56 protein-coding genes and 1 tRNA gene (2 of these 57 only partly in view) are annotated in these 55,355 nt (G+C 67.1%); 32 read left to right on the top strand and 25 right to left on the bottom strand.

Going from position 1 to position 55,355, the window contains the following annotated elements; translation table 11 throughout:
* Both AACL56_RS18810 and AACL56_RS18805 read left to right on the top strand, forming a co-directional pair.
* On the top strand, positions 1-318 hold the 3' portion of the coding sequence (locus AACL56_RS18810; RefSeq protein WP_339091328.1) for a TetR/AcrR family transcriptional regulator. 261 nt of this gene lie to the left of the window's left edge; the window shows 318 of its 579 coding nt (coding positions 262-579); the start codon falls outside the window, past its left edge; it ends in the stop codon at positions 316-318.
* A gap of 89 nt (positions 319-407) precedes the next feature.
* Complete coding sequence (locus tag AACL56_RS18805; protein WP_339091327.1) at positions 408-1,145, top strand: 3-oxoacyl-ACP reductase family protein; 738 nt, start codon at positions 408-410, stop codon at positions 1,143-1,145.
* 33 nt (positions 1,146-1,178) lie between these two features.
* On the opposite strand, the gene AACL56_RS18800 is transcribed toward AACL56_RS18805, so the two are convergent.
* The 9 genes from AACL56_RS18800 to AACL56_RS18760 form a co-directional block, all read right to left on the bottom strand.
* Positions 1,179-2,921 (bottom strand): hypothetical protein, encoded by a 1,743-nt coding sequence (locus tag AACL56_RS18800; protein ID WP_425337027.1) that lies wholly within the window; start codon positions 2,919-2,921, stop codon positions 1,179-1,181.
* Between the two features lie 59 nt (positions 2,922-2,980).
* A complete protein-coding gene (locus AACL56_RS18795) occupies positions 2,981-3,631 on the bottom strand; it encodes an FMN-binding negative transcriptional regulator (RefSeq protein WP_339091326.1) in 651 nt (216 codons plus the stop codon).
* A gap of 7 nt (positions 3,632-3,638) precedes the next feature.
* The gene (locus tag AACL56_RS18790; RefSeq protein WP_339091325.1) at positions 3,639-4,622 is read right to left on the bottom strand and encodes an alpha/beta hydrolase fold domain-containing protein; all 984 of its coding nucleotides are present in this window, start codon (positions 4,620-4,622) and stop codon (positions 3,639-3,641) included.
* On the bottom strand, positions 4,619-6,298 hold the full coding sequence (locus AACL56_RS18785) for an ABC transporter ATP-binding protein (protein WP_339091324.1): 1,680 nt from the start codon (positions 6,296-6,298) through the stop codon (positions 4,619-4,621). Before AACL56_RS18785 ends, AACL56_RS18790 begins: the two co-directional genes overlap by 4 nt.
* Positions 6,295-7,110 (bottom strand): ABC transporter permease, encoded by an 816-nt coding sequence (locus tag AACL56_RS18780; protein WP_339091323.1) that lies wholly within the window; start codon positions 7,108-7,110, stop codon positions 6,295-6,297. The genes AACL56_RS18785 and AACL56_RS18780 overlap by 4 nt, the downstream gene beginning before the upstream one ends.
* On the bottom strand, positions 7,107-8,051 hold the full coding sequence (locus tag AACL56_RS18775; protein WP_339091322.1) for an ABC transporter permease: 945 nt from the start codon (positions 8,049-8,051) through the stop codon (positions 7,107-7,109). The genes AACL56_RS18780 and AACL56_RS18775 overlap by 4 nt, the downstream gene beginning before the upstream one ends.
* A gap of 18 nt (positions 8,052-8,069) precedes the next feature.
* Positions 8,070-9,638, bottom strand: coding sequence for an ABC transporter substrate-binding protein (locus tag AACL56_RS18770; protein ID WP_339091321.1), 1,569 nt, complete (start codon positions 9,636-9,638; stop codon positions 8,070-8,072).
* Positions 9,639-9,740: 102 nt separating this feature from the next.
* Entirely contained in the window at positions 9,741-10,844 is a 1,104-nt protein-coding gene (locus tag AACL56_RS18765) for a C45 family autoproteolytic acyltransferase/hydolase (protein WP_339091320.1), read from the bottom strand.
* Positions 10,845-10,866: 22 nt separating this feature from the next.
* Positions 10,867-12,255, bottom strand: coding sequence for an aspartate aminotransferase family protein (locus AACL56_RS18760; protein WP_425337026.1), 1,389 nt, complete (start codon positions 12,253-12,255; stop codon positions 10,867-10,869).
* Between the two features lie 163 nt (positions 12,256-12,418).
* Here AACL56_RS18760 and AACL56_RS18755 point away from each other — a divergent pair, with 163 nt between their 5' ends.
* Together AACL56_RS18755 and AACL56_RS18750 are read left to right on the top strand one after the other, a co-directional pair.
* Positions 12,419-13,345, top strand: coding sequence for a GntR family transcriptional regulator (locus AACL56_RS18755; RefSeq protein ID WP_339091319.1), 927 nt, complete (start codon positions 12,419-12,421; stop codon positions 13,343-13,345).
* 37 nt (positions 13,346-13,382) lie between these two features.
* Positions 13,383-14,612 (top strand): serine hydrolase domain-containing protein, encoded by a 1,230-nt coding sequence (locus AACL56_RS18750; protein WP_339091318.1) that lies wholly within the window; start codon positions 13,383-13,385, stop codon positions 14,610-14,612.
* Here AACL56_RS18750 and AACL56_RS18745 read toward each other — a convergent pair whose 3' ends face one another.
* Both AACL56_RS18745 and AACL56_RS18740 read right to left on the bottom strand, forming a co-directional pair.
* Positions 14,613-15,008, bottom strand: coding sequence for a hypothetical protein (locus AACL56_RS18745; protein ID WP_339091317.1), 396 nt, complete (start codon positions 15,006-15,008; stop codon positions 14,613-14,615).
* A gap of 14 nt (positions 15,009-15,022) precedes the next feature.
* Entirely contained in the window at positions 15,023-15,406 is a 384-nt protein-coding gene (locus tag AACL56_RS18740) for a response regulator (protein ID WP_339091316.1), read from the bottom strand.
* A gap of 196 nt (positions 15,407-15,602) precedes the next feature.
* Here AACL56_RS18740 and AACL56_RS18735 point away from each other — a divergent pair, with 196 nt between their 5' ends.
* From AACL56_RS18735 to AACL56_RS18715, 5 genes are all read left to right on the top strand, one after another.
* A complete protein-coding gene (locus tag AACL56_RS18735) occupies positions 15,603-15,983 on the top strand; it encodes a response regulator (protein WP_339091315.1) in 381 nt (126 codons plus the stop codon).
* 84 nt (positions 15,984-16,067) lie between these two features.
* Positions 16,068-16,862 (top strand): acetoacetate decarboxylase family protein, encoded by a 795-nt coding sequence (locus AACL56_RS18730; RefSeq protein ID WP_339091314.1) that lies wholly within the window; start codon positions 16,068-16,070, stop codon positions 16,860-16,862.
* A 29-nt stretch (positions 16,863-16,891) separates the two neighbouring features.
* Positions 16,892-17,704 (top strand): helix-turn-helix transcriptional regulator, encoded by an 813-nt coding sequence (locus AACL56_RS18725; protein ID WP_339091313.1) that lies wholly within the window; start codon positions 16,892-16,894, stop codon positions 17,702-17,704.
* 65 nt (positions 17,705-17,769) lie between these two features.
* Positions 17,770-18,744, top strand: a complete 975-nt coding sequence (dusA, locus tag AACL56_RS18720; RefSeq protein ID WP_339091312.1) for a tRNA dihydrouridine(20/20a) synthase DusA — start codon at positions 17,770-17,772, stop codon at positions 18,742-18,744.
* Positions 18,745-18,927: 183 nt separating this feature from the next.
* Complete coding sequence (locus AACL56_RS18715) at positions 18,928-19,713, top strand: IclR family transcriptional regulator (RefSeq protein ID WP_339091311.1); 786 nt, start codon at positions 18,928-18,930, stop codon at positions 19,711-19,713.
* A gap of 48 nt (positions 19,714-19,761) precedes the next feature.
* Here the strand turns inward: AACL56_RS18715 and AACL56_RS18710 are convergent, their stop codons facing one another.
* A complete protein-coding gene (locus AACL56_RS18710) occupies positions 19,762-20,397 on the bottom strand; it encodes a GntR family transcriptional regulator (RefSeq protein WP_339091310.1) in 636 nt (211 codons plus the stop codon).
* A gap of 128 nt (positions 20,398-20,525) precedes the next feature.
* On the opposite strand from AACL56_RS18710, the gene scpA reads away from it, so the two are divergent.
* From scpA to AACL56_RS18675, 7 genes are all read left to right on the top strand, one after another.
* Complete coding sequence (gene scpA / locus AACL56_RS18705) at positions 20,526-22,688, top strand: methylmalonyl-CoA mutase (protein WP_339091309.1); 2,163 nt, start codon at positions 20,526-20,528, stop codon at positions 22,686-22,688.
* Between the two features lie 7 nt (positions 22,689-22,695).
* A complete protein-coding gene (locus AACL56_RS18700) occupies positions 22,696-23,169 on the top strand; it encodes a GNAT family N-acetyltransferase (protein ID WP_339091308.1) in 474 nt (157 codons plus the stop codon).
* A gap of 44 nt (positions 23,170-23,213) precedes the next feature.
* On the top strand, positions 23,214-24,212 hold the full coding sequence (gene meaB, locus AACL56_RS18695) for a methylmalonyl Co-A mutase-associated GTPase MeaB (protein WP_339092896.1): 999 nt from the start codon (positions 23,214-23,216) through the stop codon (positions 24,210-24,212).
* A gap of 46 nt (positions 24,213-24,258) precedes the next feature.
* Positions 24,259-25,803, top strand: coding sequence for an acyl-CoA carboxylase subunit beta (locus AACL56_RS18690; RefSeq protein WP_339091307.1), 1,545 nt, complete (start codon positions 24,259-24,261; stop codon positions 25,801-25,803).
* Positions 25,804-26,045: 242 nt separating this feature from the next.
* Entirely contained in the window at positions 26,046-28,094 is a 2,049-nt protein-coding gene (locus tag AACL56_RS18685) for an acetyl-CoA carboxylase biotin carboxylase subunit (RefSeq protein ID WP_339091306.1), read from the top strand.
* Complete coding sequence (gene bioB, locus AACL56_RS18680; RefSeq protein ID WP_339091305.1) at positions 28,094-29,128, top strand: biotin synthase BioB; 1,035 nt, start codon at positions 28,094-28,096, stop codon at positions 29,126-29,128. Before AACL56_RS18685 ends, bioB begins: the two co-directional genes overlap by 1 nt.
* The gene (locus AACL56_RS18675) at positions 29,125-29,616 is read left to right on the top strand and encodes a VOC family protein (RefSeq protein ID WP_339091304.1); all 492 of its coding nucleotides are present in this window, start codon (positions 29,125-29,127) and stop codon (positions 29,614-29,616) included. Before bioB ends, AACL56_RS18675 begins: the two co-directional genes overlap by 4 nt.
* A 108-nt stretch (positions 29,617-29,724) precedes the next feature.
* On the opposite strand, the gene AACL56_RS18670 is transcribed toward AACL56_RS18675, so the two are convergent.
* Complete coding sequence (locus tag AACL56_RS18670; protein ID WP_339091303.1) at positions 29,725-30,222, bottom strand: Lrp/AsnC family transcriptional regulator; 498 nt, start codon at positions 30,220-30,222, stop codon at positions 29,725-29,727.
* A gap of 116 nt (positions 30,223-30,338) precedes the next feature.
* Here AACL56_RS18670 and yedA point away from each other — a divergent pair, with 116 nt between their 5' ends.
* A complete protein-coding gene (gene yedA / locus AACL56_RS18665; protein WP_339091302.1) occupies positions 30,339-31,268 on the top strand; it encodes a drug/metabolite exporter YedA in 930 nt (309 codons plus the stop codon).
* On the opposite strand, the gene AACL56_RS18660 is transcribed toward yedA, so the two are convergent.
* From AACL56_RS18660 to AACL56_RS18645, 4 genes are all read right to left on the bottom strand, one after another.
* Positions 31,234-31,872: a LysE family translocator gene (locus tag AACL56_RS18660; protein WP_339091301.1), complete on the bottom strand. Its 639-nt coding sequence runs from the start codon at positions 31,870-31,872 to the stop codon at positions 31,234-31,236. The genes yedA and AACL56_RS18660 overlap by 35 nt on opposite strands.
* Positions 31,869-32,501 (bottom strand): RnfABCDGE type electron transport complex subunit B, encoded by a 633-nt coding sequence (locus AACL56_RS18655; RefSeq protein ID WP_339091300.1) that lies wholly within the window; start codon positions 32,499-32,501, stop codon positions 31,869-31,871. Before AACL56_RS18655 ends, AACL56_RS18660 begins: the two co-directional genes overlap by 4 nt.
* Before the next feature lie 19 nt (positions 32,502-32,520).
* A complete protein-coding gene (locus AACL56_RS18650; protein WP_339091299.1) occupies positions 32,521-33,957 on the bottom strand; it encodes a polyhydroxyalkanoate depolymerase in 1,437 nt (478 codons plus the stop codon).
* A 184-nt stretch (positions 33,958-34,141) separates the two neighbouring features.
* The gene (locus AACL56_RS18645; RefSeq protein ID WP_339091298.1) at positions 34,142-35,338 is read right to left on the bottom strand and encodes an amino acid aminotransferase; all 1,197 of its coding nucleotides are present in this window, start codon (positions 35,336-35,338) and stop codon (positions 34,142-34,144) included.
* A gap of 104 nt (positions 35,339-35,442) precedes the next feature.
* On the opposite strand from AACL56_RS18645, the gene uvrB reads away from it, so the two are divergent.
* The 10 genes from uvrB to AACL56_RS18595 all read left to right on the top strand — a co-directional run bounded on the left by uvrB (position 35,443) and on the right by AACL56_RS18595 (position 44,179).
* Positions 35,443-37,560, top strand: a complete 2,118-nt coding sequence (gene uvrB / locus AACL56_RS18640; protein ID WP_339091297.1) for an excinuclease ABC subunit UvrB — start codon at positions 35,443-35,445, stop codon at positions 37,558-37,560.
* A gap of 244 nt (positions 37,561-37,804) precedes the next feature.
* The gene (iscR, locus tag AACL56_RS18635) at positions 37,805-38,341 is read left to right on the top strand and encodes a Fe-S cluster assembly transcriptional regulator IscR (RefSeq protein WP_007828186.1); all 537 of its coding nucleotides are present in this window, start codon (positions 37,805-37,807) and stop codon (positions 38,339-38,341) included.
* 82 nt (positions 38,342-38,423) lie between these two features.
* On the top strand, positions 38,424-39,644 hold the full coding sequence (locus tag AACL56_RS18630) for an IscS subfamily cysteine desulfurase (RefSeq protein WP_339091296.1): 1,221 nt from the start codon (positions 38,424-38,426) through the stop codon (positions 39,642-39,644).
* Between the two features lie 50 nt (positions 39,645-39,694).
* Complete coding sequence (gene iscU / locus AACL56_RS18625; RefSeq protein ID WP_339091295.1) at positions 39,695-40,114, top strand: Fe-S cluster assembly scaffold IscU; 420 nt, start codon at positions 39,695-39,697, stop codon at positions 40,112-40,114.
* A 1-nt stretch (position 40,115) separates the two neighbouring features.
* A complete protein-coding gene (gene iscA / locus AACL56_RS18620; RefSeq protein WP_081268993.1) occupies positions 40,116-40,439 on the top strand; it encodes an iron-sulfur cluster assembly protein IscA in 324 nt (107 codons plus the stop codon).
* 63 nt (positions 40,440-40,502) lie between these two features.
* A complete protein-coding gene (gene hscB, locus AACL56_RS18615) occupies positions 40,503-41,021 on the top strand; it encodes a Fe-S protein assembly co-chaperone HscB (RefSeq protein ID WP_339091294.1) in 519 nt (172 codons plus the stop codon).
* A 4-nt stretch (positions 41,022-41,025) separates the two neighbouring features.
* Positions 41,026-42,888, top strand: coding sequence for a Fe-S protein assembly chaperone HscA (gene hscA, locus AACL56_RS18610; RefSeq protein WP_339091293.1), 1,863 nt, complete (start codon positions 41,026-41,028; stop codon positions 42,886-42,888).
* Positions 42,889-42,897: 9 nt separating this feature from the next.
* A complete protein-coding gene (fdx, locus tag AACL56_RS18605; RefSeq protein ID WP_339091292.1) occupies positions 42,898-43,236 on the top strand; it encodes an ISC system 2Fe-2S type ferredoxin in 339 nt (112 codons plus the stop codon).
* Positions 43,237-43,321: 85 nt separating this feature from the next.
* Positions 43,322-44,044 carry a DNA polymerase III subunit epsilon gene (dnaQ, locus tag AACL56_RS18600; protein ID WP_339091291.1) on the top strand — a complete coding sequence of 241 codons (723 nt, stop codon included), beginning with the start codon at positions 43,322-43,324 and terminating at the stop codon, positions 44,042-44,044.
* 60 nt (positions 44,045-44,104) lie between these two features.
* Positions 44,105-44,179: transfer RNA gene (locus tag AACL56_RS18595), tRNA-Val, on the top strand.
* Between the two features lie 75 nt (positions 44,180-44,254).
* Here AACL56_RS18595 and AACL56_RS18590 read toward each other — a convergent pair.
* Entirely contained in the window at positions 44,255-44,632 is a 378-nt protein-coding gene (locus tag AACL56_RS18590; RefSeq protein ID WP_339091290.1) for a hypothetical protein, read from the bottom strand.
* The gene (locus AACL56_RS18585; RefSeq protein WP_339091289.1) at positions 44,623-45,225 is read right to left on the bottom strand and encodes a peptidoglycan recognition protein family protein; all 603 of its coding nucleotides are present in this window, start codon (positions 45,223-45,225) and stop codon (positions 44,623-44,625) included. Before AACL56_RS18585 ends, AACL56_RS18590 begins: the two co-directional genes overlap by 10 nt.
* Before the next feature lie 257 nt (positions 45,226-45,482).
* Here AACL56_RS18585 and AACL56_RS18580 point away from each other — a divergent pair, with 257 nt between their 5' ends.
* The 4 genes from AACL56_RS18580 to AACL56_RS18565 all read left to right on the top strand — a co-directional run bounded on the left by AACL56_RS18580 (position 45,483) and on the right by AACL56_RS18565 (position 48,016).
* The gene (locus AACL56_RS18580) at positions 45,483-45,605 is read left to right on the top strand and encodes a stereocilin (RefSeq protein WP_339091288.1); all 123 of its coding nucleotides are present in this window, start codon (positions 45,483-45,485) and stop codon (positions 45,603-45,605) included.
* Positions 45,606-45,671: 66 nt separating this feature from the next.
* Positions 45,672-46,775 (top strand): NAD(P)/FAD-dependent oxidoreductase, encoded by a 1,104-nt coding sequence (locus AACL56_RS18575; protein ID WP_339091287.1) that lies wholly within the window; start codon positions 45,672-45,674, stop codon positions 46,773-46,775.
* 152 nt (positions 46,776-46,927) lie between these two features.
* Complete coding sequence (locus AACL56_RS18570) at positions 46,928-47,224, top strand: glycine zipper domain-containing protein (protein WP_081268986.1); 297 nt, start codon at positions 46,928-46,930, stop codon at positions 47,222-47,224.
* Between the two features lie 51 nt (positions 47,225-47,275).
* A complete protein-coding gene (locus tag AACL56_RS18565) occupies positions 47,276-48,016 on the top strand; it encodes a phage holin family protein (RefSeq protein ID WP_339091286.1) in 741 nt (246 codons plus the stop codon).
* Between the two features lie 25 nt (positions 48,017-48,041).
* On the opposite strand, the gene AACL56_RS18560 is transcribed toward AACL56_RS18565, so the two are convergent.
* On the bottom strand, positions 48,042-49,121 hold the full coding sequence (locus tag AACL56_RS18560) for a quinone-dependent dihydroorotate dehydrogenase (protein ID WP_339091285.1): 1,080 nt from the start codon (positions 49,119-49,121) through the stop codon (positions 48,042-48,044).
* Positions 49,122-49,161: 40 nt separating this feature from the next.
* Here AACL56_RS18560 and rpiA point away from each other — a divergent pair, with 40 nt between their 5' ends.
* Complete coding sequence (gene rpiA, locus AACL56_RS18555) at positions 49,162-49,872, top strand: ribose-5-phosphate isomerase RpiA (protein WP_339091284.1); 711 nt, start codon at positions 49,162-49,164, stop codon at positions 49,870-49,872.
* A gap of 4 nt (positions 49,873-49,876) precedes the next feature.
* On the opposite strand, the gene AACL56_RS18550 is transcribed toward rpiA, so the two are convergent.
* The 5 genes from AACL56_RS18550 to AACL56_RS18530 all read right to left on the bottom strand — a co-directional run.
* Complete coding sequence (locus AACL56_RS18550) at positions 49,877-50,518, bottom strand: glutaredoxin family protein (protein WP_339091283.1); 642 nt, start codon at positions 50,516-50,518, stop codon at positions 49,877-49,879.
* A gap of 30 nt (positions 50,519-50,548) precedes the next feature.
* On the bottom strand, positions 50,549-52,597 hold the full coding sequence (locus AACL56_RS18545) for a M3 family metallopeptidase (RefSeq protein ID WP_339091282.1): 2,049 nt from the start codon (positions 52,595-52,597) through the stop codon (positions 50,549-50,551).
* A 130-nt stretch (positions 52,598-52,727) separates the two neighbouring features.
* The gene (gene folD / locus AACL56_RS18540; RefSeq protein WP_339091281.1) at positions 52,728-53,579 is read right to left on the bottom strand and encodes a bifunctional methylenetetrahydrofolate dehydrogenase/methenyltetrahydrofolate cyclohydrolase FolD; all 852 of its coding nucleotides are present in this window, start codon (positions 53,577-53,579) and stop codon (positions 52,728-52,730) included.
* 76 nt (positions 53,580-53,655) lie between these two features.
* Positions 53,656-54,288 carry a response regulator transcription factor gene (locus AACL56_RS18535; RefSeq protein WP_012747279.1) on the bottom strand — a complete coding sequence of 211 codons (633 nt, stop codon included), beginning with the start codon at positions 54,286-54,288 and terminating at the stop codon, positions 53,656-53,658.
* Positions 54,285-55,355, bottom strand: partial view of a PAS domain-containing sensor histidine kinase gene (locus AACL56_RS18530; RefSeq protein ID WP_339091279.1) — the end only. It continues 1,470 nt past the right edge of the window; 1,071 of the gene's 2,541 nt are visible here — the last part of the coding sequence; its start codon lies off the right edge, out of view; the stop codon is at positions 54,285-54,287. Before AACL56_RS18530 ends, AACL56_RS18535 begins: the two co-directional genes overlap by 4 nt.

Raw genomic sequence — 55,355 nt, 5'->3', positions numbered from 1 at the left:
TTCGAGGCCATGGTCGTCAAGGCCACGCGCGACGGCGAGCCCGGGTGCCTGGGCATCGGGGCGGTCTGCGAGTTCGGCCGGTCGGACGACGAGGTCTCGCTGCTCACCGACACCGCCGGTCGCACCTTGCAGGCGGCGCTCGAACGCCGCATCGCGGAGGCGAAGGCGGCAGGCGAGATCGGTGCCGACGTCGAGGTGCGCGCCGCCGCGCAGTTTCTCGCGGCGACCCTGTCGGGACTGAAGATTTCCGCGCGCGGCGGGGCCTCGGCCGACATGCTGCGCAGCGTGGCGCGCCTGGCCATGCGGAGTTTGCGCTAGCAACAACAGGCAATGCAGGCAGCGCCCTCGCGGGCGTATTTTTTGGCTCTATTCTGGATCAATCGATCCGTTAAAAAAGGAAATCGAACATGTCGAAAACTCTCTCTGGCAAGGTCGCACTGGTCACCGGCGGATCGCGCGGCATCGGCGCGGCCATCGTGCGGCGCCTGGCGCGCGACGGCGCGGCCGTTGCCTTCACCTATTCGGCGTCCGCCGACAAGGCGCGGGCGCTGGTCAAGGACGTCGCCGCATCGGGCGGTGCGGTGCTGTCCATCGAGGCGGACAGCGCCGATGTCGGCGCGGTGCAGCAGGCGGTGGCGCAGACCGTCGAGGCCTTCGGCCGGCTCGACATCCTGGTCAACAACGCGGGCGTGCTGACGCACGGCACGGTCGACGACTTCGCCATCGCCGACTTCGACCGGATGGTCGCGGTGAACGTGCGTGCGGTGTTCGTCGGCACGCAGGCCGCGGTGAAGCACATGGGGCAAGGCGGGCGCGTGATCAACATCGGCAGCGTGAGCGCGGAGCGCGCCGGTCTCCCCGGTGCCGCGGTCTACAGCATGACGAAGGGTGCGGTCGCGTCGCTCACCAAGGGGCTGGCGCGCGACCTGGGGGCGCGCGGCATCACGGTGAACACGGTGCAGCCCGGGCCGACCGAGACCGACATGGCGGCGGAGGAATATCGCGCGTGGCTGCGCACGCTGATGGCGCTGGGCCGCATGGGCCAGGACAGCGAGATCGCCAGCATGGTGGCGTTCCTCGCCGGCCCCGAGTCGGGCTTCGTGACGGGCTCGGCGCTGACGGTGGACGGCGGCTTCCTGGCCTGACCGGCTTGGCCCAACCGATCGGCGTGGGGGCGCCTACGAGTGCCCGTCCACCCGCATCTGGAACAGGAAGTACGGCGGTATGCAGGCGCCATGCCCTTCGGATTGGCCGTCGGCCTGCGCGCAGATGTAGTCGTCGCGGCAGGCCTGTGCCGCCGAGCAGCTGCGCAGGTTGCCGGGGCGCGTGTGCCTGGACAGGCATTCGCCGAACGGCTTCTTTGCGGCGAGGCAGCTGTTGAAATCGCTCAGGATGGCGATGCCGCCGCAGGTTCCGCTCCTGTCGTTCGGGTCGCAAGGGCCCGAGCACATGCCGCCAGGGAAGCCCACCGACGTGGTCTCGCACACCGAGGCCGCGCCTTCGCAGGTGATGCGCGGCAGCTTTTGTGCACGGTCGAGCCACGGATTGGCCGAGGCCGTGATGCGCGTGGGCTCGCAGCGCGCGCCGACCGTGGCCTTTTCGGCAGCGGCATCCGGTTCGCCGGGTTCGGCCAGCGGCCGGAACGGATCGGGCCGCGCCGTCGAAAGGGCCGCCCGCACGTAGCTGCCGCGCCGCGCCAGCTCGTCCTGCACATGCGGCGAATGCGGCACCGCCAGCGCGTTGCCGGCGGTGAAGGTGCGCGACGCCCCGCGCCGGTCGACGCCGAGCAGGTGAAAGCCCGCGACCGCGCGGCTCTGGTGGCAGCCCGCGCAGCTCAGGTCGTCGAGGCGGCGCAGTACGGCCTGCGGGGACTGCAGCGTGCGGCTGTCCGGCACGGCCTGCCAATCTCCGGGCCACTGGCCGGCCGCGAAGACCTGCGCGAAAGGCTTGTTGGCCAGCCGCTCGATGCCGCGCGGTGCGACCGAGATGCTCTCCATGGCCAGGAAGCGGTCGGGAATCCGGAGCGAGGCTTCGTCGAGTGCGCGCAGGTTCGCGGGCTGCTGCAGCCATTGCAGCAGTTCCTTGCGCAGCGACGCATCGGCCTTGAGCCGGGCGACGTCGGGCGTGTTCTCCAGCGGCCCGGCATCGAAGCGCTTGGCGGCTGCGTTCCAGCGGAAGGCGCGCAGCATGTATTCGGCATGCCCGCCCAGGTCGGGCCGCACCGCGGAGGGCCAGCGCACGCTCTGCAGGTTGGTCGTGACCTGCGAGATGCGCGCGAGCGCCAGGCGCTGCGGTGCGAGCGGGCCGTCGGCCGACACCAGCCAGCGGCCGGTGGCCTCGTCGCTCATCGCGGACTGCGGCGGCTGCCAACGCTTCGCGGCGCCGGCGCAACTGCCATCGGCATCGGGAGCATCGCCGCGCAGTTCGACGTTGACCGTCATCGGCAGGCGCGACTGCATCGCGGCCGTGCGGTAGGCCAGCCGGTACACCAGCCGGGTCTCGCCGCACGCGCCTTCCTTTTCCTGGAACGGGCGGCGGTCCATCCGGTTGGCGACGCCGACGAGTTCGAACCAGGCATCGGGGCTCGCGAGCCAGCGCGCGTCGAAAAGCCGGTGCGGATACTTCGCGATGCCGACGCCGGCCTGCCTGTCGCGGCGCTGGATGCTCGCGAGGCTCGCGCCAATGGGCTCGGCGACCGAACGCCAGGCGGCGGAGCCCATCAACGACTGGTTGCTGGCGATGCCGTTCGCGCCGGGCGACTGGCCGAACCAGCGTGAGAAAGCCGCGCCGGATTCTTCCGCGGCCTGCAAGGCGGCGGGCGAGGTGACGAGAAGCAGCGGCTCGGCCGCATGCGTGGCCGTGGCAGCGAGAGAGAGCGCCAGCGCAAGGCCGGCGGTCAGGCTGTGTTGGAGGAAATGCACGCGGCCCATTGTGCCGCGCGCCATCGAGCGATCAAGCCATCGAGCCGTCGCTCAGGCGCTCAGGCGCTCGCCGTCGCCGCCATCTGCTCGCGCATCATGGACGCCACCGCGACGCCCTGCGGATCGCCGAGCCGCTCCAGCGCCGCGATGACGCCGAGACGGTCTTCCTCCGAGCGGTCCTGGTTGAGCTTGAACTTGCCTTCGAGCGCACGCACCGGGATCTCGACCGCGGCGATCATGTCGAGCCGCGGCGCGACGAAGTCGAAGGGCATCGCATCGAAGTCCCAGCTGCCGCCGCATGCCTCGCGCAGCGGCGTGTCGTACTGCGCCACCGTGCGGCGCAGCACCGCATGCACGGCCATGCGCTCCTCGACGACGCGGGGCGTGCCGCGTGCGTGAATGGCGGTGTAGTTCCACGTCGGAAAGGTGCTCTGCTTCGCGTACCAGCTGGGCGTGACGAAGGCATGCGGCCCCTGGAAGACGACCAGCGCATCGCCGCCGGCGCGCAGGTCGTCGAGCTGCGGATTCTTCTTCGACAGGTGCGTGGTCAGCAGGCCCGCGCTGTCGTCCTGCGCATCGAGCAGGAAGGGCAGGTGCGTGGCGTTGACGCCGCAGGGGCCGACGGTGACGAGCGTGGCGAAGCTCCAGGCGCGCATGCCGGCGTGCAGCGTGGCGAGGTCGGCTTCGACGTAGGGCGTGGGCGTGTACATGGGCGTCTCAGCGGGCCAGTGCCTGCATCCAGCGTGCCGAATCGTCGAAGGCACGCGCCGCGACGTCGGCGACCGACACCGCTTCCAGGAAGCCGTGGATGGTGCCGGGGTAGAGCGTGTCCGTCACCGCCACGCCGGCCTCGCGCAGCCGCGCGGCCATCAGCACGTTGTCGTCGTACAGCGGATCGCATTCGGTCACGACCATGCAGGCGGGCGGCAGGCCTTCGAGGCGTGCCGTGAGGCTGTGCACGCGCGGGTCGGCGGCGTCGCCGGGCCGGCGCAGGTAGAGGCCGTAGAACCACACCATCATGTGCAGCGACAGGCCGTATTCGCCCGCGCCGTAGCGCACCACCGATTCGCGGTACAGCTCGGTGCTGTAGGCGCCGTAGTTCAGCAGCATGCCCAGCGGCAACGCATCGCCCGCATCGCGCAGCACCAGACAGGCGCCCACCGACAGGTTCGCGCCGGCCGAGTCTCCGCCGATGAAGAGTTGCGCCGGGTCGATGTCGAGCGTGCCCGCATGGCTTTGCAGCCAGCGCATCACGTCGACGCATTCGTCGTGCGGCTGCGGAAACTGCGCTTCGGGCGCGCGCGTGTAGTCGATGCCGATCACCGCGATGCCGGCGCGGCCCGCGTACTCGCGCATCACGCGGTCGTGCGTGTCGAGGCTGAACAGCACGAAGCCGCCGCCATGGATGTAGACCAGGGCGCCCTGCTGCGTGCGTTGCGCGGGGTAGTGCACGCGGATGCGCACGTCGCCGTGGCGGGTGGGCACCCGGTGCTCGACGGTGCGGGCCATCTCGGGGCCGCCCTCGGTCCATGGCGCGCGCACCTTCTCGGCGTTGGCGCGGCCATCGGCGATCGGGATGGTGTGGCGCTTCGGATAGCGCGCGCCCTCGGCACCCATGAGGCGCATGAACTCGACGATCTGCGGATCGAGCGGCGGCGGGGCGGAAGGGTTCTGCCAGCTGTAGGGCGAGGAAGGTGTCACGCGAAGGCTTTCTCGGGAACGGCGGACGGGGCGGTGCCGGCAGGGGCCAGCGTGGCGAGCGGCCGTGGCGTGGCCGCGAGCAGGGCTTGCGTGTACGCATGCCGCGGGTCGTCGAACACGGCGTCGCGCGCGCCTTGCTCCACGATGCGGCCGCGCTCCATCACGATGACGCGGTCGGCGATCTGCTCGACGGCCGCGAGGTCGTGGCTGATGAACAGGCAGGCGAAGCCATGGTGCTGCTGCAGGCTCTGGAACAGGCGCAGCACCTGCGCCTGGATGGTCATGTCGAGCGCGGAGACGGGTTCGTCGGCCACCACGAAGGCGGGGCGCCGCACCAGTGCGCGCGCAATGGCCACGCGCTGGCGCTGCCCGCCCGAGAGCTCGTGCGGGTAGCGTGCGCCGAGTCCGTCGAGGCCCACCTCGTCGAGCGTTTCCTTCATGCGCCGCGCGCGCGCCGCGGCGTCGAGCGCGGGCAGGTGGCGCAGCGGTTCGGCCACGATGTCCTGCACGCGCATGCGCGGATCGAGCGAGGAGAACGGGTCCTGGAACACCAGCTGGCAGGCCAGCCGGAAGCGGTGCAGCGCGGCGCGGTCGGCGGTGCGCACGTCTTCGCCGCGGAACAGGATCTGCCCGCTGTGCGACGGTGCGAGCCGCAGGATGGCGCGGCCCAGCGTGGTCTTGCCCGAGCCGCTGCCGCCGACCAGAGCGACCATCTCGCCGGGGTGGATGTCGAGATCGAGCGAATCGATCACGCGGACCGGCGCGTTCCGCTTGAACAGGCCGGCGCGCGCGCCGGGGTAGCTCACGCACAGGCCGCGCACCTGCACCAGCGGCTGTTGCTGCTGCGCGGGGTTGGCGGCCTTGGCGGGCTGGCGTCGCGGGAGTGCGTCGACCAGCTTGCGGGTGTAGGCCTGCTTCGGCTCGACCAGGATGCCGGGCACGTCGCCGGTCTCCACCAGGCGGCCTTTCTCGAGCACGATGGCGCGCTGCGCATAGCGGCCCACCAGCCCGAGGTTGTGCGTGATCAGCAGCACGGCGGTGCCGTTGTCGCGCGCCAGGCCGACCATCAGGTCGAGCACCTCGCGCTGGCTCAGGGTGTCGAGCGCGGTGGTGGGCTCGTCGGCGATCAGCAGGCGCGGCTTCAGCAGCATCACGCTGGCGAGCATGATGCGCTGGCGCATGCCGCCGGAGAACTCGTGCGGGTAGGCGTGCATGCAGCGCTCGGGGTCGGCGATCTGCACGCGCCGCAGCATGTCGAGGCTGCGCGCGCGGATCTCTTCGGCCGAAAGCCCGGTGTGCATGCGCAGGCCTTCGGCCATCTGCTCGCCGATGCGGTGCACCGGGTTGAGCGAGACCATCGGCTCCTGGAACACCATGCCGATGCCAGGGCCGCGGATCGGCCGCATGGCTTTCACGTCGCGCGTGCTCAGGTCTTCGCCGTCGAACACGATGCGCCCGCCGGTCTGCGAGATGCCCGGCGGCAGCAGTTGCAGGATGGCACGCGCGGCCATGGTCTTGCCGCTGCCCGATTCGCCGACCACGGCAAGGAACTCGCCGGGCTTCACGTCGAAGGACAGGTCGTGCACCAGCGGCTGGGTGCCGTGGCGCAGCTCGATCTTCAGGTGCTCCACCGACAGCACGGATGGCAGCGGGGGAGGATTCGTCACGGTGTTCATGCCTTCTCCGTGCGGGGGTCGAGCCGGTCGCGCAGCGATTCGCCCAGCAGATTGATGCCCAGCAGCGTGAGCGCGATGCACAGGCCCGGCACGACGCACAGCCACACGGCCGAAGCCATGTAGGGCCGCGCGCTCGCAAGCATGTTGCCCCAGGTGGGCGCGGGCGGCGGCACGCCCAGCCCGAGGAAGCTCAGCGCGCTTTCCGACAGCAGGACCCAGCCGAACATGCTGGTGGCCAGCACGGCCACCGGTGCCATGCAGTTGGGCAGGATATGGCGCCACATGGTGTAGATCTCGCTGTTGCCGATCATGCGGGAGGCCTCGACGTACTCGCGCTCGCGCAGCGACAGCACGGTGCCGCGCACCACCCGCACCACCGACGGCGCGTAGGCCAGGCTCAGCGCCAGCACGATGCCCCACTTGTTGGCGCCGACGATCACCATCACGCCGAGCGCCAGCAGCAGGCCGGGAAAGGCGAGCAGCGTGTCGTTGAAGGCCATCAGCACGCGGTCGGTCCAGCCGCGCACGAAGCCGGCGACCACGCCGACCACGAGGCCGATGGCGGTGGCCGCCGCCACGGTGAGCAGCGCCACCAGGCAGCTGGTGGCTGCGCCCTGCATGGCGCGGCTGGCCACGTCGCGGCCGAACTCGTCGGTGCCGAGCCAGTGCGCCATGGAGGGCGGCTGCAGCTTCGAGCGCAGGTCGATGCCCAGCGGGTTGTAGGGCGTCCACACGGCCGCCACCACGGCCAGGACCAGCAGGACGGCCACGAGCACGCCGCCGACGAGGGTATGGGTCTTGAACTTCTTCACTGCACCGAGACCCGCGGGTCGAAGAGGGGATAGCACATGTCGACGATCAGGTTGATCACCACGTAGATGCAGGCCGTGAACAGCAGGCAACCCTGCAGCACCGGGTAGTCGCGCGCGAAGATCGAGTCGATCATCAGCCGGCCGAGGCCGGGCAGGGTGAACACGGTCTCGAGCACCGCGATGCCGCTGAGCAGGTGGCCCAGGATCAGCCCGATCATGGTGAGCGTGGGGTTGAAGGCGTTGGGCAGCACGTGCCGGCGCAGCACCTGCGATTCGGGCACGCCCTTGGCGCGCGCATGCGTCACGTATTCGAGCCGCAATATCTCGATGGTGCTGGCGCGCGACATGCGCGTGAGCACGCCGGTCTCGACCAGCAGCAGCGTGGCGATCGGAAGAATCACGTACAGCACGCCCTGCGAGAAGTTTTCCGACAGCGGCACGTAGCCCACCACCGGCAGCCAGCCCAGGTACTGGCCGAAGAACATCAGCAGCAGCAGGCCCAGCCAGAAGCTGGGCACCGACAGCATGAGCGTGGCCGCGCCGATGATGGCGAGATCGGTGGGCTTGTCCTTGCGCCAGGCGGCGATCAGGCCGGCAGGCACCGCGATCAGCGAGGCCAGCGCCACCGCGACCAGCACGATGACCGCGCTGACGTGGAAGCGTTCCCAGATCAGCGGCAGCACGCTCAGGCCGTTGGTGGTCGAGACGCCGAGGTCGCCCGCGAGCGCGTGGCGCAGCCACACCAGGTACTGGGCGGGCAGGGGCTGGTCGAGTCCCATCTGGTGGCGCATGAGTTCGAGCTGCGCGGCGTCGGCGCCTTCGCCCAGCATCAGCAGCACCGGGTCGCCCGGAATCAGCCGCATCAGGGTGAACACCGCGATGGAAACCAGCAGCAGCGTCGGGATCGTCATCGCGATCCGGCGCAGGAGGTAGGCAGGCATGTATGCGGGGCTTCCGGTTCAGCCGCCGGCGGCCGCCAGCCGCACGTTCCAGAAGCGCGGCTTGGCCGGTGCCCAGCCCTTGAAGCCGCTGACGCTCTTGCGCATGGCGGTGGCGTCGCTGGCGTTGAACAGCACGATCATCGGCACGTCCTGCAGCATCTGCTGGTGCATCTCGTCGAACAGCACCTGGCGGCGCGCCTTGTCGCGCGAGACCATGGCTTCGGTCAGGCGCGTCTGCGCATAGGGGCTGTCCCACACCTTGCGCGGCTGCGCGGCCTTGTCGCCGGACACCATCTCGTAGTTGAGCGCGGGATCGATGCGCGCGGAGTAGACGAAGGCCATGCTCTGGTACTGGCCCTTGGTGTAGCGGTCGAGCTGGGTGGCCCAGTCGAGCACCTCGAGCTCGATGTTGATCCCGGCTTCCGACGCCATTGCCTGCACCAGCACGGCGGCCGAGTAGAGCGCCTCGTAGCGCTTGTTGGCGATCATGCGGATCGGCTGGCCGCGGTAGCCGGCCTCGGCCAGCAGCTTCTTCGCGGCAGCCAGGTCGCGCTTGAAGCCGCCGCCCTGCACAGCGTCGTAATAGGGGCTGGTCGACGGCACGACCGAGTTGTTGACCGCGGACAGGCCCTCCGTGACGGAGCGCGCGACCTCCGGCGTGTCGAGCGAGAGCGCCAGTGCGCGGCGGATGCGCACGTCCTTCAGCAGCGGGTCGCCGGTCTGCAGCAGCAGCGCGACCATGGTCATCACCGGCGTGGTGTCGACCAGCACGTCGCTGCGCTTGCGCATCTCGATCACGTCCGACGGGCTGGGGCTGATGAAGGCGTCGATGCCGCCGCTGTAGAGCGCGGCCTTGGCGGCCGCCGAATCGGGAATGACGACGAAGCGCAGGTTCTCCACCTCGGCCTTCTTGCCGCCGGTGAGGCCGTCGCGCGCTTCGGTGCGCGAGGTATAGCCGTCGAAGCGGGTGAGCTCCACGTACTGGCCGCGCTTCCATTCCTTGAGCTTGTAGGGGCCGGTGCCCACCGGCTCCTTCCACTGGCCGTCGGCACCGACCGAGCTGCGGTGCAGGATGGCCGCGCCGCCGCAGTCGGGGCGCGCCATCATCGTGAGAAAGAGCGAGCTCGCGCGATCGAGCTTGAACACCACGGTCTTCGGGTTGGGCGCTTCCACCGACAGCACCTTGGTCATGCCCTTGCCGTCGAACTCGCTCAGGCAGCGCCAGCCGCTGGTGGGCTTCAGGTAGCGCTGCCAGCTCCACAGCACGTCGTCGGCGGTCAGCGTGGCGCCGTTCTGGAACTTCACGCCGTCGCGCAGCGTGAAGGTGTAGGTCAGCCCGTCGGCGGAGGTGTCGACCTTGCTGGCCAGCATCGGGCCCACCGACGTGTCCTCGCGCAGCGCGACCAGCCCCTCGCCCACGTGCAGCAGCACGTTGTCGGTGTTGTCGTCGCGGTTGCCGCCGGGATCGGTGCTGCGGATGTCCGAGTTGATCTGGATGCGCAGCGTCTGCCCCGCGCCGGCTGCAGGCTGGGCCAGCGCCGGAAGCGCCGCGGCGGTCATGCCCAATGCCAGGGCTGCGGTGCGCAATGCACGAGGGGGGCGAGAGGCGAGTACGGGGGGCACGGGTACTTTCATGACAACACTCCTGGCGTGGGCTGGGCCGATCGGATCAAGGAAAACTCGGAAAACTCAGAGGGAATACTCGGTGAAGCGGTGCGCCGGCTTGAAGGGGGCCGGCGCGATGCGCATCTTTCGTGCCGCCGGGTCCATCACGATGGTGGCCACCGTCGCGGAAGACGCGCCGCCAGGGCCCGCGCTGGGGCTGCGGCACACGGCGCGCGGCGCGCCGAAGCGGTCCTGCAGCGCATCGAGCACGTCCTGCTCGGCGAGCCCGCCAGCGCGTTGGCGCTGCAGGTGCAGGGCCTCGGTCACGCGGCGGTCGCGGTAGAGCGAGTCGGGCGTGGTCTCCAGGCTGCGGTCGACCACGCGGGCCAGCGCGGCCGGCGTCTTGAAGTGGTTGGCGTGCACCAGGATGCCGCCTTCGGGCTGTTGCCAGAACACCTGGTCGGGGCATGTCTCCAGGCTCACCGCCTCGCCTTCGGCGTGCGTGACGATCATGTTGTTCGAGATGGAGCGCGCCGTGCGGCACACCACGCCCAGCGCTTTGGCATACAGCTCCGATTGCAGGATGCCGCGGCGAATGAGCGCCAGCGGCATGCCCTGCTGCCTGCCGTCGCTGTCGGCCTTGATGAAGTTGCCGGTGACGGCGATGCCCACACTGTTCAGGCCCGCGCGCGCCAGCGTGCCCGCCTCGGCGAAGGTCAGCATCGCAGGGCCCTTGGCCGGCTGGATGCGCAGCACCACGCCGAGCTCGAGGCTTTCCACGCGCCAGTCCCAGTTCTGCGCGTGGATGAGCCTGCCGTTGGCGGAGGCCGAGGGCATCACGACCACGCCGGTGCAGCCGTCGGGCGGCTCGGTGGCTTCGAGCTGCTGGAAGGCATAGAGCATTTCGCTGCGCGCGTTGAGCGCCACGATGTCTTCCGGCGGCACGCCCGCGCCTTCGGCCACGCCCTCGATCTCGCGCAGCATGCCGGCGTCGAAGGCCTCGACCACCGGCATGAAGCGGCGCGCCAGCGCGCGCGTGCGCTCCCAGCTGAGGCCCACCCGCTCGAAGGCCGCGCGGTAGGTGCGCAGGCTCAGGTCGATGCGCTCACCGGCCGCGCGGCCGTACTGCTGGCCGCACTGGCGCGCGTCGCCTTCGATGTCGTAGAGGGGAAACGATTCGATGTCCATGAGAGATGCTTTCTTGTGAGGTTCAGGCGGCCGCGTCGGTGGCCTGTGCGGTCTGCGCGATCGCGGCGCGCAGGCTGTCGACGATCTGGTCGATGTGCTTGAGTTCCAGCGTGAAGGGCGGCGACAGCGCGATGGTGTCGCCCACCGAGCGCACCAGCACGCCGCTGTCGAGGCAGTGCTGCGCCACGGCCTGCGCGTGCGTGCCGGGGCCGCCGGCCCAGGCCTGCAGTTCGATGCCGGCGAGCAGGCCGACGTTGCGCACGTCGATCACGCCGGGCAGGCCGCGCAGCGCGTGCAGGCATTCCTCGAAGTAGGGCGACAGGGCGCCGGCCTGCGCGATGAGGCCGTCCTCGGTGTACGCGTCGAGCGTGGCCATGGCGGCCGCGCAGGCCAGCGGGTGACCCGAGTAGGTGTAGCCGTGCGAGAGCTCGACCGCGCTCACGCTGCCCTGCATGAAGGCGTCGTGCACCGCGTCGCGCATCAGCACCGCGCCCATCGGCACCGCGCCGTTGGTCAGTCCCTTGGCGGTGGTGATGATGTCGGGCACTACGCCGAACAGGTCGGCCGCGAAGTTGGTGCCAAGGCGGCCGAAGCCGGTGATGACCTCGTCGAAGATCAGCAGCACGCCGTGCCGGTCGCAGATCTCGCGCAGGCGCTTCAGGTAGCCGCGCGGCGGCGGCAGCACGCCCGTGGAGCCCGCCACCGGCTCGACGATGACCGCGGCCACGGTCGACGGGTCGTGCAGCGTCAGCAGCGCCTCGAGGGCGTCGGCCTTGTCGATGCCGTGCGCAGGTTCGCCGCGCGAGAAGGCGTTGCGCGCCAGGTCGAGCGTGTGCGGCAGGTGGTCCACGCCGTTGAGCAGCGGACCGAAGGTGCTGCGCTGGCGCCCGATCCCGCCCACCGAGATGCCGCCGAAGCCCACGCCGTGGTAGGCGCGCTCGCGCCCGATGAGTCGATAGCGGCCCGCGTCGCCGCGCGCGCGGTGGTGCGCCACGGCGATCTTCAGCGCGGTGTCGACCGACTCCGAGCCCGAGTTGGTGAAGAACACGTGGTTCATGCCGGCCGGCGCCATGCGCGTGAGGCGCTCCGCGAGCGTGAAGGCGGCCGGGTGGCCGATCTGGAAGTTCGAGGCGTAGTCGAGCACGTCGATCTGCGCCTTCATCGCCGCGCTGATGCGTGGGTTGCGATGCCCGGCGTTGACGCACCACAGGCCGGCGATGGCGTCGAGCACGCGGCGGCCGTCGGCCAGGTCGTAGTAGAGGCCCTCGCTGCCGACGATCAGGCGCGGCGCCTGCTTGAACTTGCGGTTGGGGGTGAAGGGCATCCAGAACGCGTCGAGCGAAACAGGCGAGGCAGGCGGCGCGGAAGGGGAAGGCGAAGCAGCGGAAGCGAGGGTGTCGGCAAGGGCCACGAGATGGTTCTCCGTTGGAAGCGACCCGGCTTCCGGGTCGTCGTGGGGCCGATCTTGAGATTTAAATTGTATTTTTGGCATGAGATGTACATGGCTTTTCAGGCCCAAAAATACAAAACTGCCCCGATGATCGGGCCAGCCCCAGATTCCGGAGATCCGTTGGATGGCCGCACAGTTGGAAAAAACGATCCCGCCGCTCACCCAGCGCGTGAGCCGCTACATCCTCGACCAGGCGCTGGCGGGCGGCTACGAGAACGGCCGCCACATGACCGAGGCCGACCTCGCCGGCCGGCTCGGCATTTCGCGCACGCCGGTGCGTGCCGCGCTGCGCTTCCTGCACGAGCGCGGACTGCTGGCGCATGTGCCCAACCGCGGCTACACGCTGGTGGCCGACCGGGAAGCGCTGGGCCGCGCGCGCCGCGAGATGCCCGAGGACGAGGAGAAGACGCTCTACTACCGGCTGCTGCGCGACCGCCTGGCCGGCAAGCTGCCCACGCGCGTCAACGAGCTCGAGCTGGCGCAGGGCTACGGGGTGCCGCGGCCGCTGCTGCGCACCGTGCTCACCACGCTGCTGCAGGACGGCGTGCTGCGCGGGCGCCACTACCAGCGCTGGGAGTTCACCGAGACGCTCGACTCGGTCGAAAGCGAGCGCGAGAGCTACCGGTTTCGCCTGACGGTCGAATGCGCCGGGCTGCGCGAACCCGGCTTCGAAGTCGACCTGGAGCGGCTGCGTGCCTGCAGGGAGCGCCAGCAGGGGCTGCTGGTGCATGCCTCGCGCTACTCGTGGATGGATTTCTTCGAGGCCAACGCGCAGTTCCACGAACTGCTGGCCAGCGCCTCGGGCAACCGCTTCTTCCTCGACGCGGTGCAGCAGCAGAACCGCCTGCGCCGCATGTCGGACCTGTCGGACTACCCGCTGGTGAACATCGACCTGCTCCACAAGTCGTGCCACGAGCACCTGCAGATCCTCGATGCGGTGGAGCGCAACGACCTCGAATCTGCCGCGGAGCACATGCAGCTGCACCTGAGCCGCGCCAGCGACCTGCTGGAGCGCCGCGTGAATGGCGCGCTCGACATGCCGGGCGACTGAGTTTCCTCCGCTTTCCTTCCTTTCTCCTTCACATCTCATGACACACGACAACACGGCGCTGGCCCATGGCTGGCGCGACGGATTCCCCGCGGCCGGCGCGGCCGTCCGGCGTCCGCGCGAGCGGCCGGTTTTCGAGTTTCCGCACAGCCGCTGGGCCTTCTCGCATCTGCGGGAACTGCAGCCCACGCGCAATGTTCCGCGAGGCCTCGGTCCGGTGTCGGTGCTGCCGCGCGCGGAGCGGCCGGAACTCGACACGCTGCGCTTCGAGCGCTTCGGCGACGGCGCGCCCACCGACTGGCTGAGCGCGCTGCAGGCCATCCATGCCGATGGCGCGGTGGTGCTGCATCGTGGGCGCATCGTGTACGAGCGCTACTTCGGCGCGCTCGACGAGCATGGCCAGCACATGGCGATGTCGGTCACCAAGTCGGTGGTCGGCACGCTGGCCGCCATGCTCGCGGCCGAGGGCGCGCTGGACGAGCATGCACGCGTGACGCACTACATCCCCGAACTCGCCGGCAGCGCCTTCGGGCACGCGAGCGTTCGTCAGGTCATGGACATGACGACCGACATCGACTACTCGGAGGACTACGCCGACCCGGACGCCGGCGTGTGGAAGCACGCGCGTGCCGGCGAACTGCTGCCGCGCCCGGCGGGCTATGCGGGCGTGGAGGGCTACCGCCAGTTCCTGCAGACCGTGCAGGGCCGCGGCGAACACGGGCGGGCCTTTGCGCACCGCACCGTGAACACCGACGTGCTGGGCTGGCTCATCGGCCGCGTGACGGGGCAGCCGTTGGCCACGGTGCTGGCCGAGCGGATCTGGTCGCGCATCGGCGCCGAGCAGGATGCGTCGTTCGCCCTCGACGGGCAGGGCGCGGATTTCGCAGGCGGCGGCCTGTGCACGGGCCTGCGCGATCTTGCGCGGCTGGGCGAGACCCTGCGCCTCGGCGGCTTCTTCAACGGCGTGCAGGTGGTGCCCGAGGCCGTGGTGGCCGACATCCGGCGCGGCGCCGATCCGCAGCGCTTCGCGCTCGCCGGCTACACGCGGCTGGCGGGGTGGAGCTATCGCAACATGTGGTGGGTGGCGCACGACGCGCACGGCACCTTCACCGCGCAGGGCATCCACGGGCAGGCGCTGCACATCGACCCGGTGGCGGAGATGGTGGTGGCGCGCTTCGCCTCGCATCCCCTGGCCGCCAACGCGCACCTGCCGACCTCGATGCCCGCCTTCCGCGCGATGGCCGCGCACCTGATGGGCGAGGGCGGCTGATCAGCCGGTGACGAGCGCCGGGTCGACCACCCGCACGCGGTGGTCGACGTAGTAGCCGCCGAATTCGGTGTAGCGCAGCACCACCCGCGTGCATGCGGTGCAGCGGTACACGTCGCAGCGGTTGAACGGAAAGTGGCGCACCGAGATGGGCGCGTCGGGCGAGTCGTAGCGCGTGCCGGCCGGATGCCATTCCTCGAAGGTCGGCTCGTGCAGCGCGGGGTCGCGCAGCGTGCCGAGGGGCTGCATCAGCGCGCCGGGCCATCGCTCCTCGGTGATGCTTTCCCAGGCTTTGGCATCCTGCAGGCGACAGGGGCAGGGCGATGCGGAAGGTGTCGATGCCTGCGCGAACTGCCGCAGCGCGGCGGCATCGAGCAGGGAGGCAGGGGGCATGTTCATGCCCCGAGTCTGCGTCAGCGGCGCGGCGAAATGTTCAGCTGCCTGCAGAATTCGTAGAAGGCCTCGAGCTGCAGCGACTTGTCGAAGACCGCGTCCACGCCGGCCGACAGCGCGCCTTCGCGCACTTCCGAGGTCGCGTAGTTCATCAGCACCACGGTGCGTTGCGCGGGGGCCTTGTGCTCCTGCAGATACTGCGCCACCGTGAGTCCGTTGCCCTCGGCCAGGAAGATGTCGATGACCGCTGCATCCCAGCCTTCGGGGTTGTCCTTGAACCAGTCGATGGCGTCGCCCGATGTGGTGGCCGTGCCGATGACATCGCACTCGGAGAAATGCTGCAAGCCGTCCGTCAGTGTGTCGGCGATCAGCGGGTTGTCTTCTATCAGGTAGATGCGGGTCATTTGCAGGGCCAGGCAGGCACTCGTTCGTTCTCGTCTTTTCCGGGCTTCGTCACGTCGGCTTGTCTCGGCCGAGGCAGTCATTGTCTCTTGCGGGGAGGGGGGCCGAGTCGGACAACGCCGCCATCTGGCGTAGATCCCTGTGCCTGAAGGGCCGAGCCCGCTGCAGGGCGACGGTTTGTCTGGAAGAATGAAATCAATGACAAACGAACCGCCTTCATCCGCACAACAACAACGAAAACTCCGGGTGCTGCTTGTCGAGGACGACGCCGACACGCTTGCGACCACCTTGGGCCTGCTCGAGGCCATGGGCCATTGGGCCACCGGCGTGCGCAGCGCCGAGGCGGCCATCGCGCGCTTCTTCGAAGGCGCCTTCGACATCGTGATGGTGGACATCGGGTTGCCCGCGCTCTCGGGCCGCGACTTTGCCGAGCGGCTGCTGCGCGACCACCGCGTGCCGATCGTCTTCGTCACCGGCCAGGCGGAGCCCGCCGAGGCCATGCCGGGCACCGAGTGGCTGCGCAAGCCGTACGCGGTGGAGCAACTGGCGGAAGTGCTGGAGCGCTCGACGGCGCAGTAGCTGGCCGGGCATATCACTGGCGTACAAGACCGGCGGCATGGGCGGTCCTATCGTCCAGCGGTCTTGAACTTCCACACGCCGCCGATGCCTTCCTCGTTCGCTTCCTCTTCTTTCACCCCGCCTTTCACCGCCTCCGGTCGTAGCGCCCTGGTGCAGGCGCCGCCCTGGCACTACGCCGGCTGGCTGGTCAACGTGGCCTTCGAGTTCGATGCCGCGCTGGGCGCGGCACTGGTGCCGCCAGAACTCGGCAACGCCACCGGCCAGGGCTGCGTGCACTTCGCCGACTGGCAGGCTTGCGGCGACGATGGCCATGAGCTGCTCGATCCGGTCTATGCGCAATACCGCGAGACCATCGTGGTGCTCGAGATCGCGCCGCCGCAGGGCAAGGACACGCGATTTCATTGCCCGCTGATCTATGTCGACCAGGACATTTCGATGCTGCGCGGCTGGCTGCAGGGCTGGCCCAAGAAGATCGGCCGGACATGGGTCACGCGCAGCCTGCCGCTGATCCATCCGGCCGCCGCGCCGCTGTCCGCGGGCAGCCGCCTGGGTGCGAGCCTGAGCGTGAAGGAGCGCAGGCTGGTCGACGCGCGCGTCACGCTCACGGGCGAGAAGGCCGCGCGGCTCGGATTTCTTTCGGCGCCCGCCGTCGGCGCCATCGGCTGGCCCGATCTCACCCAGCCGCAGCGGCCGGCCGTGCCGCGCTTCCTGCGCGCCGACATCATCGACCGCGTCGAACCGGGATGGACCGCTGGCATCGCCAGCCTGCATTTCCATGAACATCCCGTCGAGGAACTGGCATCGCTCGGCGAGGTGCGGGCCACGGCCGCCAGCGCGGGGTGGATGGGCATCACCGTGCGCGGCGCGCTGGCCGCGTGAGTGCGCCCGGTGCGGCTACGCTTCGGGCCATGAAGCCGCAGCAAGCCTCCCGTGTCATCCGCCTGCGCATGGACGATGGTGCGCAGGTGGAGGCCATGTTCGCTGCCGACCCCAAGGCGCATTTCGACCTGCACTGGCACGCCGAGTGGAGCGTCGGCGCGATCCTGGAGGGGCGCTGCGAGTTCACCTGCGCGGGCGAACGGCAGGTGGCCGAAGCCGGCGACATGGTGCTGATGGCGCCGTTCATGCTGCACACCGCAGGAGTCAGCGCGCAAGGCTTTCGCATGGTGATGCTGTACGTGCCGCATGCATGGGCGGCCGCGCGGCGGGGTTGGCCCGATGCGCAACGCGGCGTGCTGCGCAGCGGCCTATGGCGGGACGAGGCCGCGGCCGGTGCGCTGGCCGACGCCGCACTGGCGCAGGACGGCACACGGGTCGCCAGCCTGCTCGGGCGGGTGCTCGCGGCGCAGACCGGCGATGTGCTGGTGCCGCTCGAGCGGCATCCCGGTGATGCCCGCGTGCAGGCCATCTGCGACGTGCTGGCCACGGAGGACGCGTGCCGCATCGAGCCCGGTGCGCTGGCCTGCCGGCTGGGCGTGTCGCGCGAGCATTTCCACCGGTTGTTCCGGGTCGCTGTCGGCATGACGCCGACGCACTACGCCCGGCTGGCCCGCATCGGCCGCGCCAAGGCGCTGTTGCGCGATGGGCACGCGGCGGCCGAGGTGGCCGCGCAGTGCGGTTTCACCGACCAGGCCCATTTCTCGCGATGGTTCCGCCGCTGCTTCGGGGTGACGCCCGGCAACTACATGGCCGTGTGCCAGCGTCCTGAAAGGGCTGCGTGAGAAACTCGGGCCCGCCTGCCCGATGTCCGGGCAGCAGCCAGCCAACCACCACAGGATCCCGCGTTTTGGAAGAGAAGGTCATCTCCGTTGCACCCATGATGGACTGGACCGACAGGCATTGCCGGTTCCTGCATCGCCTGCTGTCGCGCCACGCGCTGCTCTATACGGAGATGGTGACCACGGGCGCATTGATCCACGGCGACGTGCCCCGGCACCTGCGCTTCAACGCCGAGGAACACCTCGTCGCGTTGCAGCTCGGCGGCAGCGAGCCGGCCGACCTGGCGCACTGCGCGAAGCTGGGCGAGGAGTGGGGCTACGACGAGGTTAACCTGAACTGCGGCTGCCCGAGCGAGCGCGTGCAGCGCGGCGCGTTCGGTGCCTGCCTGATGAACGAGCCGCAGCTGGTGGCCGATTGCGTGAAGGCGATGGTCGACGTGGTCGACATTCCGGTCACGGTGAAGCACCGGATCGGCATCGACAAGATCGAGAGCTACGAATTCGTGCGCGACTTCGTCGGCACGGTGAGCGAGGCGGGCTGCGGCACCTTCATCGTGCATGCGCGCAACGCATGGCTGCAAGGCCTGAGCCCGAAGCAGAACCGGGAGATCCCGCCGCTGCGCTACGAGCTGGTGCACCGGCTGAAGCATGAATTCCCGTCGCTGCATTTCGCCATCAACGGCGGCATCTCGGCGAACGCGCAGGTCCACGAGCACCTGCGCCTGCTCGATGGCGTGATGGTGGGGCGCGAGGCCTATCACAACCCCTGGTGGCTGGCGGAGTGGGACGCCGAGTTCTACGGTGCTGCGCCGCAGTCGCTGACGCGCGAAGAGGTCGAGTCGGCGATGTGCGACTACATGGCTCGCGAGGCGGCCGCGCACGGCACGCACTGGTGGTCGATCGCGCGCCACATGCTGGGCCTGCGCAACGGCCTGCCGGGGGCGCGCCGCTGGCGCCAGGTGTGGAGCGACCACAAGCTCAAGGTGCTGCCGCCGCACGAGGTGATGGCGCTGGCGCACGAGCCGTTCGCCCAGGCCGCCTGAGCGGTTTTCTTTCCCTCGCCATCGCATCCTTGCCTTTGCACGCGCGCGGCGTGCGGTGCACGCACGCCCGCGCAGTACTTTCGGATGAAACAGCGTTCCGAAATTGCTACTTCCTGATGGGTGGCGCGTCAATCGGTTTTTGCTGAAAAATGGGGGTTCAGGGAAATAAAAAGGCTTGGATACATGAATGACGCGATCGGCGGCAAAGAAGAAGTAAGCGCGCTCGGCCGGGGCTTGGCTCTCCTCAAAGTCATTGGCATGGCAGCGGCACCGATAGGCAATCGGGAATTGGCAGACACCACGGGCATCCCCAAGGCCACGGTGTCCCGGCTCACTGCCACGCTGGTGAGCGCCGGGTATCTGCGACAGTCGCAGGACAGCGAGCGCTTCAGCCTCGGCCCGGCGCTGCTCGACATGAGCAGCCGCTACCTGCGGCATTTCGACCTGCGCACCGTGGCCCGGCCGTTCCTGGCCGAGTTGTCCGAATCGGCGGGCGTGAGCGTGCACCTCGTGGTCCGCGACGAGCTCGACATGCTGGTCATCGACTCGCTGCGGCCGCGCTCGGTGGTGATCAGTTCGCGCATCGAGGTCGGCACGCGCATGACCATCGCCACCTCGGCCGCCGGCCGGGCCTATCTGGCTGCACTGCCCGCGGGTGAGCAGGCGGTGCTGATGGAGCAGATCCGGCTGGAAAGCGGCGAGAACTGGGGCGCCATCGAGCCGCGGCTGCTGGCCGGGCTCGACGAGTACGCCCGCCTGGGCTACTGCGTCTCCTTTGGCGAATGGAATCCGCACATCCACGCGATCGGCTTTGCGCTCGAGGGGCCGCGCGGCGAACGCTATGCGGTGAGTTGCGGCGGGCCGGCCTACCTGCTGCCCAAGGACGCGATGGTGGCGCGCATCGTGCCGCTGCTGCTCGAGACCGCCCAGCGCATCGCCGGGGAAGCCGGCACCTTGAACCTCGACTGAGAGTTCAAGGACCCGCGCAGCCGGCTGCGGGCAGCGAGGGGGCCGGGCCTAGTTCGCGGCCTCGAGCCCGTTCTGGAAATGCTCGCGCATCCGGCTCATGGCCGCTTCGGCGTTCCGCGCCTCGATCGCTGCCATCACTGCGCGGTGCTCCGCCAGCGACTCGCCGATGCGGCCTGCCTTCAGCAGCGAGTTGTGCCGGTTGAGCTTCATCACCTTGCGCAGGTCGGCCACCATCTGGTCGCGCCACTTGTTGTTGGCGATGGCCAGCAGGCTCATGTGGAAGCGCTCGTTGATGGCGAAGAAGTGCTCGCGGTCGCCGACGGCTGCTTCCAGTTCGGCGTGCAGCGCCTTCAGTTCGGCGCGCTGCGCGTCGGTGGCGCGCTCGGCCACCACGCCGGCGGCGTCGCTCTCCAGCAGCGAGAGCAGGTGATACACGTCCGCCAGGTCCTGCTCGGACACCTCCGTCACATAGGCGCCGCGGCGCACCTTCATCGTCACCAGACCTTCGGCCGCCAGCACCTTGAGCGCCTCGCGCAGCGGCGTGCGGCTGATGCCGTATTCCTCGGCGAGCTTGAGTTCGTCGATCCAGCTGCCGGGCTCCAGCTCGCGGCGGAAGATCCGCTGGCGCAGCAGCTCGGCCACCTCTTCATAGAGGGCGCGGGGGGTGAGAGTGACGGCGGACATGGGCCGGACTGTACTTCAAAAATGGGGTTTGAATTAATAATTATGGATGGGGTAGACTCGCGGCCGGCTTGCAAATCCGTGCAGGCAAATTTGCGAATCCCCTGCAAGACACCGCGAACGGCCCCTTCATGAGCAGCACACCCGAACCCACTTTCAAGCCCGCAGACCTCGAAGCCTGGGCCAAGGCCGCTGCCAAGTCCGCCCCCGGCGGCGACGTGAACGCGCTGAACTGGATCACGCCCGACGGCATCAGCGTGAAACCGCTGTACACCGCGGCCGACCTGCAGGGCCTGAAGTACACCGACACGCTGCCCGGCTTCGAGCCTTACCTGCGCGGCCCCCAGGCCACCATGTACGCGGTGCGGCCGTGGACCATCCGCCAGTACGCCGGCTTCTCGACCGCCGAGGAATCGAACGCGTTCTACCGCAAGGCACTGGCCGCCGGAGGGCAGGGTGTGAGCGTGGCCTTCGACCTGGCGACCCACCGCGGCTACGACAGCGACCATCCGCGCGTGACCGGCGACGTCGGCAAGGCCGGCGTGGCGATCGACTCGGTGGAAGACATGAAGATCCTGTTCGACCAGATCCCGCTGGACAAGGTCTCGGTGTCGATGACGATGAACGGCGCGGTGCTGCCGGTGCTCGCGGGCTACGTGGTCGCGGCGGAAGAGCAGGGCGTGGCGCAGGACCAGCTGAGCGGAACCATCCAGAACGACATCCTCAAGGAGTTCATGGTCCGCAACACCTACATCTTCCCGCCCCAGCCGAGCATGCGGATCATCGGCGACATCATCGAGTACACGGCGCAGAACATGCCGAAGTTCAACTCGATCAGCATCAGCGGCTACCACATGCAGGAAGCCGGCGCCAACCAGGCGCTCGAACTCGCGTTCACGCTGGCCGACGGCAAGGAGTACGTGAAGACCGCGCTGGCCAAGGGCCTCGACGTCGACGGCTTCGCCGGGCGCCTGAGCTTCTTCTGGGCCATCGGCATGAACTTCTACCTCGAGGTGGCCAAGATGCGCGCGGCGCGCCTGCTGTGGTGCCGCATCATGAAGGAGTTCGAGCCGAAGAACCCCAAGAGCCTGATGCTGCGCACGCACTGCCAGACCTCGGGCTGGAGCCTCACCGAGCAGGACCCGTACAACAACGTGGTGCGCACCACCATCGAGGCGATGGCCGCGGTGTTCGGCGGCACGCAGAGCCTGCACACCAACGCGCTCGACGAAGCCATTGCGCTGCCGACCGAGTTCAGCTCGCGCATCGCGCGCAACACGCAGCTCATCATCCAGGAAGAAACGCACATCACGAATGTGATCGACCCCTGGGCCGGCAGCTACATGATGGAGAAGCTCACGCAGGACATGGCCGATGCGGCCTGGGCCATCATCGAGGAGGTCGAGGCCATGGGCGGCATGACCAAGGCGGTCGACAGCGGCTGGGCCAAGCTCAAGATCGAGGCCGCCGCCGCCGAGAAGCAGGCGCGCATCGACTCGGGCAAGGACGTGATCGTCGGCGTCAACAAGTACAAGCTGAAGACCGAGGACGTGATCGACAGCCTCTCCATCGACAACGTGAAGGTGCGCGACCAGCAGGTGGCGCGGCTGCAGGCCATTCGCGCCGCGCGCGACAACGCCAGGGTGCAGACCGCGCTCGACGCGCTGACCGAAGCCGCCGAGAGCAACACCGGCAACCTGCTGGCGCTGAGCATCGACGCGGTGCGGCTGCGCGCCACGGTGGGCGAGATCTCCGATGCGCTCGAGAAGTCGTTCGGCCGCCATCGCGCCGATACGCAGAAGGTGACCGGCGTGTACGCCGCCGCATACGACTCGGCCGAGGGCTGGGAAAATCTCAAGACCGAGATCAACGCCTTCGCCGAGGAACAGGGCCGCCGCCCGCGCGTCATGATTTCCAAGCTGGGCCAGGACGGGCACGACCGCGGCGCCAAGGTGGTGGCCACGGCCTTCGCCGACCTGGGCTTCGACGTGGACATGGGCCCGCTCTTCCAGACGCCCGAGGAATGCGCGCGCCAGGCCATCGAGAACGACGTGCACGCGGTGGGCGTGAGCACGCTGGCCGCGGGCCACAAGACGCTGGTGCCGGCCATCATCGAAGAGCTGAAGAAGCAGGGCGCGGACGACATCATCGTGTTCGTCGGCGGCGTGATCCCGCGGCAGGACTACGACTTTCTCTACGAGGCCGGCGTCAAGGGCATCTACGGGCCGGGCACGCCGATTCCGGCCAGCGCCAAGGATGTGCTCGAGCAGATCCGCGCGGCGGTGACCGCCTGAGCCCGACGTGAGCGATCTCCTGTCGCGGCTGTCGCTGCAGCCGGTGGACTCCAGCGATTTCGAATCCATGCTGGCGCTGCGCGTCGACGCGATGCGCCCGAGCCTGGAGCGCGTGGGCCGCTTCGACCTCGCACGTTCGCGCGAGCGCCTGAGTGCGGGCTTCGTGGTGCCCTTCATGCACCACATCGTGCTCGACGGCGATCAGCGCGTGGGCTTCGTCACGCTCAAGCCCGAGGGCGGCGACGCGCTGCGCCTCGACCACCTCTACCTGCGCACCGGCTTCCAGGGCCTGGGCATCGGCGAATGGGTGCTCGCATGGGCCAAGTCGCAGGCGCGTTCGCAGCAGCTCGACATCAAGCTCACCGCCCTGGTGCGCAGCGACGCCAACCGCTTCTACCTGCGGCACGGCTTCGTTCTCGAGGGCGAGGAGGGCGTCGACCTGCATTACCGCTGGCGCATGGCGTCGGAGGCTGCGTGCTGAACACGGTGCAGGGCCTCGGGGAAGCGCTCGCGGGCACGCAAGGCATGGCGCAGCGGCGCGCGATCGCCAAGGCCATCACGCTGCTCGAGTCCACGCGCGCCGACCACCGCGCGCAGGCCGACGAGCTGCTCACGGCGCTGCTGCCGCGCACCGGCCATTCTTTTCGCCTCGGCATCTCGGGTGTGCCGGGCGTCGGCAAGTCGACCTTCATCGAAACCCTGGGGCTGCTGCTGATCGGCAAGGGGCATCGCGTGGCGGTGCTGACCATCGATCCGTCGTCCACCGTCTCGGGCGGCTCCATCCTCGGCGACAAGACACGCATGGAACGGTTGTCGGTACACGAGCGGGCCTACATCCGGCCGAGTCCGTCGAGCGGCACGCTCGGCGGGGTGGCCGAGAAGACGCGCGAGGCCATGCTGGTGTGCGAGGCCGCGGGCTATGACGTCGTGATCGTCGAGACGGTCGGCGTGGGCCAGTCCGAGACCGCAGTGGCCGGCATGACCGACATGTTCGTGCTCATGCAGCTGCCCAATGCGGGCGACGACCTGCAGGCGATCAAGAAGGGCGTGATGGAAATCGCCGACCTCGTGGTCATCAACAAGGCCGACATCGACGCCGCCGCCGCCACGCGCGCGCAGGCGCAGATCACCTCGGCACTGCGCCTCTTCGGCCACCAGGGCAACCCCGAACACGCGCACGCGGTGCACGACGCGCACAGCGGCGCCGAAGTGCGCTTCTGGTTGCCGAAGGTGCTGCAGCTCAGCGCATTGGCCAACACCGGCGTCGACGCCTTCTGGGATGCCGTCGCGCAGTTCAGGCAACTCCAGACCGCCAACGGCAAGCTCGCGCGGCGCCGCGAGAAGCAGGCTACCGCGTGGATGTGGGAGCGCATCGACGCCGGCCTCAAGCAGGCTTTCAGACATCACCCGCAGGTGCGCGAGCTCCTGCCGCAGCTCACGCAGCAGGTGGCGCAGGGCACGCTGCCTGCGTCGGCCGCCGCGCGCAGCCTGCTCGCGGCAGCCGCCATCACCGCGCGTCCGTGAGGACGCATCGCAGAAATACTCAGGACCAACGCTTCGGAGCCACACCATGCAAGAACTGATCGAACAACTCGAAAAGCGCCGCGCCCAGGCGCGCCTCGGCGGCGGGCAGAAGCGCATCGACGCGCAGCATGCCAAGGGCAAGCTCACCGCGCGCGAGCGCATCGAGCTGCTGCTCGACGACAACACCTTCGAGGAATGGGACATGTTCGTCGAGCACCGCTCGGTGGACTTCGGCATGGGCGAGCAGAAGATCCCCGGCGACGGCGTGGTCACCGGCTACGGCATGATCAACGGCCGCCTGGTGTTCGTCTTCAGCCAGGACTTCACCGTCTTCGGCGGCGCGCTCAGCGAGGCCCATGCCGAGAAGATCTGCAAGGTGATGGACCAGGCCATGAAGGTCGGCGCACCCGTCATCGGCCTGAACGACTCGGGCGGCGCGCGCATCCAGGAAGGCGTGGCCTCGCTCGGCGGCTATGCCGACGTGTTCCAGCGCAACGTGATGGCCTCGGGCGTGGTGCCGCAGATCAGCATGGTGATGGGCCCCTGCGCGGGCGGCGCGGTGTACTCGCCGGCCATGACCGACTTCATCTTCATGGTGAAGGACAGCAGCTACATGTTCGTCACCGGCCCTGACGTGGTGAAGACCGTCACGCACGAAACCGTGACGGCCGAGGAACTCGGCGGCGCCATCACCCACACCACGCGCAGCGGCGTGGCCGACATGGCGTTCGAGAACGACGTCGAGGCGCTGATGATGCTGCGCCGCCTCTACAACTACCTGCCGCTGAACAACCGCGAGAAGCCGCCGGTGCGGCTGGGCAACAACGGCCAGGGTGATCCGGCCGACCGGCCCGACTATTCGCTCGACACGCTGGTGCCCGACAACCCGAACAAGCCCTACGACATCAAGGAACTGATCCTGAAGGTGGTGGACGACGGCGACTTCTTCGAGCTGCAGCCCGACTATGCGAAGAACATCGTGATCGGCTTCGCGCGCATGGAAGGCCAGACCATCGGCATCGTGGCCAACCAGCCGCTGGTGCTGGCCGGCTGCCTGGACATCAAGAGCAGCATCAAGGCCGCGCGCTTCGTGCGCTTCTGCGATGCCTTCAACATCCCGGTGGTCACCTTCGTGGACGTGCCTGGCTTCATGCCCGGCACCGGGCAGGAGTACGGCGGCATCATCAAGCACGGCGCCAAGCTGCTGTACGCGTACGCGGAGTGCACGGTGCCCAAGATCACCGTCATCACGCGCAAGGCCTATGGCGGTGCGTACGACGTGATGGCTTCGAAACACCTGCGCGGCGACGTCAACCTCGCATGGCCACGCGCCGAGATCGCGGTGATGGGCGCCAAGGGCGCGGTGGAGATCATCTTCCGCGAGGACAAGAACGATCCCGAGAAGCTCGCGGCGCGCGAAGCCGAATACAAGGCGCGTTTCGCCAACCCGTACGTGGCGAGCGCACGCGGCTACATCGACGACGTGATCCTGCCGCACGAGACGCGCAAGCGCATCTGCCGCTCGCTCGTGATGCTGCGCGAGAAGAAGCTCGAGAACCCGTGGCGCAAGCACGGCAACATTCCGCTTTGAATGGCTCGCCCCCAGTCTCCGCGCACTTCGTGTCGCTTCGCCAACCCCCTACCGGGGGCAACACCAGCGGCCCGGCAAAGCCGGTTCCGCGGTGTTTCCCTGAAAGACATTGGACGCAAATAACATGTTCAAGAAGATCCTGATTGCCAATTGCGGCGAAAGCGGCCGCAAGGCCGCTTCGGCGAAGCCAAATTGCTTGGCACGCGTAGCGCGTGCCGGCGATTTCCACGCGGAGACCCGAAATGTTTAAGAAGATCCTGATCGCAAACCGCGGGGAAATCGCCTGCCGGGTCATCCAGACCGCGAAGAAGATGGGCATCCTCACGGTCGCCGTCTACTCCGACGCCGACAAGGAAGCCCGCCACGTCGAGCTGGCCGACGAAGCGGTGCACATCGGTGCGGCGCCCAGCCGCGAGAGCTACCTGCAGGCCGACCGCATCATCGCGGCGTGCAAGCAGACGGGCGCCGAGGCGGTGCACCCCGGCTACGGCTTCCTGTCGGAGAACGAGGCCTTCGCGCGCAAGGTCGAGGAAGAGGGCATCGCCTTCATCGGGCCGAAGCACTATTCGATCGCGGCGATGGGCGACAAGATCGCCTCGAAGAAGCTCGCGAACGAAGCCAAGGTCAACACCATTCCGGGCTGGAACGACGCCATCGAGACGGCCGAGCGCGCCGTGGAGATCGCCAAGGAAATCGGCTATCCGGTGATGATCAAGGCCTCGGCCGGCGGCGGCGGCAAGGGCCTGCGCGTGGCCTTCAACGACAAGGAGGCCTTCGAGGGCTTCACCTCGTGCCGCAACGAGGCGCGCAACAGCTTCGGCGACGACCGCGTGTTCATCGAGAAGTTCGTCGAGGAGCCGCGCCACATCGAGATCCAGGTGCTGGGCGATTCGCACGGCAACGTGATCTACCTGAACGAGCGCGAATGCTCGATCCAGCGGCGCCACCAGAAGGTGATCGAGGAAGCGCCGTCGCCCTTCATCTCCGACGCCACGCGCAAGGCGATGGGCGAGCAGGCGGTGCAGCTGGCCAAGGCCGTGAAGTACCAGAGCGCGGGCACGGTGGAGTTCGTGGTCGGCAAGGACCAGAGCTTCTACTTCCTGGAAATGAACACGCGCCTGCAGGTGGAGCATCCGGTGACGGAGTGCATCACCGGGCTCGACCTGGTCGAGCTGATGATCCGCGTGGCCGCCGGCGAGCCGCTGCCGCTGACCCAGGCCGAGGTGAAGCGCGAGGGCTGGGCCATCGAGTGCCGCATCAACGCCGAGGACCCGTTCCGCAACTTCCTGCCGTCGACCGGCCGACTGGTGAAGTTCCAGCCGCCCAAGGAAAGCATGTTCGCGAGCGACACGGCGCACCTTTATGGCGTGCGCGTGGACACCGGCGTGTACGACGGCGGCGAGATCCCGATGTACTACGACTCGATGATCGCCAAGCTCATCGTGCACGGCCGAGACCGCAACCACGCGATCGCCTGCATGCGGGAGGCGCTCAACGGTTTCGTGATCCGCGGCATCAGCAGCAACATTCCGTTCCAGGCCGCGCTGCTGGCGCATCCGAAGTTCGTGGCGGGCGATTTCAACACCGGCTTCATCGCCGAGCACTACGGCAAGGGCTTCCACGCGGAAGACGTGCCGCACGCCGATCCGTCGTTCCTGGTGGCGCTGGCCGCCTACGTGCACCGCCGCTACCGCGCGCGCGCCTCGGGCATCAGCGGTCAACTCGAGGGGCACGGTGTGAAGGTGGGCGAGCAGTTCGTGGTGGTCGAACTCGGCGCCGAAGGCAGGAACGTGCACCACCCGGTGTCGGTCACCGACTTCCAGGGCAAGACCGGCGCGAGCGCGGTGGCGGTGGCCGACAGGAGCTACAAGATCGACAGCAGCTTCGCGCTGGGCGCGATCCGCGTCCAGGGCATGGTGAACGGCAAGCCCTTCACTGCGCAAGTGGAGCGCGGTGCGGGCAAGAGCCCGCTGGCGCTGCGCGTGTCGCACGACGGCACGCAGATCGAAGCGCTCGTGCTGTCGCCGCTGGGCGCGCGGCTTCTCGAACTCATGCCCTACAAGGCGCCGCCGGACCTGAGCAAGTTCCTGATGTCGCCGATGCCGGGCCTGCTGGTCGAGGTGTCGGTGCAGCCGGGGCAGCAGGTGCGCGCCGGCGAGAAGCTCGCGGTGATCGAGGCGATGAAGATGGAGAACGTTCTGTTCGCCACGCAGGACGGCGTGGTGGGCAAGATTTCCGCGAACAAGGGCGAATCTCTGGCCGTCGACCAGGTCATCATGGAGTTCAACTGATGGGCGCCAACGACTTGCAGCAGGCCATCACCCTGCATCGGCCTGCGAAGCCGGTGGCGGCGAAGGCCACGGACCGCTGGTCGGTCAAGGCCGTCCAGGCGCTCTTCGACAAGCCGTTCATGGCGTTGCTGTTCGAGGCGCAGACCGTGCATCGCCAGCACTTTCCTGCCGGCGACATCGAGCTGGCCACGCTGCTGTCGGTGAAGACCGGCGGCTGCCCCGAGAACTGCGGCTACTGCCCGCAATCCGCCGAGTTCGACACTGGCGTGAAGGCGCAGAAGCTGATGGAGGTCGAGGAGGTGGTGCGCGCCGCGCAGGCCGCCAAGGACGCCGGCGCCACCCGCTTCTGCATGGGCGCCGCGTGGCGCGCGCCCAAGGACCGCGACGTGGAGAAGGTGGCGGTGCTCGTCGAAGCGGTGAAGGGCCTCGGCATGCAGACCTGCGCCACGCTCGGCATGCTGGAGCCACACCACGCGCACCAGCTCAAGGCCGCGGGCCTCGACTACTACAACCACAACCTCGACACTGCGCCCGAGTACTACACCGACGTGGTCGACACCCGCACCTACCAGGACAGGCTCGACACGCTGGCCCACGTGCGCAGCGCCGGCATCAGCGTGTGCTGCGGCGGCATCGTCGGCATGGGGGAGGCACCGGTGCACCGTGCAGGGCTCATCGCGCAACTGGCCAACCTGAACCCGTACCCGGAGTCGGTGCCGATCAACAGCCTGGTGCGCGTGCCTGGCACGCCGCTGGCCGACTCGGAGCCGGTGGACCCGTTCGACTTCGTGCGCATGATCGCGGTCGCGCGCATCACCATGCCGACCGCACGCGTACGGCTGTCGGCCGGGCGCCAGCAGATGGGCGACGCAGTGCAGGCGCTGTGCTTCATGGCTGGCGCCAACTCGATCTTCTACGGCGACAAGCTGCTCGTGACGGGCAACCCCGATGTGGAAGCCGACACGGTGCTGCTGCGCAAGCTCGGGCTTGATGCGCGCCAGGTCCAGGAACAAGAGAAAGGTTGCGCCGCATGACCACACGTCCGTTCAAGGTGCTGGGCATCCAGCAGATCGCCATCGGCGGTCCCGACAAATTGCGCCTGCAGAAGCTGTGGGTCGAGATGCTGGGGCTCGAGGTCACAGGCACTTTCAAGAGCGAGCGCGAGAACGTCGACGAGGATATCTGCGCGATGGGCGTCGGACCTTTCAAGGTCGAGGTCGACCTGATGCAGCCGCTGGACCCGGAGAAGAAGCCTGCCGTTCACACCACGCCGCTGAACCACGTCGGGCTCTGGATCGACGACCTGCCCAGGGCCGTGGAGTGGCTCACGGCGCAGGGCGTGCGTTTTGCACCGGGCGGCATCCGCAAGGGCGCAGCCGGCTTCGACATCTGCTTCCTGCACCCGAAGGCGAACGACGAGTTTCCCATCGCGGGCGAGGGCGTGCTGATCGAGATGGTGCAGGCGCCGGCGGAAGTGGTTGCGGCTTTCGGCGCCTTGGCCGCCACCGCGTCGAGGCCCTGACTTCGCGCGAGGAACACCGCGTAACCTGCTGCGCCGGGCCGCCGGTGTTGCCACCGGATAGGGGAAGGCGAAGCGGCTCGAAGTGCGGAAAGCCGGGGCCGAACCCGTTCATGCGTTGAGCACTTTCCTGATCGGCGGCTTCACGTCCGCCCGCTGCGGCGGCAGCATCGCCTGGTGCTCGCGCGCCGGGTTCAGGATGATCGACGTCGCCGTCTCCGTGAGGATGCAGAACTTGGTGACCACCGCGTCGAGGTGGCTCACGTCGATCACCGCGATCTCGAGCACCCAGCTGTCTTCCCCGGTCACGTTGTAGGCGTTGACGCATTCGGGCGTCTGCTGCACCAGTTCGACCACGCGCGCGTAATCGGCGCGGCCCACGCGAATGATCGCGCGGATGCCGTAGCCCAGCTTGCCGAGGTTCACGGTGGCGCGGTAGCCGCTGATGACGCCCGCAGCTTCCAGCTTCTTCACGCGCTCGGTGACGGCGGGCTGGCTCAGGTGCACGCGACGGCCCAGTTCGGCCATGGTGAGGCGCGCGTCGGCCTGCAGTTCGGAAAGGATGCGGGTGTCGTGGGCGTCCAGCGAGGGGTTCAAGGAAAAGTCCATGCAACTCCTTCAAATCGATGGTTTGGAGAGCTAAGAACCATGAAACGTGCATGGCTTCGGCAGGATGGCCTTCATACCATGGTCGGCATCGAACGCCAACAAGAGACACCGTCGACATGCCCACGCTCACATCGCCTGCCCACGCCGCGCCGTCGGCGGGTCACCCCGGATTGCCGCTGCTGCTGTGGCTCTGCCTTGCCGCCACGTGGGTGGTGTGGGGCTCGACCTATCTCGCGATCAAGTACGCGCTGATCAGCTTTCCACCGTTCCTGCAGATGGGGTCGCGCTTTCTCTTCGCCGGCGTGCTGCTCGCGGCGTGGATGCGCTGGCGCGGCGCGCCGTGGCCTTCGCTCGCGCAGTGGCGCAACGCCTTCGTCGTCGGTGCGCTGATGCTGGGCGGCGGCATGGGCGGCACGGCCAATGCCGAGGTCTCGATCGGGTCCGGGCTCGTGGTGGCGTTCATTGCGGTAATCCCGTTGCTCATCGCCTTGCTCAACCTCGTATGGGGCGTGAAGCCCTCGCGGCTCGAGGCGGCTGGCATCGCGCTCGGGCTCGTCGGCGTGTTGATGCTCACGCAGGGCAGCGGCTTCAGGTCGTCGCCCGAAGGCCTCGTGGCCATCTGCATCGCCTGCGTGTGCTGGTCGCTGGGCAGTGTGCTGAGCCAGCGCCGCCTGCCGCTGGCACCGGGCGCGATGGGCTTTGCGAGCGAGATGCTGTGCGGCGGCGTGGTGCTGATGGGGCTCGCCGCGGTGTCGGGCGAAACGACGAACTGGCCGCCGCAGCCCGAGGCCGTCGCCGCATGGGTCTACCTCGTCGTGTTCGGTTCGCTCATTGCCTTCAACGCCTACATGGTGCTGCTGGCGGAGGCGCCGGCCGCGCTGGCGGCGAGCTACACCTTCGTGAACCCGGTGATCGCGATGCTGCTGGGCGTGTGGATCGCCCACGAGACGGTCACGCGCTTCGAGTGGTATGCCGTCGGCGTGGTGCTGGCGGGCGTGCTGCTGTTGCTGTTCAAGCGCCGGGGCGGCGCCACACCGCAAGCGTAGCGGCCAGCAGCCACATGCCGGCTGCGCAGCCGCGGTTCATCGCCTTGAGGCCGCGCTGCGAGAGGAAGCGCACGGCCTGCGTGCCGGCCCCGGCGTAGGCCAGCATCACGCAGGTGTCGAGCGCGACGAACACCGCGCCGAGCAGCAGGTACTGCGGCCCTTGCGGTTGCGTGATGTCGACGAACTGCGGCAGGAAGGCCGCGAAGAACAGCACCGTCTTGGGGTTCGACAGCGCCACGGCCAGGCTGCGCACGAGGGCGAGGCGGCCATGCGGACGCGTCTCGAGCGGGGACTTCGCAAGCGCGACGCGCAGGTCGGTCGGCTCGCTGCGCCAGAGCTTCACGCCGAGCCACACGAGGTAGGCCACGCCTGCGATGCGGATGGCATTGAAGAGCCATTCCGAAGCCGCCAGCAGCGAGCCCAGGCCGAGCGCCACGATGGCGATCAGCGTGATGCTGCCGAGCGACGCGCCCGCGATGCCCCAGCTTGCGCGGCGCATGCCGCCCTCGATGCCATTGGACAGCGCCAACAGCATCGTCGGACCGGGAATCAGCGCCAACGCCAGCGAGGCGACGATGTAGATCGACAGGGTGTCGAGCGTCATGGCTTGGTCGCCGGTGGGCGTTGCTGCGATGCGGCGCGTGCCCGTGCCAGGGCGGCTTCGACGATGGCGCGCTTGCGTGCGCCGGCGTCCTGCGGGGCTTCGGCTGCGGCCGGCTTGTCGGCCAGGCGCGCCTCGGTGTTGCGGTGGGTGCCGTGCAGCGCGTAGCGGTGCCGCGCGTGGCCGGCCTGTTCGGCCGACCACGCCTGCCAGCCGCTGCGGCCCGGTGTCTCGACCTCGAGCGAGATGCAATCGACCGGGCAGACCGGAATGCACAACTCGCAGCCGGTGCAGTGCGCCTCGATCACGGTGTGCATGCGCTTGTTGATGCCGACGATGGCGTCGGTGGGGCAGGCGTCGAGGCACAGCGTGCAGCCGATGCACCAGGCTTCGTCTATGACGGCCATGGCGCGCGGGCCTTCGGTGCCGAACTGTGGGTCGAGCGGCAGCGCGGGCCGCCCGGTGATGGACGCCAGCCGGTCGATGCCTTCGGCACCTCCCGGAGGGCACTGGTTGATGCCGGCTTCCTCGTCGGCCACGGCCTGCGCGTAGCCGGCGCAGTCGGGGTAGCCGCACCGGGTGCACTGCGTCTGGGGCAGTGCGTCGTTGATGCGTGCGGCGAGTCCGTTCACTGGAAGCTGACGTGCGCGGTCAGCGCGCGGCGCTGGTGCCGGGCTTCTTGCGCGCGGCGGCTTTCTTCGCGGGCACGGCAACGGCGCCGGTCTTGGCAGCGGGTGCCTTCTTCGCTGCGACGGACGCGGTCTTGCGGGCCGACCGGGCACCGTCTTCGGACGCCAGCAGCGCGCTGTCGGCGGCGCGGCGCTGCGGCTCGTCGTGGGCGGCGATGAACTTCAGCACCTTCGGGTACACCAGTTCGCGCCACCGGCGGCCGCTGAAGATGCCGTAGTGCCCCGCGCCCTTGACCTCGTAGTGCTCGCGCTGGCTGTCGGCGATGCCGGTGCACAGGCTGTGCGCGGCCTCGGTCTGGCCGGAGCCCGAGATGTCGTCGAGTTCGCCTTCGACGGTGAGCAGGGCGGCGCCGCGGATGTCCTGCGGGCGCACGCGCTCCACCTGGCCGTCGGGGTTCTTCACGTCCCACGTGCCGTTGACCAGGTCGAACTCCTGGAACACGGCGCGGATGGTCTCGAGGTAGTAGTCGGCGTCCATGTCGAGCACGGCGTTGTACTCGTCGTAGAACTTGCGGTGGGCCTCGGCGCTGGCGTCGTCGCCCTTGATGAGGTCCTTGAAGTAGTCGTAGTGGCTGCTGGCGTGGCGGTCGGGGTTCATGGCCACGAAGCCGGTGTGCTGCAGGAAGCCGGGGTACACGCGTCGGCCTTCACCGGGGAAGCCTTGTGGCACGCGGTAGATCACGTTGTTCTCGAACCACTCGAAGCTCTTGTTCATCGCGAGGTTGTTGACCGCGGTGGGCGACTTTCGCGCATCGATGGGGCCGCCCATCATGGTCATGGTGAGCGGCAGCGGCTCGCCGCGGCTGGCCATGAGCGACACGGCGGCCAGCACAGGCACCGTGGGCTGGCACACGCTCACCACGTGGCAGTTGCCGTACTCGGCCTGCAGATGGCGGATGAACTCCTGCACGTAATTGATGTAATCGTCGAGATGGAACTCGCCTTCCGACAACGGAACCAGGCGTGCGTTCTTCCAGTCGGTGATGTAGACCTTGTGGTCCTGCAGCATGGTGCGCACGGTGTCGCGCAGCAGCGTGGCGTAGTGGCCCGACAGCGGCGCCACGATGAGCACCACGGGCTGGCTCTTGAGGGTCTTGAGGATGTGCGGCTCGTCGGTGAAGCGCTTGAAGCGGCGCAGCTCGCAGAACGGCTTGTCGAGCTCGATGGCCTCCTGGATGACCACATCCTTGCCCTCGACCTTCACCGACTTGATGTTGAACTCGGGCTTCTCGTAGTCCTTGCCGAGGCGGTAGAGAAGGTCGTAGCCCGCGGCCATGCGCTGGGCCATGGGCAACTGGCCCCACACGGCGCCAGGGCTGTAGAGCTTGGAAGCGGCCTGGGCGAAGTCCGAGAAGGGCTCCATCAAGGAACGCTGGGCTTCGTAGAGTTGGTAGAGCATCGCTGGTCTTCGAGTGGAATGTTGCAGTGCAATATATCAGCGCGTCTGCTGCATTGCAGGGGGCCTAACCCCTATCCACACCCCGACGCATGGGTGCTTCCGGAAGAGTGTGAAGGAATCGTCGCAAACGCATTCCCTCACACTCTGCTGTCACCTGGATGACTGCATTTCGCCTGTGATTGGCTTAGACGACCTTGGCGATCGAGGCACACACGTGCTCGATGTTCTTGCTGTTCAGCGCTGCGACGCACATGCGGCCCGTGTCGGTGCCGTACACGCCGAACTCGTTGCGCAGGCGCACCATCTGGTCCTTGGTCAGGCCGGAATAGCTGAACATGCCGATCTGCGTGGTGATGAAGCTCATGTCTTCCTTCACGCCAGCGGCCTTCAGGCCGTCGACCAGCTTCTGACGCATGGCCTTGATGCGCACGCGCATTTCTCCGAGTTCCTTTTCCCAGAGGGCACGCAGCTCGGGGTTGCCGAGCACCGCGGCCACCACGGCGCCGCCGTGCGTCGGCGGGTTGCTGTAGTTGGTGCGGATCGCGATCTTCAGCTGCGAAAGCACGCGGCCGGCTTCTTCCTTGTTCTCGCACAGCACCGACAGCGCGCCGACGCGCTCGCCGTACAGGCTGAAGCTCTTCGAGAACGAGGTCGAAACGAAGAAGGTCAGGCCCGCTGCCACGAACTTGGCGACGGCCGCGCCGTCTTCCTTCAGGCCGTAGCCGAAGCCCTGGTAGGCCATGTCGAGGAAGGGCACGAGGTTGCGGGCCTTCACCGCGGCGACCACCTGGTCCCATTGCTCGGACGTGATGTCGTAGCCGGTCGGGTTGTGGCAGCAGGCGTGCAGCACGACCACGGTGCCGGCCGGGGCTGCGTTCAGTGCGGCCAGCATGCCGTCAAAGTTGATGCCTCGCTTGGCGGCGTCGTAGTAGGGGTAGCTTTCGACTTCGAAGCCGGCGTTGGTGAACAGCGCGCGGTGGTTTTCCCAGCTCGGGTCGCTGATCAGCACCTTGGCGTTGGGGTTGAGCTTCTTCAGGAAGTCGGCGCCGACCTTCAGGCCGCCGGTGCCGCCGATGGCCTGGATGGTGGCCACGCGGCCCGAGGTGACGGGTTCGCTGTCGGCACCGAAGACCAGGGCCTTCACGGCGTTGTCGTACGCCGCGATGCCGTCGATGGGCAGATAACCACGCGCAGTGGGCGCTTTCATCATGTTCTGCTCGGCCGCCTGCACGCACTGGAGCAAGGGCAGCTTGCCGTTGTCGTCGTAGTAGACGCCGACGCCGAGGTTGACCTTGTTGGGGTTGGTGTCGGCTGCAAATTGCTCGTTGAGGCCGAGGATCGGGTCGCGCGGTGCCATTTCGACCGCGGTGAACATAGACATGGAAAGGTCCTTTGGGATGAAAGCTTCGCTGGCAACCGGACTTGCGCTACGCTTTCCGGTTGCCTTGAATTTTACCGGCGACACGCCACCTGTCGGGAACAGCCATGCCAGAGAACAACGAAGCCATAGCAGACCTGAAGAAGCTGGACCCGATCGGTCCTGCGAAACAAGGTGAATTCATCCGCTACCCCGACTCGCCTTTCGAGCTGTTCCAGCCCTATCCGCCGGCCGGGGACCAGCCCAAGGCCATCGAGGGCCTGGTCGAGGGTGTGACCGACGGCGAGGTGTTCCAGACGCTGCTCGGCGTGACCGGCTCGGGCAAGACCTTCACCATGGCCAACGTGATCGCCCGCCTGGGCCGCCCGGCCATCGTGTTCGCGCCCAACAAGACCCTGGCGGCGCAGCTCTACAGCGAGTTCCGCGAGTTCTTTCCCAAGAACGCCGTCGAGTATTTCGTCAGCTACTACGACTACTACCAGCCCGAGGCCTACGTGCCGCAGCGCGACCTGTTCATCGAGAAGGACTCGTCGATCAACGAACACATCGAGCAGATGCGGCTGTCGGCCACCAAGAGCGTGCTGGAGCGGCGCGACACCGTCATCGTGGCCACGGTGAGCGCCATTTATGGCATCGGCACCCCCGAGGACTACATGGAGATGCGGCTGATTGCCCGCGTCGGCGACAAGGTCGGCCAGCGCGACCTGATCTCGCGCCTCATCCGCATGCAGTACACGCGCAACGAGCAGGACTTTGCGCGCGGCACCTTCCGTGTGCGCGGCGACACCATCGACGTTTTCCCGGCGGAGCACAGCGAACTGGCAATCCGCTTCGAACTGTTCGATGACGAGATCGAGTCGCTGCAACTGTTCGATCCGCTGACCGGGCGTGTACGCCAGAAGGTGCCGCGGTTCACGGTGTACCCGTCGAGCCACTATGTGACGCCGCGCGACAAGGTGCTGGCGGCGGTGGAAACCATCAAGCTCGAACTGGGCGACCGGCTCAAGGAACTGGTGGGCGCGGGCAAGCTGGTGGAGGCGCAGCGACTGGAGCAGCGCACGCGTTTCGATCTGGAAATGCTGGCCGAGATCGGCCACTGCAAGGGCATCGAGAACTACACGCGCCATCTGTCGGGCGCCGCGCCGGGGGAGCCGCCGGCAACGCTGACCGACTACCTGCCCAAGGACGCGCTGATGTTCCTGGACGAGAGCCACCAGATGATCGGCCAGCTCGGCGGCATGTACAACGGCGACCGGGCGCGCAAGACCACGCTGGTCGAATACGGATTCCGGCTGCCAAGCGCGCTGGACAACCGGCCTCTCAAGCTCGAGGAATTCGAGACTCGGATGCGGCAATGCATATTCGTATCCGCCACCCCGGCGCAGTACGAAAAGGACCATGCCGGCAACGTGGTCGAGCAGCTGGTGCGGCCGACCGGGCTCATCGATCCGGAGGTGGAGGTCCGGCCTGCCACTCATCAGGTGGACGATGTGCTGGGTGAGATCCGCGTGCGGGTCGACAAGAACGAGCGCGTGCTCATCACCACCCTGACCAAGCGCATGGCCGAGCAGCTGACCGATTACCTCGGCGACAACGGGGTGAAGGTGCGCTACCTGCACAGCGATGTCGACACGGTCGAGCGGGTCGAGATCCTTCGCGATCTTCGCCTGGGCACTTTCGACGTCCTGGTAGGCATCAACCTGCTGCGCGAGGGCCTGGACATTCCGGAGGTGTCGCTGGTGGCTATCCTGGATGCCGACAAGGAAGGTTTCCTGCGCGCGGAGCGTTCCCTCATCCAGACCATCGGCCGGGCCGCGCGGAACCTGAACGGCAAGGCGATCCTGTACGCCGACAAGATGACGGACTCGATGAAGAAGGCCATCGACGAAACGGAGCGTCGTCGTGCCCGTCAGATCGCCCACAACGAAGCCAACGGCATCACGCCTCGCAGCATCGTGAAGCAGGTTCGCGACCTGATCGATGGCGTCTACAGCGAGAAGACGGGAAAGGAAATGGCCAAACTCGACCTGGAGCGCGCCAAGGTCGAGGACATGAGCGAAAAGGACATCGCCCGGGAAATCAAGCGGCTCGAGAAGCAGATGCTCGAGCACGCCCGCAACCTCGAGTTCGAGAAGGCGGCCCGCGTTCGCGACCAGTTGGCGCTGCTGCGCGAGCAGGCTTTCGGGGCGTCCGGCGGCGACAACATCGCCGTTCCACCTCAGTAAACAGAGGTTCGCTTTTTTCCAAGCCGAGCGTGCAACGAAGCGGCTGGGGTTTACCCCAGCAGACTTCGGGGGCTTCTGTTATACTTGAGCGAAACAGTCAACAACAAAAGAAGAACTTCGCGATGAAGGACCGACTCCTAACAACTGGTTCACCAGCGTCATGGGTCGGGCAGGGCGGAGACGAAGTCACCGCGGTCCAGAACCACGGTGTCATTTCAACGGTAAGCACTTGAAGGAGCTTGCGATGCGTCTCACTACCAAAGGCCGTTTTGCGGTCACAGCAATGATCGATCTGGCGCTGCGTCAGAACACCGGTCCGGTCACGCTTGCTGCAATCAGCCAGCGGCAGCAGATTTCTCTGTCGTATCTCGAGCAGCTTTTCGGCAAGTTGCGCCGTCATGAACTGGTCGAATCGACCCGCGGTCCCGGCGGCGGCTACAGCCTTGGCCGGAAGGCTGCGGACATCACGGTGGCGGACATCATTGTGTCGGTCGATGAGCCCATCGATGCCACGCAATGCGGCGGCAAGGAAAACTGCCTGGGCGAAGCCGGTCGTTGCATGACCCATGAACTGTGGGCTTCGCTGAACCAGCGCATGGTCGAATTTCTCGATTCGGTCACGCTGCAGAAGCTGGTCGACGACCAGATCGCCAAGGGCGTGCAGATCGAGAACAAGCCGGTCGTCAAGCGTGCGATCTCGGCTCAGCCGGTCGTCAAGCCGATCCGCGTGAACGCGCCGAATTCGGTGTTCGCTCTCGGTAACGCTTTCGCCAAGTCCTGAGCCTGATATCCGGCCGCGCCTTCGGGCGCCGCCACGAGCAGCCCCAGATCAAAGAACAACCCCACGTCAGCACGAGCCAGCCATGGACGTAACTCCTCATTTCCCGATCTATCTCGATTACGGCGCGACCACGCCCGTCGACCCGCGTGTGGTCGACGCCATGATTCCCTGGTTGCGCGAACACTTCGGCAATCCGGCGTCGCGCAGCCATGCCTGGGGCTGGGAGGCTGAAGAGGCGGTCGAGAAGGCGCGCGGCCAAGTGGCCGACCTGATCAACGCAGATCCCCGCGAAATCGTCTGGACGTCGGGCGCCACCGAGTCGATCAACCTCGCGCTGAAGGGCGCGGCGCAGTTCTACAAGGGCAAGGGCAAGCACCTGATCACGCTGAAGACCGAGCACAAGGCCGTGCTCGACACCATGCGGGAACTGGAGCGCCAGGGCTTCGAAGTCACTTATCTTGACGTCGAGGAAAACGGGCTGGTTGACCTCGAGAAGTTCAAGGCCGCGATCCGCCCCGACACCATTCTGGCCAGCGTGCTGTTCGTGAACAACGAGATCGGCGTGATCCAGGACGTGGTGGCTCTGGGCAATGTCTGCCGCGAAAAGGGCGTTATTTTCCACGTCGACTCGGCGCAGGCCACCGGCAAGGTCGACATCGACATCACGGCGCTGCCCATCGACCTGATGAGCCTCGCCTCGCACAAGACATACGGCCCCAAGGGCATCGGTGCGCTGTACGTGCGCCGCAAGCCGCGCGTGCGGCTCGAGGCCCAGATGCACGGCGGCGGGCACGAGCGCGGCATGCGTTCGGGCACGTTGCCGACCCACCAGATCGTCGGCATGGGCGAGGCCTATCGCATCGCCAAGCTGGAGATGAAGGACGACATCGCCCATGCGCGCCGCCTGCAGCAGCGTCTGCTCGACGGCTTGAAGGATGTCGAGCAGGTGTTCATCAATGGCGACCTCGAGCACCGTGTGCCGCACAACCTGAACATGAGCTTCAACTACGTCGAGGGCGAGTCGCTGATCATGGGCATCAAGGGTCTGGCGGTGTCGTCGGGCTCGGCCTGTACTTCGGCGAGCCTGGAACCCAGCTACGTGCTGCGCGCTCTGGGGCGCAGCGATGAACTGGCCCACAGCAGCCTTCGCATGACCATCGGCCGTTTCACGACCGAAGAAGAAATCGACTACGCCATTTCGACCATCAAGCACAACGTTGCCAAGCTGCGTGAGCTCAGCCCCTTGTGGGAGATGTTCCAGGACGGCGTCGACATCAGCACGATCCAGTGGTCGGCGCACTGACGGCCGACCGCAGCAGGCTCCACGATTGAACAAAGTTTGAGAGGTACACCATGGCATATTCTTCCAAGGTCATCGACCACTACGAAAATCCACGCAACGTCGGCTCCTTCGAAAAGGGCGACGATTCGGTCGGCACCGGCATGGTCGGCGCGCCGGCCTGCGGCGACGTGATGAAGCTGCAGATCAAGGTCAACCCCGAAACCGGCGTGATCGAAGACGCACGCTTCAAGACGTATGGCTGCGGCTCGGCCATTGCCTCGTCGTCGCTGGTGACCGAGTGGGTCAAGGGCAAGACGCTCGACGAAGCAGCTGCATTGAAGAATGCGCAGATCGCCGAAGAACTGGCGCTGCCGCCGGTGAAAATTCATTGCTCCATCCTGGCTGAAGACGCGATCAAGGCCGCGGTGAGCGACTACAAGGCCAAGCACGGCGCGAAGACCGAAGCTGCTGCAGCCGAAGCCGTCCACTGACATGGCCGTCACGCTGACCGAAGCCGCTGCGCGACACGTCACCCGCTACCTCGGCAAGCGAGGAAAGGGCGTTGGCGTGCGGCTGGGCGTGAAGACCACAGGCTGTTCGGGCCTGGCCTACAAGCTCGAGTATGTGGACGAACTGGCGCCCGAAGATGTGGTGTTCGAAGACCATGGCGTGAAAGTGCTGGTCGACCCGAAGAGCCTGGCCTACATCGACGGCACACAGCTCGACTTCGTGCGCGAAGGTCTGAACGAGGGTTTCAAGTTCATCAACCCGAACGAACGCGACCGTTGCGGCTGCGGCGAAAGTTTCCGCATCTGATGCGCCGTCGCTGACCGCGACAACAGCCGCCACCATGTCATGTGCTGGCGGTTTTTTCTTGCCATGAACCTGAACGACACCGACTTCCAACTGTTCGCCGTGCCGGCGACCTTCGCCCAGGACCGCGCCGCGCTCGACGTGCGCTGGAAAGAACTGCAGCGCGAAGCGCATCCGGACCGCTTTGCCGCGCAAGGCGCTGCGGCACAGCGCGTGGCCATGCAGTGGTCGGTGCGCATCAACGAGGCTTATCAGCGGCTCAAGGACCCGATTCGCAGGGCGAGCTACATCTGCGAACTGCATGGCTCGGCGGTGAATGCCGAGAACAACACGGCGATGCCGCCCGAGTTCCTCATGCAGCAGATGGAGTGGCGCGAAGCGCTCCACGAGGTCGACGATGTTGCATCGCTCGAAAAACTGCAGGCCGAGGTCGAAGCCGGCCGCACGCGTGCGCTCTCGTCGCTTGACTGGCTCATCGACGAGAAGGGCGACTACCCAGCCGCCGTGCAGCAGGTGAGAGCCCTCATGTTCATTGAGCGCTTCGCGCAGGACGTCGAAGCCAAATTCGATCAGTTGGGACAATAACGGCATGGCTCTTCTCCAGATTTCCGAACCCGGCCAGGCGCCCGATCCGCATCAGCGCCGCATCGCCGTGGGCATCGACCTCGGCACGACGCACTCCCTGGTTGCCTCGGTGCGCAACGGTGTGGCCGAATGCCTGCCTGACGACCAGGGCCGCGTGCTGCTGCCTTCGGCCGTGCGCTACCTTGAGGGTGACCGCCGCCAGATCGGCTTCGATGCCGTGGCCGCGCGTGCGCAGGACCCGGCCAACACCATCACGTCCGTGAAGCGGCTGATGGGCCGCGGCCTTGCCGATATCGCCAACCGCGACGCGATGTCGTATCGCATCGGCAGCGGTGACGGCGGGATGGTGTCGGTGCAGACGCTGGCCGGCGAGAAGTCGCCAGTGGAGGTCAGCGCCGAGATCCTGGCCACGCTGCGCTATCGCGCCCAGGACACCTTCGACGACGACGAGCTGTACGGCGCCGTCATCACCGTGCCGGCGTACTTCGACGAAGGTCAGCGGCAAGCCACCAAGGACGCGGCGCAACTCGCAGGCCTCAACGTGCTGCGCCTCATCAGCGAGCCCACTGCCGCGGCCATCGCCTACGGTCTCGACAATGCGAGCGAAGGTGTCTACGCGGTGTACGACCTCGGCGGCGGTACCTTCGACATCTCGATCCTGCGGCTGACGCAGGGCGTGTTCGAGGTGATTGCCACGGGCGGCGACTCGGCGCTGGGCGGTGATGACTACGACCATGCGCTGGCCGATTTCGTGCTGGCGCAAACCGGCCGGCAGGCCGGCAGCGATGCCGACCGTGCCGCACTCCTGGTGGCTGCGCGCGCGGCAAAGGAGGCTCTGACCGACGCCGAGTCGACGACGTTCAGCGCGAACGTCGGCGGCAGCACGGTTAGCTTCGAGCTGACGCGCGAACAGTTCTATGCGGCCACCCGGCCGCTGACCGACCGCACCATCGCCGCCGTGCGCAAGGCGCTGCGCGACGCGAAGCTCAAGCCTGACGACCTGCAGGGGATCGTGCTGGTTGGCGGGTCCACGCGCATGCCGCAGGTCCGGCGCGCCGTTGCCGACTTCTTCGGACGCGAGCCGCTGGTGAACCTGAACCCCGATGAAGTCGTCGCGCTGGGCGCGGCCGTGCAGGCCAATCAACTGGCGGGCAACGACGGCGCTGGCGAACTCCTGTTGCTCGACGTGATTCCGCTGTCGCTCGGCATCGAGACCATGGGAGGGCTGGTCGAGCGCATCGTGCCGCGCAACCAGACCATCCCGACAGCGATGGCACAGGACTTCACCACATACCAGGACGGCCAGACCGCGCTGGCGCTGCACGTGGTGCAGGGCGAGCGTGACCTCGTGTCCGATTGCCGCAGCCTCGCTCGCTTCACGCTCCGAGGCATTCCGCCGATGGCAGCGGGCGCGGCACGCATTCGCGTGACCTTCACGGTCGACGCCGACGGCCTGCTGAGCGTGAGCGCAAAGGAGCAGGCCAGCGGTGTCGAGGCGAGCGTGGCGGTCAAGCCGTCCTACGGCCTCTCGGACGACCAGATCGCGACCATGCTGCAGGAAAGCTTTTCCACTGCACAGCAGGACATGCAGGCCCGCGCGCTGGTCGAAGCCCGCGTGGATGCCGAGCGCATGCTGCTGGCAACCCGGAGCGCACTCGACGCCGACGGTGACCTGCTCACCGGCGAAGAGCGCGCCGTCATCGATGGTTCGATGGCGCAACTGCGCGAGGCCGCGAAGGGCAGCGATGCGGCCGCGATCGAGGCCGCGACCAAGAAGCTGGCCGACGACACCGAAGCCTTCGCCGCACAACGCATGAACGCGGGCATTGCGCGCGCGCTTGCCGGTCGCAAGGTCGAATCCCTCTAGAACAACGACATGCCCACGATCAAGATCTACCCGCATCCCGAGTACTGCCCGCAAGGCGCCGAAATCACCGCGCCCGCGGGCACCTCGATCTGCGAGGCGCTGCTCGACCACGACATCAACATCGAGCACGCCTGCGAGATGAGCTGCGCCTGCACCACCTGCCACGTCATCGTGCGGGAAGGCTTCAATTCGCTCAACGAAGCGGAAGAGGGCGAGGAAGACCTGCTCGATCGCGCCTGGGGTCTCGAGCCGCAGTCGCGCCTGAGTTGCCAGGCCATCCTGGCGCAGGAGAATGTGACGGTCGAGATTCCCAAGTATTCGATCAACCACGCCAAGGAAAACCACTGATGAGCGCAGCGCTTGTTCGCCCCAGGCAGGCTCGCTTCCCCGTGCGGGGCGGCGAGGGTACGAAGTGCCGAGCCAGGGGGCACGCATGAGTCGCCTGATCGTTCTCGATACCGAGACCACCGGCCTTTCCGCGGAGAACGGCGATCGGGTGATCGAGCTTGGCTGCGTCGAACTGTTCAACCGCAAGCTCACGGGCAACGACCTGCACATCTACTTCAACCCCGAGCGCGAGAGCCATGAAGACGCGCTCAAGGTGCACGGGCTCACCACCGACTTCCTGCGGGACAAGCCGAAGTTCGCTACCTTGGCCAACGACGTCGTCGAGTACCTGCGCGGGGCGGAGTTGATCATTCACAACGCGGCGTTCGACGTCGGATTCCTCAACAAGGAATTCGAGCGCGCGGGCCTGCCGCCATTGCGCACCTTCGTCAGCGAAGTGACCGACACGCTGGCCATGGCCAAGCAGGTCTACCCGGGCAAGCGCAATTCGCTCGATGCGCTGTGCGACCGCTTCGGTGTCGACCGCTCCAACCGGACCTTCCACGGCGCCAAGCTCGATGCGCAACTGCTGGCCGACGTCTACATCAACCTCACGCGTGGACAGGATGCGCTGTTGATCGACGTGGCGTCCACCGAACCCGTGCAGGGCACCACGGTGGTCGCCATCGACTTGAGCCAGTTCGAGCTGCCGGTGATCTTCGCGGGCGAGCAGGAACTGGCCGCGCACGATGCGGTTTTGACGCAGCTCGACAAATCAAGCGGTGGTCGCACGTTGTTTCGCCAAAACAGCGAAAAACCTGTGGCATAATCTGAGGCTTCGCACAACGCGATACGTGTTCAAGATGCTGAACTTAAAAGCAGTGTCTCAGGGCGGTTAGCTCAGGGGTAGAGCACAGCATTCACACTGCTGGGGTCGGAGGTTCGAAACCTCCACCGCCCACCAAACAAAAAGCGACTTGGATTTCCAAGTCGCTTTTTTCTTGCCCGTTCGCTTTCGGTCTCTGGCTTTTTCTAGAGGCTATTTCGAATCGAACAGGTCGTCGCAGGTGTCGCACGCGAAGTACAGATTCTGTTCTGCGCATTGGACCGAGCCAGTGGCGCCAGCCCGAATTCGCCAGTCGCACGAACGGCCTTGCCGGGTCAGCGTGCCCTCCGCATAGCAGGGCGCTTGCTCGTAGTGGTCGTGCAGCGTCTTGTAGTCGACCTCTTTTGCGCGAGAGAAGAATTCCTGGGCCTTGCTGTGGCTGCGCGGCACGTCCGACGCACGGCAGGAGGCTGGGGCATCGGTGTGGAAGTCGGCGACGTAGATGTTGCTGAACGCTGAGTTGCGTGTTGCGCAGGAAGCGAGCAGCACCGCGCCCGCCAGCAGCGTCAGGACGCCTGCTCTCACTTCCATACCGCCGAACTCGCTTCGCCGGGATTCTTGTAGGAAACGGCCGGATGCCGGTAGACGTCGCTCGATTTCAGGTCGAACTGCGCATAAAGGGCATCTATCAGCCATTGAAGCGACGCATTCTGGGCCGCCGTCACCGCCTCGTAGCTGTCATCGTCGATGTGCATGCCGACAAGCTCGATGCCGATCGAATCGTCGTTGACCGGATAGCGGTCGGGGTAAGGCTTCGCGCGCTCGTGCGCGTCTATGGCGTTGATCTGGCGCGTCCATGACATGGCGAGCATCTTGGCCATCGCAGCCGTGTCGCAACTGCTCTTGTTCACCGTCAGGCATTTCGACTTGATCAGCTTGCCCACGTGGTAGCAACGAGCGAACAGGCTGGCCGTCTGGTAAATCTGCCCGTTCTTGTCGATCAGGAAGTGAGCGCCGTTGCCGCCTGCCTGATAACCGCTGAGGGTGGATTCGGCGGTAGGCGAGTCGGTCTGGTGGACCACGATGGCCAGCACGCTGGGCAAGGCGCCGTGCTCGATTCCCGAGGACCGCCTGGGAATCACCTTCGGGTCGACCAGCATCCCGTTGGCGTCGATGGTGGGCATTGTTGTTTCTCCTCCCTTGAATTTGCAGCGCTCGTCGGTGGCCCGCGCTCTGCAAAGTACAGCACATCGATCACGGATCCCCAAACCGCAGTGGTAACGCGATTTAACAGTGAAGGGCGATGGGGCGGCTTCATGAGGGTGTCACATCGGGGGGCGATTTGGGCTGCGTTGTCGGTCCGCGCCGACGGCAAGTCCAGCAAGGTGCTGGCGCACCGGTTGCTCCATCGGCCTAGAAGCGACAGGAAAGGAGCAAGACCATGACCACACATCCCGATCTGCCGACCCCGGTCACCCCGGACCTGCCCGTCGAACCCGACGAAGGTCCGGACACGGCGCCCGACGAGCCTACCGATCCCGAGCCGCCGCCCACAGCCACCTGATCATTGCCGAGCCTTCGGGCAAAGACTCTCCGCGGCTCTGCGCGCGAGCCGAGCTAAGCTCGCGAAATGGACGAAATTGATTGCGCCGTCATCGGCGGTGGCGTGGTGGGGCTGGCGGTAGGGCGCGCTTTGGCGCTCGCCGGCCGTGAAGTGCTGGTTCTCGAGTCGGAAGGCGCCATCGGCACTGGGACGAGTTCGCGCAACAGCGAGGTCATTCACGCCGGCATCTACTACCCTCAGGGTTCGCTCAAGGCGAAGCTTTGCGTGGAGGGCAAGCACCTGCTGTACGACTATGCAGCAGAGCGCGGCGTGCCGCACAGGCGCTGTGGCAAGTTCATCGTGGCCACATCGCCCGAACAAGCCGAGCAGCTCGAAGCGATCCGTGCCAAGGCTGCGGCCAACGGCGTCGACGATCTCGAACTGCTTACCGCGCAACAGGCCATTGCGCTGGAGCCGCAGCTGCACTGCGTGGCCGCACTGAATTCGCCGAGCACCGGCATCGTCGACAGCCATGCATTCATGCTGAGCCTCCTCGGCGATCTCGAAAATGCAGGCGGAATGCTCGCTCTGAAATCGCCAGTCAGCCGCGCCGAATGCACGGGCGGCGCTATTGTGCTGATAGCGGAGGACGGTACGGCGCTGCGCTGCCGCAGCGTTGTCAATGCCGCAGGCCTGGGGGCGCCCGCCTTGGCGCGCCACTTCGAAGGGTTGCCCGCTTCATCGGTGCCGGAGGAGTACTTCGCCAAGGGCAACTACTTCACCCTGTCGGGGCGCGCGCCGTTCGGGCGCCTTGTCTACCCGGTCCCGGAACCCGGTGGTCTGGGCGTGCACCTGACCATCGATCTCGGCGACCAGGCCAAGTTCGGTCCCGATGTGCAATGGGTCGAGTCGGCCGACGACCTGGTTGTCGATCCGCGGCGCGGCGATGCCTTCTACGCCGAGGTGCGAAAGTACTGGCCGGGTTTGCCGGATGGCGCGCTGATCGCGGGCTATGCAGGCATGCGCCCGAAGATCTCCGGACCCGGCGAGCCGGCTGCCGACTTCATGATCGACGGACCCGCCTCTCACGGAGTGCCGGGACTCGTGAACCTGTTCGGCATCGAGTCGCCCGGACTGACGAGCAGCCTCGCCATCGGGCGCCACGTCGCCGGACTGCTGGCGCAGGCGTAGCGCACATCGCGTGTACGACGAAGGCGCGTCGTGTGCGCAGCAGTGCATCTGATGTGCATGAGGGTCTTTCGAGCCTGTAACATGACAGCACGCCATTTGCTGGCGTGAAGCCGCCGGCGCGGTGCCGGTGTCATCACGGAGGAAAGATTCCAATGAGTGCATCCCAAAATCTTGAAGCAGCAGCCGAAGACATCGCGAGCGACGTGCGCGGCGTGCTGGCGAGCAAGGACCTGGATTCGGTTCCCCACATCAAGGCGCTGCGCCAGCGCATCGACACCAAGCTGGCCATTGCACGCGAACTCGCGTCGGAGAAGAGCAAGCTCGCCGCCAAGAAGGCGCGCGAGGCAGCCACCTCCGCCAACGCCTACGCCCACGACGAACCATGGCAGATTGCCGGTGCCGCACTGGCCGTCGGCGTGCTGGTGGGCCTGCTGCTTGGCCGCCGCTGACCTGAATACGAACCGCAGCATCGTTCGACCGGACATGGCCGGAGCCAGCCGATGAGGCTGCTGTCCCTGTTCGGGCTGAACGCCCGGATCCGGCGCCTGCGGATCGCGGCTGCCGAAGGCGCTCTAGCGGCCGAAGACCGGGTGCAACTGCTGCGCATGGCCTGGGAGGATGAGAAGCAGCGCCTGAAGCTGATGCTGATCCTCGTCGTGGCCGTGCTGGGGCTGACCACGGTCACGGTGGCCTTGCTGTCCGTGGCGGTGGTGGTTCATTTCTGGGAAACGCCATACCGCATCACGGCCGCCTGGTCGGTGGCGGGTGTGTGGATCGTGCTGTGGCTGGCGGCTGCCATCGGTCTGCTGACGACCTTGCGCAATGCGTCCAACAGTTTCGTGCCGGCGCGTCAGGAATTCGAACGTGATTGGGCGTGGGTGCAGGACCGTTTCGGCCTGGGCAAGGATCCAGACCATGATGAAGATGCGCCGCGACCGCCGCGTCCCGTCACGCGAGAAGAGCTGCTTGCGCGCATGGAGCGTCAGCGCCAGCGCATCGCCACGCTGCAGGGCGGGCGCGAGGTGCCGACCGGTGCCGACAACGATGGCGGCGCAGGTGCACGGAGTGAAAGCGACGCGCCTCCGGCCAACGAGTCCGCTGCTGCCGCCGCGCTGCGCATTGCACGGGCCCACCCCGTGGCAACGGGCGTGGTTGCCGCCACTGCCGTGGTGGTGATCAAGCCGAAGCGCCTGCTGCGCTGGGCTGCGTTTATCGCGCCGATCCTCTGGCGCATGCGCTGACGCGGCTCTTGAAAAAGCCGAAGGCTCAGGCCTTGCTGCGGTCGCGCAGCAGCGCCTGGGCGGTTTCGCGGACCAGCGCCGGACCGCGGTAGATCAGGCCGGTGTAGACCTGCACCACGTCCGCGCCCGCGGCGATCTTGGCCTTGGCATCGGCACCGCTCAGGATGCCACCGACCCCGATGATCGGAAAGCCCGCGCCGAGCGCTGAGCGCAGTTGCGCCACCACGCGGTTGCTGGCTTCGCGCACCGGCGCGCCCGAGAGTCCGCCGGCTTCCTCTGCATGCGGCAACCCCTTGACGGCGTCGCGCGAGAGCGTGGTGTTGGTTGCGATCACGCCATCCATGCCGTGGCGCTTCAGCGTGGCGGCAATGACGGCGACCTGCGCCTGGTCCAGGTCGGGCGCGATCTTCACGAGCAGCGGTGCCCGCTTGGCGTGGCGCGTGGCCAGAGTCTCGCGCCGTTCGGCCACCGCGCCAAGCAGTGCGTCGAGCGCCTCATCGCTTTGCAGCGTGCGCAGGTTGGCCGTGTTCGGGCTCGAGATGTTGATGGTCACATAGTCGGCGTGCGGGTATACGCCGTCGAGGCAGGCAAGGTAGTCGTCCACTGCGCGCTCGATCGGCGTGGCGGCGTTCTTGCCGATGTTCAGTCCCAAAAGCATCGGCGCGCGCGCATTTCTGCCGCCCGTGCGAAACCGCGCCTTCTGCACGTTGGCCACGAAGGCGTCGAGCCCTTCGTTGTTGAAGCCGAGGCGGTTGATCAGGGCGTCGCGCTGCGGCAGGCGGAACATGCGCGGCTTCGGGTTGCCGGGCTGCGCCTTCGGCGTCACCGTGCCGACCTCGACGAAGCCGAAGCCCATGGCGGAGAAGGCGTCGATGCAGCGCGCGTTCTTGTCGAGTCCGGCGGCGAGGCCGACGCGGTTTGGAAAATTCAGGCCGGCGAGCTGCACCGGATCGTCGATGCGCGGCGACGAATAGGCGCAGGCCAGCGGCGTGTTCTGTGTTCTGGCGAGGCCGTCGAGCGTGAGTTCATGGGCGTGCTCGGGGTCGAAACCGAACAGGAAAGGGCGGGCGAGACCGTAGAGCGAGGAGGGCGACAGCAGGGGCATCGGATAATTCCGGACTTCAATGAGCCAAGGATTCTCCGCGATGACCGCACCCGCCTCCCCAAACCCCGCCAACCCCGTCTCGCAGGACGAACTCAAGGCCCAGGTCGGCCGCGCCGCGCTGGCCTATGTGGTCAAGGGAGAGATCGTCGGCGTCGGTACCGGCTCCACGGTGAACAAGTTCATCGATGCGCTGGCCACCATCAAGGACGAGATCAAGGGCGCCGTCTCCAGTTCGGTCGCTTCGACCGAGCGTTTGCGCGCGCTGGGCATTCCGGTGTTCGACAGCAACGAGGTGGAGGAGCTCGCTGTCTACATCGACGGTGCCGACGAGATCGACCATCGCGGGTTCATGGTGAAGGGCGGAGGCGCCGCGCTGACGCGCGAGAAGATCGTGGCGGCTCAGTCGCGCAGGTTCGTCTGCATCGCGGATGCATCGAAGCTGGTGGAAACGCTGGGCGCCTTCCCGCTGCCGGTGGAGGTGATCCCGATGGCCGCACGCCGCGTGATGCGCCAGTTCGCCAGCATGGGCGGCATTGCGCAGGTGCGCGAGAAGGACGGCCTGCCGCTGGTCACGGACAACGGGCAGCACATCGTCGACGTCACGGGCCTTCGGATCAGCGACCCGCGTGCCTTCGAGTCCGAGGTGAGCCAGTGGCCCGGCGTGGTGACGGTGGGCGTCTTTGCACACCAGAAAGCCGACGTGTGCCTGCTGGGCACGTCGGCGGGCGTGAAGACCCTGCAGTTCGACTGACCGGCTAGAACTTGATGCCGGCCGGGTTGCTCGGGCTCGGCTCGCTCGATGGGGCCGAGGGCGGCGCAGGCTGCGCTGCCGGTGCCGTGGGTGCCGCCGGTGCGGGCGCTGCCTGTTGCGCCACCAGCGGCCGCGCGAGCCCGTTGCGGTAGCCCGGAGGCAGGCTGTTGCTCTTGGGATAACCGGCCGCATCGAGGTATTGCGACCACTCGGCATCCGAGAAGCCCTTGAGCTGTTGCGAACCGATGGTGAGCAGCGGGAGCGAGCTCTGGCTGCTCAGTCGCTGCAGCGCATCGATTTCCGCGTTGCTCTTCACTGTGCGTTCGTCGAATGGAATGCCGCGCGTGATGAGCAGCGTGCGGGCCATGCTGCATGGTCCGCACTCCTCACCGGTATACAGCGTCACCGGATAGCGCTGCACCACCTGCCGAAGCTCGTAGGGCAGGCCTGCATTGGCCGGCATGCCTGGGCTGCCTTGCGATGCCGACGCCGGCGCGGTGCTGGCGCTGGGTGCCTGGTCGGTGAACGTGACCTTGCCGTTCTTGTCGACTTGGCGGTAGACCGGCTGCGCCACCGCGCCGACGGCGATGAGCGCCAGGACAAGACCCGTCAGGCGATGCAGTGAGAATTTGTAAATCGGATGCATCGCCCGAGTATCGCAAGCTTCAGCGCCGCATCAAGCGGGCTGAGGCTCCGCCATCCCTTGGTGTCGCAGCAGCGCATCAAGCTGGGGCTCGCGGCCGCGGAAGGCCTTGAACGAATCCATCGCGCTGCGGCTGCCGCCGGCCTCCAGGATCGCCTGGCGGTACTTGCGGCCGGTTTCGATGTTGGGCTCGCCATCGGCACCCACTGTTTCCTCGAACGCGGCATAGGCGTCGGCGCTCAGCACTTCGGCCCACTTGTAGCTGTAGTAGCCGGCGGCATAACCGCCCGAGAAGATGTGGCTGAAAGTATTCGGTGTACGGCTGAACGGCGGTGAAGGCATCACCGCGACTTCGGCGCGTACCTGGCCGAGCAGCGCCATCACGTCGCCAGGCTTGGCGGCGTCGGCACGGTACTCGGTGTGCAGCAGCATGTCGAACAGCGAGAACTCGATCTGGCGCAGCGTCTGCAGGCCGCTCTGGAAATTCTTGGCCGCCGTCATCTTGTCGAACAGCGCGCGCGGCAGCGGCTCATCGGTGTCCACATGGGCGGTCATGTGCTTGAGCACGTCCCACTCCCAGCAGAAGTTCTCCATGAACTGGCTCGGCAGTTCGACCGCATCCCACTCGACGCCGCTGATGCCCGAGACGTCGCGCTCGTTCACCTGCGTGAGCATGTGATGCAGGCCATGGCCGAACTCGTGGAAGAGGGTGGTCACATCGTCGTGCGTCAGCAGCGGCGGCTTGCCGTCGACGCCGCTCGCGAAGTTGCACACCAGCTGCGCCACCGGGGTCTGCAGCACGCCGTTGTCGGGGCGCAGCCAGCGGGCGCGCACGTCGTCCATCCAGGCGCCACCGCGCTTCGCGGCGCGCGCGGAGGGGTCCAGGTAGAACTGGCCGACCTTCTGGCCGGCACGTTCGATGCGGTAGAACTCGACGCTCGGATGCCACGTGGGTGCCGAGTCGCGGCGGATCGACACTTCGAACAGCGTCTCGACGATCTTGAAGAGGCCCGCCATGACCTTCGGCGCGGGGAAGTACTGCTTCACCTCCTGCTCGCTGAAGGCGTAGCGCGCCTCCTTGAGCTTCTCGCCGATGTAGCTCCAGTCCCAGGGCTGCGGGTCGGTGATGCCCAATTGTTCGGACGCGAAGACGCGCAGGTCCGCCAGGTCGCGTTCGCCGTAGGGCTTGGCCTTGGTGGCGAGGTCGCGCAGGAACTTCACGACCTGCTCCGGCGACTCGGCCATCTTCGGCACGACCGACAGCTCGCCGAAGTTGCTGTAACCCAGCAGTTTCGATTCTTCCTCGCGCAGCGCGAGGATCTCGGTGATGAGCGAGGTGTTGTCGAATGCGGCGTCGCCGAATTCGCTGGCGCGGGTCACGTAGGCGCGGTAGAGCTTCTCGCGCAATGCGCTGCTCCTGGCGAACTGCATCACCGGCAGGTAGCACGGCATCTTGAGGGTGAGCTTGTAGCCCTCCTTGCCGTCGGCCTGCGCAGCGGCGCGCGCGGCGCTCGTCACGTCCTCGGGCACGCCTTCGAGTTCACCCATGCTGGCGAAGTAGGCAAATGCGTCGGTGGCATCGAGGGCGTTCTCGCTGAACTTCTGGCTCAGTTCGGCCTGGCGTTCCTGGATGTCGGCAAAGCGCTTCTTGGCATCGCCCTGCAGTTCCGCGCCGCCCAGCACGAAGTTGCGCACTGCGTTGCGATGCGCCTGGCGCTGCTCCGCATTGAGCGTGGCAACGTCGATGGCCTTGTATTTGGCGTACAGGCGCTTGTCGGAGCCCAGTCGGGTCCAGAACGCGGTGACGCGCGGCATCGCCTCGTTGTAGGCGGCGCGCAGTTCGGGCGTGTCGGCCACGGCGTTGAGGTGGCCGACGGCGCCCCACGCGCGGCTGAAGCGTTCCGACGCCACGTCGAGCACCTTGGAGATCGCATTCCAGTCGGCCGGGAACTCAGGCGCAGTCACGGTCTGAAGCGCGGTCTCGGCATCTGCCAGCAAGGCGTCGACGGCAGGAGCGACGTGCTCGGGCTTGATGCGGTCGAACAGCGGGAGATCGGTGAAATCGAGAAGAGGGTTGGTCATATGGGTGATCCTGTTCGAACGTGGCGAGACCATTTTTCGGAGGCCACCGCAGAACCGGCTTCGCCGGACCGCCGGTGGCGCCCCTTGGGAAGGGGCGGTTGCACGCAGTGCGCAAGCAACGCCGTGATTCTTATCTTGCGGCGCGTTCGGCCGCTTCAAGGGTGTTGGCGAGCAGCATGGCGCGCGTCATGGGGCCGACGCCGCCCGGTACGGGGGTGATCCAGCCCGCAACCTCTTTCACGCCGTCGAAGTCGACGTCGCCCGCCAGCTTGCCGTCGGGCTTGCGGTTCATGCCCACGTCGATGACCACTGCGCCGGGTTTCACCATGTCGGCGGTCACGAGGTTGAGCTTTCCGACCGCCGCGATGATCACGTCGGCCTGGCGCGTGATGGCACCCAGGTCCTGCGTGGCGCTGTGGCAGATGGTGACGGTCGCGCTCTTGCCCAGCAGCATCATGGCCATCGGCTTGCCGACGATGTTGCTGCGTCCGATGACCACCGCGTGCTTGCCGCGCAGGTCGTAGCCGATCGACTCGAGCATCTTCATGCAGCCGTAGGGCGTGCAGGGCCAGAAGCCGGGCGCGCCGGTCATGAGCGCGCCGGCGCTGGCAACGTGGAAGCCGTCGACGTCCTTGGCTGGCGAGATGGTCTCGATGACCTTCTGGCTGTCCATGTGCTTGGGCAGCGGCAGCTGCACCAGGATGCCGTGCACCTTCGGGTCGTCGTTGAGCGTGCGGATGCGGGCCAGCAGGTCGGCCTCGCTCATGTCGGCGGGATAGGTCTCGAGGGTGGCCTCGAGGCCCGTCTGCGCGCTGTCGTTGACCTTGTGCTTCGTATAGACCTGGCTGGCCGGGTCTTCGCCGACGAGGATGATGGAAAGGGCCGGATTCACGCCTCGCGCCTTCAGTGCGGCGGTGCGGCCGGCGACTTCGGCGCGAATGGTTTTGGCGAGGGCGTTGCCGTCGATCAGTTGGGCGGTCATCGGTTTCGGTTTTCCAAGTAAAAACGCCCGCTTGCGCAGGCGTGGTGGTCGTTCATTGCTATCGAAGAGACAGCTTCTAGGCCTTGGCCGCTGGCGCCGCCTGCCCCAGTGCGATCTTGAGCAGATCGGCCACGGTGTTGGCGTTGAGCTTTTCCATGATGTTGGCGCGGTGCGCCTCGACCGTCTTGATGCTGATCCCCAGGTCGTCGGCGATCTGCTTGTTCAGGCGTCCGGCCACGATGCGTTCGAGCACCTGCGCCTCGCGGCCCGTGAGCTTGGACAGCAGCGCGTCGCGGCTGGCCGATTGCTGGTGCTGCGTGAAGGCACCGCGCGCATGTTCGAGCATGCGTTCGACCAGCGTGACGAGTTCTTCGTCGTTGAAGGGCTTCTGGATGAAGTCCATCGCACCCTTCTTCATGCTGTCGACCGCCATCGGCACGTCGCCGTGGCCGGTGATGACCACGATCGGCAGCGGGGAGCGCCGTTCGATCAGCCGATCCTGCAGTTCGAGGCCGGTCATGCCGGCCATGCGGATGTCGACGATCAAACAGGCGACTTCGCGCGGGTCGTATCGGGAGAGAAAGGATTCGGCGGAATCGAAACAGCGGACTCTGTAGTCCTTGCCTTCGAGCAGCCATTGCAGCGAATCGCGTACGGCTTCGTCGTCGTCGACGACATAGACCGTGCCCTTCTTCGGAATCAAACTCATGCAGGTACCTTTGCCTCGTCGCTAGCTACGGAACTGATAGCGTCCAACACCGGAATCCAGAAGGAAAAACGGCATCCGATCACATCCGGACCATTGTAGATGTTCTCCGCCTGCATCCGGCCGCGGTGCGACTCGACGATGGTGCGGCACAGATTCAGCCCGATGCCCATGCCTTCGGGCTTGGTGGAGAAGAAGGCTTCGTAGAGCCGGTCCATCACTTCCGGTGCCAGGCCCTTGCCGGTGTCCTGCACCGAGAACTCGATGGCGTTGTGGCCCTCGATGACCTTGGGCAGCACGCGCAACTCGACGCTGCGGCGCGCCAGCGGCCGATCGGCGATGTCAATGGATTCGGCCGCGTTCTTCAGGAGGTTGACCATCACCTGCTCGATCAGGATCGGGTCCACGCGCACCACGGGCAGCCGCGCCGCCACGTAGTGGTTCAGGCGCACGTTGCGCCGGCGCAGTTCGATGCCGGCGAGTTCGACCGCCTCGCTCACCATGGTGGCGACGTCGGCCGGCGTGCGATTGGGCTCGCTGCGCTTCACGAAGGAGCGGATGCGCTGGATGATCTGACCCGCGCGCTGCGCCTGCTTCGACGTCTTCTCGAGTGCTGCGAGCAACGCGTCGTTGTCGATCGACTGGCCCTTGATGCGCGACATCATGCCGTTGCAGTAGTTGGTGATGGCGGTCAGCGGCTGGTTGAGCTCGTGCGCCACGCTCGAAGCCATTTCGCCCATGGTGATGAGACGGCTCGCCGCCTGTGCCTTGTCGGCTTGCGCGGCCGCCTGTTCCTCGGCGTCGCGGCGCGGCGTGATGTCGGTGGCGATCACCAGTTGCGCGAGGCGGCCGTCGACCCAGGTCAGGTAGCGCGAGCGCACTTCGAGCCACTTGCCCAGGTGCGGCACGAAGATTTCGTTGTTGGCGGTTTGCGCGGCGGTGAGCGTGTCGATCGGCAGGCCCGCGTAGGGGTCGACGTCGTCCAGGCCTTCGTCGTGTGCGTTGGAGGCCGGCACGCCGGCCTGCGCCACCATGCCGAGATGGCCCACCGTGTCGGAGCCGAACCACAA

It is taken from the genome of Variovorax paradoxus, from assembly GCF_902712855.1.
GTDB lineage: Bacteria > Pseudomonadota > Gammaproteobacteria > Burkholderiales > Burkholderiaceae_C > Variovorax > Variovorax paradoxus_Q.
This window is presented reverse-complemented; position numbering and strand designations above follow the sequence as displayed.

Excerpts from the sequence above, each read along its gene's own strand:
- iscU (WP_339091295.1), top strand. The coding sequence starts at position 39,695 with ATGGCATATTCTTCCAAGGTCATCGACCACTACGAAAATCCACGCAAC.
- rpiA (WP_339091284.1), top strand. The coding sequence starts at position 49,162 with ATGACCGCACCCGCCTCCCCAAACCCCGCCAACCCCGTCTCGCAGGAC.
- AACL56_RS18630 (WP_339091296.1), top strand. The coding sequence starts at position 38,424 with ATGGACGTAACTCCTCATTTCCCGATCTATCTCGATTACGGCGCGACC.
- AACL56_RS18740 (WP_339091316.1), bottom strand. The coding sequence starts at position 15,406 with ATGACCCGCATCTACCTGATAGAAGACAACCCGCTGATCGCCGACACA.
- AACL56_RS18670 (WP_339091303.1), bottom strand. The coding sequence starts at position 30,222 with ATGGACTTTTCCTTGAACCCCTCGCTGGACGCCCACGACACCCGCATC.
- scpA (WP_339091309.1), top strand. The coding sequence starts at position 20,526 with ATGAGCAGCACACCCGAACCCACTTTCAAGCCCGCAGACCTCGAAGCC.
- AACL56_RS18805 (WP_339091327.1), top strand. The coding sequence starts at position 408 with ATGTCGAAAACTCTCTCTGGCAAGGTCGCACTGGTCACCGGCGGATCG.
- uvrB (WP_339091297.1), top strand. The coding sequence starts at position 35,443 with ATGCCAGAGAACAACGAAGCCATAGCAGACCTGAAGAAGCTGGACCCG.
- AACL56_RS18685 (WP_339091306.1), top strand. The coding sequence starts at position 26,046 with ATGTTTAAGAAGATCCTGATCGCAAACCGCGGGGAAATCGCCTGCCGG.
- AACL56_RS18660 (WP_339091301.1), bottom strand. The coding sequence starts at position 31,872 with ATGACGCTCGACACCCTGTCGATCTACATCGTCGCCTCGCTGGCGTTG.
- iscR (WP_007828186.1), top strand. The coding sequence starts at position 37,805 with ATGCGTCTCACTACCAAAGGCCGTTTTGCGGTCACAGCAATGATCGAT.
- AACL56_RS18690 (WP_339091307.1), top strand. The coding sequence starts at position 24,259 with ATGCAAGAACTGATCGAACAACTCGAAAAGCGCCGCGCCCAGGCGCGC.
- AACL56_RS18560 (WP_339091285.1), bottom strand. The coding sequence starts at position 49,121 with ATGCCCCTGCTGTCGCCCTCCTCGCTCTACGGTCTCGCCCGCCCTTTC.
- AACL56_RS18580 (WP_339091288.1), top strand. The coding sequence starts at position 45,483 with ATGACCACACATCCCGATCTGCCGACCCCGGTCACCCCGGACCTGCCC.
- AACL56_RS18755 (WP_339091319.1), top strand. The coding sequence starts at position 12,419 with ATGGCCGCACAGTTGGAAAAAACGATCCCGCCGCTCACCCAGCGCGTG.
- AACL56_RS18735 (WP_339091315.1), top strand. The coding sequence starts at position 15,603 with ATGACAAACGAACCGCCTTCATCCGCACAACAACAACGAAAACTCCGG.
- AACL56_RS18745 (WP_339091317.1), bottom strand. The coding sequence starts at position 15,008 with ATGAACATGCCCCCTGCCTCCCTGCTCGATGCCGCCGCGCTGCGGCAG.
- AACL56_RS18715 (WP_339091311.1), top strand. The coding sequence starts at position 18,928 with ATGAATGACGCGATCGGCGGCAAAGAAGAAGTAAGCGCGCTCGGCCGG.
- AACL56_RS18565 (WP_339091286.1), top strand. The coding sequence starts at position 47,276 with ATGAGGCTGCTGTCCCTGTTCGGGCTGAACGCCCGGATCCGGCGCCTG.
- AACL56_RS18585 (WP_339091289.1), bottom strand. The coding sequence starts at position 45,225 with ATGCCCACCATCGACGCCAACGGGATGCTGGTCGACCCGAAGGTGATT.
- AACL56_RS18575 (WP_339091287.1), top strand. The coding sequence starts at position 45,672 with ATGGACGAAATTGATTGCGCCGTCATCGGCGGTGGCGTGGTGGGGCTG.
- AACL56_RS18710 (WP_339091310.1), bottom strand. The coding sequence starts at position 20,397 with ATGTCCGCCGTCACTCTCACCCCCCGCGCCCTCTATGAAGAGGTGGCC.
- AACL56_RS18765 (WP_339091320.1), bottom strand. The coding sequence starts at position 10,844 with ATGGACATCGAATCGTTTCCCCTCTACGACATCGAAGGCGACGCGCGC.
- folD (WP_339091281.1), bottom strand. The coding sequence starts at position 53,579 with ATGACCGCCCAACTGATCGACGGCAACGCCCTCGCCAAAACCATTCGC.
- meaB (WP_339092896.1), top strand. The coding sequence starts at position 23,214 with ATGGCGCAGCGGCGCGCGATCGCCAAGGCCATCACGCTGCTCGAGTCC.
- AACL56_RS18570 (WP_081268986.1), top strand. The coding sequence starts at position 46,928 with ATGAGTGCATCCCAAAATCTTGAAGCAGCAGCCGAAGACATCGCGAGC.
- iscA (WP_081268993.1), top strand. The coding sequence starts at position 40,116 with ATGGCCGTCACGCTGACCGAAGCCGCTGCGCGACACGTCACCCGCTAC.
- AACL56_RS18750 (WP_339091318.1), top strand. The coding sequence starts at position 13,383 with ATGACACACGACAACACGGCGCTGGCCCATGGCTGGCGCGACGGATTC.
- AACL56_RS18545 (WP_339091282.1), bottom strand. The coding sequence starts at position 52,597 with ATGACCAACCCTCTTCTCGATTTCACCGATCTCCCGCTGTTCGACCGC.
- fdx (WP_339091292.1), top strand. The coding sequence starts at position 42,898 with ATGCCCACGATCAAGATCTACCCGCATCCCGAGTACTGCCCGCAAGGC.
- AACL56_RS18775 (WP_339091322.1), bottom strand. The coding sequence starts at position 8,051 with ATGCCTGCCTACCTCCTGCGCCGGATCGCGATGACGATCCCGACGCTG.
- bioB (WP_339091305.1), top strand. The coding sequence starts at position 28,094 with ATGGGCGCCAACGACTTGCAGCAGGCCATCACCCTGCATCGGCCTGCG.
- dnaQ (WP_339091291.1), top strand. The coding sequence starts at position 43,322 with ATGAGTCGCCTGATCGTTCTCGATACCGAGACCACCGGCCTTTCCGCG.
- hscA (WP_339091293.1), top strand. The coding sequence starts at position 41,026 with ATGGCTCTTCTCCAGATTTCCGAACCCGGCCAGGCGCCCGATCCGCAT.
- hscB (WP_339091294.1), top strand. The coding sequence starts at position 40,503 with ATGAACCTGAACGACACCGACTTCCAACTGTTCGCCGTGCCGGCGACC.
- AACL56_RS18795 (WP_339091326.1), bottom strand. The coding sequence starts at position 3,631 with ATGTACACGCCCACGCCCTACGTCGAAGCCGACCTCGCCACGCTGCAC.
- AACL56_RS18650 (WP_339091299.1), bottom strand. The coding sequence starts at position 33,957 with ATGCTCTACCAACTCTACGAAGCCCAGCGTTCCTTGATGGAGCCCTTC.
- AACL56_RS18645 (WP_339091298.1), bottom strand. The coding sequence starts at position 35,338 with ATGTCTATGTTCACCGCGGTCGAAATGGCACCGCGCGACCCGATCCTC.
- AACL56_RS18675 (WP_339091304.1), top strand. The coding sequence starts at position 29,125 with ATGACCACACGTCCGTTCAAGGTGCTGGGCATCCAGCAGATCGCCATC.
- AACL56_RS18730 (WP_339091314.1), top strand. The coding sequence starts at position 16,068 with ATGCCTTCCTCGTTCGCTTCCTCTTCTTTCACCCCGCCTTTCACCGCC.
- yedA (WP_339091302.1), top strand. The coding sequence starts at position 30,339 with ATGCCCACGCTCACATCGCCTGCCCACGCCGCGCCGTCGGCGGGTCAC.
- AACL56_RS18550 (WP_339091283.1), bottom strand. The coding sequence starts at position 50,518 with ATGCATCCGATTTACAAATTCTCACTGCATCGCCTGACGGGTCTTGTC.
- AACL56_RS18590 (WP_339091290.1), bottom strand. The coding sequence starts at position 44,632 with ATGGAAGTGAGAGCAGGCGTCCTGACGCTGCTGGCGGGCGCGGTGCTG.
- AACL56_RS18725 (WP_339091313.1), top strand. The coding sequence starts at position 16,892 with ATGAAGCCGCAGCAAGCCTCCCGTGTCATCCGCCTGCGCATGGACGAT.
- AACL56_RS18535 (WP_012747279.1), bottom strand. The coding sequence starts at position 54,288 with ATGAGTTTGATTCCGAAGAAGGGCACGGTCTATGTCGTCGACGACGAC.
- AACL56_RS18785 (WP_339091324.1), bottom strand. The coding sequence starts at position 6,298 with ATGAACACCGTGACGAATCCTCCCCCGCTGCCATCCGTGCTGTCGGTG.